Origin of the sequence: Thauera sp. WB-2, assembly GCF_027594845.1 — a bacterium.
In the GTDB taxonomy this organism is placed as follows: domain Bacteria; phylum Pseudomonadota; class Gammaproteobacteria; order Burkholderiales; family Rhodocyclaceae; genus Thauera; species Thauera mechernichensis.
The window spans coordinates 459,121-512,896 of record NZ_CP088935.1 but is presented as its reverse complement, the minus strand read 5'-3'; the positions used below and the strand labels follow the sequence as shown (position 1 = coordinate 512,896).

Sequence of the window (53,776 nt, the reverse complement as noted above, 5' to 3'; positions counted from 1 at the left end):
TCACGCGACAGCTTGAACTTCGGATAGTTGAGCACACGCAACAGCTCGCCGACCGTATCGCGACTCGCCAGCGGAACACAGCGCCCACCCTGCCAGGCCTCGCGCAGCCAGGCGAAGCAGCCGCGGGAAAAGATCAATGCCGACACCAGGCAGTTCGTGTCGAGCACGACGCGCGGCCGCGTCATGCGCGTTTTCTCGCCCAGGCAATCGCATCCTCGACATCATCCTGCGTGATGCCGAGCGCCTCGAGCTTCGCCCGCACGGCATCGGCCTGCTGCAGCCGGACCGGCGTCAGCACGATCTTTCCATCCTGGACCGTGACGTCGTAGTAGTCGGCTTCGCCCACGCGCTGGACGATGGCCTTGGGCAAGGTGACCTGGTTCTTGCTCGTACGCTTGGCCAACATGACTGCCCCCGAAAAGTAATGAAGTAAGGAACTTGATATTAGCCTCTTCGCGACGGAAGAGCACTGATGCACGACCCTGATCCCTCGCGCAGATGCGGCGCGGGGATGAGCAAATGAAAGACCCCAGTCCCCTATGAAGCCAACCAGTTCTCCACCACCAACCCCGGAACACGACCGAACTCCCTCACGTTGTCGGTCACCAACATGGCACCCAATGCAAGCGCCTGCGCGGCAATCCAGAGATCGTTGCCGCCTATCGGCGTGCCCTGGCGCTCGAGCGCGGCGCGAATGCATGCGTAGTGCCCACTCACCGTCGCATCGAGCGGTGGCACCGCAAGACCCGCCACGACCTCATGCAACCGCGCGCGGTTGCGCTCGACCTGCGCGCTCTTCTCCACGCCGGTTTCGAGTTCGCCGAGCACGATGGGCGAGACCACGATCGAAGAAGCCGGCACGGACTCGAGCCGCGTTCGCACCGCCGGGTGCGCCTTCAGCGCGGCGATGAAGATATTGGTATCGAGAAGATAGTGCATGTCCGATCATTCCCAGCCCGCAACCGACTCTGGCGGCGCATCGGCCGGCTCTGCCAGATCCAGCCCGCCCTCCCGCCAGCAGAGTCGGAAGACGTCTGCCGCCGAGCGCGCCGCATCGGGCACCAATCGAGCCACCACCCGCCCTCGCCGAGTGATAGCCACTTCCTCACCACTCTCGACCGCTGCCAGCAGCGCTGAAAACTGACTCTTGGCTTCGACTACCGCTACAGTACGCATGGCGACTCTCCAGATGACCACATGGACAGATCATAGCAGTGCGTCCGCTTTCTCGGGGGTGGGCAAATGAAAGACCTGACCCCAAGCCTTGACCCCCAAGCCTTGACCCAAGCCCGGACCTTGGATGCTATATTCAACACCTGATTAAGCATCTTTTTGAGGCGCACCATGCAAACGATCATGGCCGACCTGACGGTCAGCGTCACCGAGCTCAAGCGCAACTTCGCCAGCATCCTCGCCCAGGCCGACGATCAGCCCGTGGCCGTACTCAATCACAACCGGCCCGAGGCCTATCTGCTCTCGGCCGCGCACTACCAACGCCTGCTCACCCACCTCGAAGACCTCGAAGACGCCGCCCGTGTGCGCGAGCGCAGCGAAGGCCCGTTCGTCGAGGTGAGCCTTGACGACCTGTAAGCTGCGCTTCCACACCCTGGCCCTCGCCGAATGGCAGAAGCTCGATGGCAGCGTGCGCACGCAGTTCAAGAAGAAACTGGAGGAGCGCCTGATCACGCCCAGGGTACCCGCCGCTGCGCTGTCGGGCATGGCGGACTGCTACAAGATCAAGCTCCGCGCTGCAGGGTATCGATTGGTTTACCGGGTCGATGACGGTGAGGTCTGGGTGACGGTCATCTCGATCGGCCTGCGGGAAAGGCTCCAAGCCTACACCCGGGCGCAGGCCCGCCTGGACGACCCGCCTCGGGACTGACCGCCGGCTGGAAAAGCCCGTGGGCAAATGAGAGATCTGACCCCGGGTTCCCTTAGCAGTGCGTCCGCTTTCTCGGGGGTGGGCAAATGAAAGACCTGACCCCAAGCCTGCATGACCCCAAGCCTGCAACAAGCCCCTGACCCCAAGCCCCCCGCACTTTCTCGGGGGTGGGCAAATGAAAGACCTGACCCCAAGCCCGCAAGCCCGAGCCCGCAAGCCCTTCACGTGTCACATGTTGACAGCCCGCCTCGGGGTGTTTGTCACATTCCGACCTGTATTCGTGTCACATCGGCGGCAATGCGTCACGAAAACCGGGTTTTTCGGGGCTGGCACGGAGGTTGCCTAAGAGTAGGCAAGCGGACTTCCCGTGGTTTCCCTCTCAAGGAGAACTGAAATGAAAAAGGCACAACAAGGCTTCACGCTGATCGAACTGATGATCGTGGTGGCGATTATTGGCATTTTGGCGGCCGTGGCGCTGCCGCAATATCAGAACTATACGATCCGCTCCGCTAATAACTCATGCTTGTCCGAAGTGAAGTCGTATGCAAACGCTGTCATGGTGGCACTCCACAGCGCCGAAGCACCGCCCGCGCCAACCAATGGCGCATGCACTGCCACGACGAGCGCCGTGACTTGGACGCTTGCGACAGCCGCAGATATCACCGCAACTCCACGCGCGCCCGGGAGCGGGACAGTGACTTGCGTAGCCAACACAGCTAACTGCTCACACGCTCCCGCTCCCTAACGGAAACGTAAGGAAATAGGGAACAGACCCCAATTTCCCCCCTGACCTAGCCTCACCCCAAAGCCCGCCGCGCTCACGCCCGGTGGGCTCATTCTAGAAGGGATAGGGGTCAAGAAGGGATAGGGGTCAAGGGATAGGGTCAAGGGATAGGGGTCAGGTCTTTCATTTACTCACCTAACCCATCCCCACCGGAAGTAGGAGTGGGAATAGGCGACAGACCCCAATTTCCCACCTGACCTAGCCTCACCAAAAGCCCGCCGCGCTCACGCCCGGCGGGCTTTTTCGTGCTTGACCGACCGGGCTGGTTTCGCCCGCTCACTCCACTTGCAAGCGTGTCGCCATCCGCTGCAACGCCGCGTGCAGCCGCGGCAATTCCTGATCCGCGACCAGCCAGACCGCATCGACGTCGATCGCCAGCTAGTCATGCACCAGGATGTTCCTGAAGCCGGCTATCGCACGCCAAGGCACGTCTGACTCGCTCGCCTTGATCGCATCGGTCAAACGCTGACTCGACTCCGCCAGTGTTTGCAGATTGCGAACGACCGCACCCTGAATCAGCCGTGAGCCGCGAAAACGCGCCTCATCACCACCGACGTACTCGTCGATGCGGCCCGCGCACTCCAGCATATGGGCAAGCTAGACCTTGTCGGCCTCGAGACTCGGCTTCATGCGGCAAGGATCACAATGGCTGCGCTTCGTTGAGGATTCGATCGCGCATCAGCGGGTGAAGTGATTTCTCGGTCACCACGTCCACGCGGCGCCCGAGCAGATCCTGCGCGTCCATCAACAATGCCCCGAGCACGAAGCCCGAGGTGTCGGGAGCGGTTTCGACCAGCAGATCGACATCGCTGGATGCGTCGGCGTCGTCACGCGCCATCGAGCCGAACACCTTGATCGAGCGCACGCCATGGCGTCGCGCCAGCGCACGCAGCGCCTCGCGGTGGGATTCGATCATCGGGTGCATGTTCGCTACCTCATGAAAAACGACGCATCAAGTCTAGCAAACGAGAAAGGGACAAGCCCGGCCGAACTGCCGACTTCCTGCGCAGGCGGCAGCAAGTTCGCGCAGCGTTTGATCACAGGTGGCGAGGCGCGTCCATCCGCTCATGCAGGACACGAACTACGGCGATGCCGTAGTCGGTCGCTCGAAAGTAGATCATGTGTCGCTCAACGCTCCATCGCCGATAGCCTGACCGGATGTGGTCACAGGCTGGAGCCGTCCTCGGCGAGGCAGCCAACCTGGCGAACGCCATCGTAAGCAAGTCGATGTAGCGCACGGCCTGCTCAACGCCCCATTCCCGAACCGTGTGGACCCAGATTGCCTCGAGGTCGCGCTCAGCCGCCGGGGTCAGGCGATATTCAGCCATGCTCGGCAAGCATCCTTTGCTTGAAGGCCGCAGCATCGAAGCGTCTCGGCTCGCCGCTGGCTTCCCCCTCGATAAGCGCGGCGCGGATCGCCTCGATCTCGGCGCTGCGCTCCTGCTCGCGGCGGATCAAATCGCGGATGCACTCGCTGTCGTTGGTGTAGTGACCTGCGTTGATCTGTGCCTTGACCCAGTTGTCCTGCTGGTCGGTCAAGGTAATCGTCTTGCGCACGGTGCCCATGACGTGGCCTCCTGGAGTTACACCAAAAGTATGATTAGTTCGTACGAATGGTGCACTATAGAGCACTTAGGGGACAGGAAATAGGGGGACAGACCCCAACTTCCCATCAAGCGGACAGGCCCAAGACTGAGTGCGGACAACCCGCCGGTCAGCCCACCGGCGCGTACAGCGGGTAAAGAACCTCCTCCTCGCGCTTGATGCGGTCGGCCAGCACTTTGCCGACGACGTCGAACTCGGCCACGAAGGCTTCGGCGAGCGCCGGGCTGCTGGCGATCTGCGCGTATCGCGCAAGGAATGCGACCACGTTTCGGCCGATCTCATCCATGTCGTGACGGAACTCGCGAATCAGGGCATGGCTGACCGGGTCATTGGCGAGCGCATGTTCGAGATAGACGTAGAGCCGGACGTTCTCCACCAGCAGGTGATCGTGCAGATCGGCCCGGAACCGGTCCAGCAAGGCCTCCGCCTCTTTCAACCGCCCTTCGCGGGCGGCGCTGCGGATCGCGCCAAAGCGATCAAACAGGCTGCGGTGGTCGCGTACGAGGCGGTCGATCAACTCCGGGCTGTAGCGGATCGACGTCCCTGGCGCGCACCCTCCGGCCTGTGCCGCCGCCGACAGATCCTCACGCCCTGCCGGCGCGGCCGCTGCCGACCGCGCCTGACGCTTGCCAAACAGCCAATCGAGAAAAAACATGAGCATCTCCGCAACAAGCATCCGATTCCGATCGCCCTGAGGCGGACGCAACGTAATACAAATGCATGACCAGCGTCTTTGCTGAAGATCAAGTATCGAGGGGCACTTTCGCCCCCTTGCCATGGTCCATCGAGCGTTGCCACTCCCCAGCGCTCACCCGCACTCACCCGTCTACGCTGACCACCCATGAGACCACTCCTGCTGATCCTGGCGCTGTTCGCCCCTCTGCTGCCGACGACGGCTCATGCCGATGCCGCCACGGACGAAGCCACACTGTGGGCAGCGCTGCGTACGGGCGGGCACGTCGCGCTGATGCGCCATGCGCTGGCCCCCGGCACTGGCGACCCGGTGGGCTTCCGTGTGAATGACTGCAGCACGCAGCGCAACCTGTCGGCGGCGGGCCACACCCAGGCGCGGGCGATCGGCGAGCGCTTCCGCGCCAACGGCATCGCAGCGGCGGCCGTGTTCTCGAGCCAATGGTGCAGGGCCCTGGATACGGCGCGTGGGCTGGCGCTGGGCGAGGTCACGGCAGACGCCGCGCTCAACTCCTTCTTTACCGACCGCGGCGAGGAGGCTGCGCACACCCGTGCCGCCCGCGCGCTCATCGCCGCACAGGCGAGCGCAGACAAGCCGCTGGTGCTGGTGACGCATCAGGTGAACATCACCGCGCTGTCGGGCGTGTTCCCGGCCTCGGGCGAAATCATCGTGATGCGGGTGGAAGGGGATGCGCTGAGCCTGGCCGGGCGAATCCGGACAGCGCCTTGAGACAAGGCGATTGCAACCCGCCTGCTCGCCCTCAAAAGCTCGCGGCTGGCGCCGCTCATACGGCGTGAACAGGCGCGGCGCGCCCTCTGGGAACGCAACGCCCGGGCGCAATCCTCGGCGTATTGGGAAGGATCCGGGCGATTCGCCCCGCAGGCTTGATCCTGCGCAGGTCGCCCGCGCACATTTTCTGGAACAATGCCGGCGTTCTCCTCGCTGACCAACGTCGATGACTGCAAGCCCACCCCTGCCGCCGGGTGACGATGCGCGCGTGCTGCTCGTCCTCACCAACCTGCCCGACCATGGCGCGGCAGCCGCGCTGGCTGCGGAACTGGTCGAAGCCCGCCTGGCCGCGTGCGCGAACATTCTCGCGCCCTGCACCTCGGTGTATCGCTGGCAGGGCGCACTCGAGACCGCGAACGAGGTGCCGGTACTGCTCAAGACCACAGCCGCACGCTACGCAGCGCTGGAGGCAGCCATCCGCGCCCGTCACCCCTACGAACTTCCCGAGATCGTGGCGGTCCCTGTGGAGCAAGGCCTGGACGCCTACCTCGGCTGGGTCGCCACCGAAACCGCCCTTCCGGATACGTGACGGGCGCATCGTGGTGAATCGTGTCCCGGACCCGAGCTCAAGCGCCACCGTCGGGCGCTGCTGCCCACCGCCTGCCTCGAGCACGAACTCGACCACAGCCTGCCCCGAGATTATTCCCTGACGCCCCACTCATGCCTTCCACCACACGCTCATCGCTCAGCCTGCGCCGCCTGCTCTGGCTCCTGACTCTGGTCGCGAGCCTGTTCGCGCTCGCCCCCGCCGCCCAGGCCAACCCGATCGCTCCCGAGAAGGCCTTTGTGCCGCGGGCACAGGCGCTCGACGGACAAACGGTGGAAGTGGTGTTCACCATCGCCAAGGACTACTACCTCTACGGCGACAAGTTCCGCTTCGAGGCCGAGCCCGAAGGCATCAGCTTCGGCCCGGTGGACAAGCCTGCAGGCAAGTGGAAAAAGGACGACTTCTTCGGCAACGTCGAGACCCATCGCGGCGAGCTCCGCCTGCTGTTGCCGGTGCAGGTGCCGGAGGGCGTACGCCGCTTCGAGCTCTTCGCCACCAGCCAGGGCTGCTGGGATGGCGGCATCTGCTACCCGCCGACCACGCAGCAGGTGTCGATCGACCTCGATGCGCCCCCGATCCAGCCCAGCGGCGGTTTCCTGGACAAGCTGCGCAGCGGCGGCTTCGGCAACCAGGCCGCACCGCCGGGAGCCGAAGCCGCAGCCAGCGGTGCCGTCTCCAGCGACGAGACCGGCGACATCGCGCGCATGCTTTCAGGGGCCAGCGTGCCGCTGATCCTGCTCAGCTTCTTCGGCTTCGGCCTGCTGCTCGCCTTCACCCCGTGCACCTTTCCGATGATCCCCATCCTGTCGGGCATCATCGTCGGCCAGGGCCACAAGGTGTCGCACATGCGCGCCTTCGTGCTGTCGCTGGCCTACGTGCTGGGCATGGCGGTCACCTATGCGCTGGCGGGCGTCGCCGCGGGCCTGTCGGGCACCATGCTGAGCGCCGCGCTGCAGAACGTGTGGGTGCTGTCGGTGTTCGCGCTCGTCTTCGTGCTGCTGTCGCTGTCGATGTTCGGCTTCTATGAGCTGCAGCTGCCCTCGGCGCTGCAGAGCAAGCTCGCCGACACCGCCAGCCACAACAAGGGCGGCAGCCTGGGCGGGGTGACGGTGATGGGCGTGCTGTCGGCGCTCATCGTCGGCCCGTGCGTGGCCGCGCCGCTGGCCGGCGCCCTGCTCTACATCGCGCAAACTGGCGACGCCGTGCTGGGCGGCTGGGCACTGTTCGTGATGGCACTCGGCATGGGCGCGCCGCTGCTGGCGGTGGGGGTGGCCTCGCGCAGCCTGCTGCCCAAGGTCGGACCGTGGATGGAAGGCGTCAAGAAGGCTTTCGGCGTGATGCTGCTGGCAGTGGCGCTGTGGATGATCACGCCGGTGATCCCCGCGCTGGCGATGATGCTGGGCTGGGCGGCGCTGCTGCTGTTCTCAGGCATCTTCCTGCACGCCATCGACCCGCTGCCGCACAACGCAAAGGGCTGGCAGCGCTTCTGGAAGGGCGTGGGCGTGGTGCTGCTGCTGTCCGGCGCGGCGATCCTGGTGGGGGCACTCGCCGGCTCGCGCGACCCGCTGCAGCCGCTGTCGGTGCTGCGCGCGCAGGCTGCGGCACCGGTCAATGTGCCGCAGTTCGAGAAGGTGGACTCCATCGCCGAGCTCGACGCACGGCTGGCCGCCGCCGACCGCCCGGTGATGCTCGACTTCTATGCCGACTGGTGCGTGTCGTGCAAGGAGATGGAGCGCTTCACCTTCAGCGACGCGCGCGTGGCCGAACGCATGGGCCGCATGCTGCTGCTCAAGGCCGACGTCACCGCCAATACCGACGAACACAAGGCGCTGCTCAAGCGCTTCGGCCTCTTCGGCCCGCCGGGGATCATCTTCTTCGACGCCGGGGGCCAGGAGCGCGCGGGCATGCGGGTCGTCGGCTTCATGAAGGCGGAGCCGTTCGCGACGGTGCTGGATCGGGCGCTGTGATCTAAACTTGCACGACCGAACACGCAAACTTGCAACACCATGAACACGCTGACCCATGAACTTGCAGCCAAAGCCCGCCAGCTGAGACCTGAAGAGCGCTTCGCACTTGTCGAAGAGATCCTGCACAGCCTTGACCGCCCGGACCCTGCGATTGATCGCCTGTGGCAGGAAGAAGCTGCTCGTCGCCTCGCAGCCTACCGCGCGGGCCGGGTCGAAGGCATCCCCGCCGAAGACATCCTCGGGCCGCTTTGATGCGTGTTCTGTTCTCGCCGGAAGCACGGCTGGAGTACGAGGACGCATACGCCTACTACGAAGCCCAGCAACAAGGGCTTGGACAGCGCCTGAAGCAGGACACGCGGCAAGCGCTGTTGCGCATCCGGCAGTGGCCGCTGTCCTGCGCGGTCGAGAAAGAAGGCATCCGCCGCCTGTTGCTGACGCGCTTTCCCTACAAGCTGCTTTATTCGGTCGAGGCGGATCACCTCTATGTGATCGCCTTTGCGCACCAGCATCGCGCGCCCGAGTACTGGATCGACCGGGTCGAGTAAGCGGCGTCCGGAACCAAGCCCCACGTTTTCCCCTACAATCCCGCCTTTCCCCTTTCGGTTCAAACCCTTCATGTTCTCCGGCATCGTCGCGGCCGTCGGCCGCATCGAACACATCGAGCCACTCGCGGACGGCATTCGCCTCAGCGTCGACACCAACGGCCTGGACCTGGCTGACGTCATCGTCGGCGACAGCATCGCTCACAGCGGGGTGTGCCTGACCGTGGTCGAGATGAACGGCGCCCTGTGCAAATACGACGTCTCGCGCGAGACGCTGAACTGCACGGTGGGCCTGGACGCCGTCGGCAACGAGGTCAATCTGGAAAAGGCGCTGCGCCTGGCCGACCGCCTCGGCGGCCACCTGGTCACCGGCCATGTGGACGGCGTGGGCGAGGTGGTGAAGTTCGCCCCCATCGGCGAGAGCCACGAACTGGTGATCCGCGCCCCGGCGGCGATCGCCGGCTACATCGCCAAGAAGGGCTCGATCACGGTCAATGGCGTCAGCCTCACCGTCAATCGTGTCGAAGGCCGCGACTTCTGGATCAACCTGATCCCGCACACGGTGGCGATGACCAACCTCAAGCACCTCGCGCCGGGCAGCCGCGTGAACCTCGAGATCGACCTCATCGCCCGCTACGTCGAGCGCATGCTCGAGTGGAAGCGGGAAGAAGCGGCGCAGGGCTGAAAGCCCTCCCGCCCCGCCCCATGCCACACGGCAAGGCCCGCAAGAACGCACACAAAGGACACAGCATGAGCGCACTCGCGCCGATTACCGAGATCATCGCCGACATCAAGGCCGGCAAGATGGTCATCCTGGTGGACGAAGAAGACCGCGAGAACGAGGGCGACCTCGTGATGGCGGCCGAGTTCGTCACCCCCGAGGCGATCAACTTCATGGCCAAGTTCGGCCGTGGCCTGATCTGCCTGACGCTCACCGACGAGCGCTGCCGCCAGCTCGGCCTGCAGCAGATGGTGCGCGACAACCGCACCCCGCACGGCACTGCGTTTACCGTGTCGATCGAGGCCGCCACCGGCGTCACCACCGGCATCTCGGCCCACGACCGTGCCCGCACCGTGCAGGTGGCGGTGGGCCGCCATGCCAGGCCGGAAGACATCGTCACCCCCGGCCACATCTTCCCGCTCACCGCGCAGAAGGGCGGCGTGCTGATCCGCGCCGGCCACACCGAGGCCGGCTGCGACCTCGCCCAGCTCGCCGGCCTGGAGCCCGCCTCGGTGATCTGCGAGATCCTCAAGGACGACGGCACCATGGCGCGCCTGCCCGACCTCATCGAGTTCGGCAAGGCGCACGGGCTCAAGATCGGCGCCATCCGCGACCTCATCGAGTACCGCGCCGCCACCGAGCACCTGGTGGAAAAGGTGATCGACAAGGAGGTGGACACGCCGCACGGCCGCTTCCGCCTGTCCGCCTTCGAGGACAAGACCTCGGGCGACGTGCACTTCGCGCTGTCGCGCGGCGACATCACGCCCGAACGCGAGACCCTGGTGCGGGTGCACGAGCCGATCTCGGTGGTCGATTTTCTCGACCCCGCAAGCGGCCGCCACAGCTTCCCGGTCAATGACGCGCTCGCAAGCCTGGCGGCAGCCGAGGCCGGCGTCATCGTCATGCTCTACCGCCCGCAGTCGGGCCGCGAGCTGCTCGCCAGCCTGGACAACGCCCAGGACCGCGCGCCGGTGAAGTGGGACGCACGCCTGTTCGGCGTCGGCGCCCAGATCCTGCGCGCACTCAACGTCGGCAAGATGCGCCTGCTCGCCAGCCCGCGCAAGATCCCCAGCATGACCGGCTTCGGACTGGAGATCACCGGCTTCGTCGACAAGAACTGATCGAATTACAGGGAACAGCATGCAACGCAACCAACCCGAAAACGCCCGCCAGGGCACCCGCTACGACGGCATCGACGAGATCGACCCCAATTTCGACGGCACGGGCGTGCGCGTCGGCATCGTCATGGCACGCTTCAACCTCGACATCTGCGAGGGCCTGCTGTCGGCGTGCACCGACGAGCTGCTGCGCCTCGGCGTCGCCAAGGGCGACGTCCGCATCGTCACCGTGCCCGGCGCACTCGAGATCCCGCTGGTGCTGCAGACCATGGCCAGGAGTGGCAAATACGACGCCCTGGTGGCGCTCGGCGCGGTGATCCGCGGCGAGACCTACCACTTCGAGCTGGTGTCGAACGAAATGGGCGCGGGCGTGACCCGCGTCGGCCTGGACACCGGCCTGCCGATCGCCAATGGCGTGCTGACGACCGAAGACGACGACCAGGCCATCGCGCGCATGCGCGAGAAGGGTGCGGACTGCGCCCGCGCGGCGGTCGAAATGGCCAATCTGCTGAAGGTGGTGCGATGAGCGAGATCGACAACGGCGGCCCCGCCGCAGAGGGTACGGGCGCAGGCGCAGGCAACCCGACGAGCAAGATGGCGCGCCGCCGCGCGCGCGAGATGGCCCTGCAGGGCGTTTACCAGTGGCTGCTGTCGGGCAACTCCAGCGCCACCGTGCAGCGCCACCTCGAATCCGAGAGCGAAAGCCTGGACCGCACCGATCGCGAGCTCTTCGTCACGCTGTTGCGCGGCGCAATCGGTGACGCCGATGAGCTGCGCGGCTGCTTCGAGCCGTTGCTGTCGCGCCCGCTCGCCGAACTGTCGCCGATCGAGCACGCCATCCTGCTGCTCGGCACCTACGAGTTGCGCCACAACATCGACACCCCTTACCGGGTGGCGATCAACGAATCGATCGAGCTCGCCAAGGGCTACGGCGGCACGGACGGCCACAAGTTCGTCAACGGCGTGATGGACAAGCTCGCCGCGCGTCTGCGCCCGGAAGAGGTCGAGGCCGCACGCGCCGCCAAGCGCTGAGACAAGGCCGGGACGCCGCATCCACGCGGATGCGTACAAGATCGAGGCGCCGCCCTGGCAACAGGTGCGGCGCTTTTTTTGCACGGGCGCGTTGCGCTCGCCTATTGGCTGGTGCGCAAGGTGCCGCGTACCAGGCGGGCGTGGGTATAGTCGGTGTGCGTACCCACGCCAGTCGCGCCGCTGCCGAAGGCCACGCCCCAGGACGCGTAGCCATAGCGCTCGTGCGGCGTCGATGTCCAGAAGTTGCCCGCGGGCGTGTCTGGGAAGGCTGCGGTGAGCAAGGTGGGCTTGCTGTAGTCGCCCGCACAGCTGCCGCCATAGCCTTCGGCGTTCACCGCGTTGCGCCTGCCGGTGCTGCAATACACCAAGGTGAGCAGCTCGGGCTGGGTCGGCAGCCGCCAGTCGGCGTGGCCTGCAAACTCGAAGCCCTCGGCCGCACGCAGCGCATGCGTCCAGCTGAAGAGCTTTGCCTCGCCCAGGCAGCGCCCCTCGCTCCAGCTCTGGCCCAGGCTGCACTGCATCCAGGTAAGGCCCGTTTCGGTATCGGTCACGGTGCCATCGCCGGCGATCTGATAGCGTGCCAGCAAGGCCTGCTCGCGCACCTGCTGCGCCTCCAGCGCCGCCTGGCGCGCGGCCTCCTGCTCGGGGCTCAGCACCGCGGCAGGCGGCGCCTCGCTTGCGGGCGGCTTGAATTCGCAGCCGCCGAGCATGCCAGCAGCAAGCACGCACAAGGCAAGGCGGGACAGCGGAAAGGGGTGCGGCACGGTGTTGCGCAAGGGCATCGTTGCTCCAGCTCGGGTTCTCGGGTCAAGGCGCGCCAACTTGGCTGACGCGCACTGCAGGCAGTCAATCGCGCGTTGCGCGCATCACGACGTCGTCACCGGCATACAGCAGCAGCCCGCCCTGCTCATCCACACCGAAACGGGTGACGCGTCCGATCGCTGCATGGAAGCGCATCTCCTCGTCCATGACAGCAGGCGGGCAGGCCATCCTGGTGCCGGCAAACGGCCCCAGGCGCAGGCCCTCGCCCGACAGCACGTAGGCGCCAGTGTAACGGTTGCAGGCCGCCAGCCCGGCAACGCGGCCATCCTCGGCAAAGTCCAGGGTGACACGCTGCGGGTCGCCGGTGCTGCGGCCGTCGATATCGAGCACACGCCAGGTGCCACCCACCAGCAGGCTTGCCGGCTCGCCACCGCAGCCGCGCAGCACACGGTCCTGCCAGCGCACCTCGACGGTGTTGGGGTGCGGCATCGCACTCATGCTGTCGACGCAGACGCGGTCGAACACCAGCACCCCCAGTTCGCCGCCCGCCGACATCGCCTGGTAGCTGCGCGCACCGGCGGCATCGATGACCAGCGGGCCGGGAGCGAACACGTGGGTCGCACCATGATCCATGCGCAGGTCAAGGCCTGCCTCGATCACATCCAGCCGCCAGCCCGGTTCATTGCCGACAGCACGGAACAAGGGCTTGTCGGCAATGAGCCGGCATTCGGGCTGAGCCACGCCCGCGAGTTCGAGCATCGCCGCATCGCCCTTGCTCCAGAAGCTGGTGGTTTCGTCATCGACCGCGACCAGCTTGGCGCCCGAAGCGGTACGCACCGGACGCAGGGTGAAGTTGCGCTCACCGGTACTGAGCGTGCTCAGTTCGCCGAAACTGCGCACGCTCACCGCCAGCTCGCCGCAGCGGTAGTGCAGGGGCGGCTGGGGGTCGAGTTCGAGGACGGCCGCGGTGCTGCCACTGCGCTCACCACCCAGAGGCAGCGCGCTGCTCAGGCTGCAGCCGGCAAGGAGCGCGGACGCAGCAAGTACGAAGGTATGGGTCAGGAGGGCACGCATGGCACATTTACCTGTCGGGGAACCAGCGACATTCTAGCGGCTACCGCCCATCGGCACCCGCCCGATTCATCCTTCGAGGTCGGCAGCCCACTTTCCACTTCGGTCTCGAGAGTGCTCATCCCTTGACCGTCCGCCCACCCGCGGAGCGCTACGCCCCCCTGCAGACTCGCCTTGCGCAGCGCGCAGATGCCCTGGCACGGTTCTTGACTCACCCTCACTGATCGCGGCCATAACCGCATCGCGAAAACGAGGGGAGACACATGCTTTCAGCACATGCAGCACAGGCCGGCACGCACCGCCCGATCGAATCCCGCCTGGAGATGAGCCGGCGCAGCTTCCTGCAATTCTGCGCGACCCTGGCCACCACCCTCGGCCTGCCAAAGGGGGCAGAGGCCGCAATGGCGCAGGCGATGGAGTCCGCCCAGCGCCCTTCGGTGATCTGGCTCCATTTCCAGGAGTGCACCGGCTGCACCGAATCGATGCTACGCGCCGAGCACCCCACGCTCGAGAAGCTCATCCTCGACGTGATCTCACTCGACTACCACGAGACGCTGTTCGCTGCCGCCGGCCATCAGGTCGAAGCCGCACGCAAGGCAGCCATGGAGAAGCACAAGGGCAAGTACCTGTTGGTGGTCGAGGGCGCCATCCCCACTCGCGACGGCGGCGTGTACTGCAAGGTCGGGAACCAGACCGCGATCGAGATGACGCGCGAGTGTGCCAAGGACGCCGCCGCCGTGATCGCGATCGGCTCCTGTGCGGCCTGGGGCGGCATGCCGGCGACCGACCCAAACCCCACGGGCGCGGTCGGGGTGAACAAGATCATCGACACCCCGGTGGTGACCATCCCCGGCTGTCCGCCCAACCCCTACAACTTCCTCGCCACCGTGGTGCATTTCCTCACCTTCGGCAACCTGCCGCCGGTGGACGCACAGGGACGGCCGCTGTTCGCCTACTCGCGCCTGGTGCACGAGAACTGCGAGCGCCGCGCGCACTACGATGCCGGCCGCTTCGCGCTGGAGTTCGGCGACGAAGGCCACCGCAAGGGCTATTGCCTGTACAAGCTCGGCTGCAAAGGCCCGGAAACCTACGCCAACTGTCCGACCGTGCTGTTCGGCGATGCAGGCGCGGGCACCTGGCCGGTGGGTTGCGGCCACCCCTGCATCGGCTGTACCGAGGAGGGAGTGGGCTTCACCAAGCCCATCCACATGCTGTCGAAGGTGAAGAACGTCGAGCCGCCCGCGCTCTACCCCGCGATCGGGGCGCCACAAGGCCAGGGCGCGACGCTGGGCGCGGCAGCGGTGCTGACCGCCGTGGCCGGTGCGGCAGCGGGAGCCGGCGCGGTGCTCGCCCGCAACCTCGGCAGGCAACACGCCGAGACCACGGCCAAGCAGCCCGAACGCGAGGACGCCTGACATGAACGCCCGGCGCGATTTCTTCCGCCGCGCGCTGGCAGGCGGCGCGGCAGCGGCAGGGGCTGCCGCGGGCACGCCCGCGCTTGCCCGCGGCAATGCCGAACGCTCGCCCGACGCGGTGGGGCTGCTGTTCGATGCCACGCTGTGCGTGGGCTGCAAGGCCTGTGTGGCGGCCTGCAAGGAGGCCAACGACCTTCCCCTCGACTACAACACCCCCGCCCACCCACTGTGGGACATGCCGCTCGACACCACCGCGCGCACCTACAACGTGATCAAGGCCTGGCGCGAGGGCAGCGGCACCAACAAGGACCAGGTGGTCGACGGCTACGCCTTCGTCAAGTCTTCCTGCCTGCACTGCATCGACCCAAGCTGCGTCTCCGCCTGTCCAGTGTCGGCAATGACCAAGGACCCGGTCACCGGGATCGTGAAGTACGACGCCAACGCCTGCATCGGCTGCCGCTACTGTGTCGCCGCCTGCCCCTTCGGCATCCCCAAGTACGACTACGACTCGCCGACCGGCGTGATCGCGAAGTGCGAGCTGTGCCGCCACCGCATGCCCGAGGGCAAGTACGCCGCCTGTGCCGAGGTGTGCCCGACCGGCGCCACGCTGTACGGCAAGGTCAGCTCGCTCAAGGCCGAGGCCGACCGCCGCCTCGCGCTTCAGGCCGGCGAGGCGACGGTCTGGCCACGCGGCAACCTCGACACCGCCGACCAGCCGTCGTGGGAAGGTCCGGCGCCGCAGTACATCCGGCACATCTATGGCGAAAAGGAAGTCGGCGGCACCCAGATGCTCAAGCTGTCCGCCGTGCCCTTCGACAAGCTGGGCCTGCGGCCGCTGCCCGAGCGCTCGTTCTCATCGCAGTCCGAGACCCTGCAGCACACGCTGTACGGCGGGCTGGTGCTGCCGCTGACCGTGCTCGGCGCGATGACCTGGATCGCCCGCCGCAACGTGAAGCACGACGACACCGACGACCATAGCGGGCCCGGCACGCACGCGCCCCAGCAAGAGGAGGGGAGCCGTCATGACTGATCACGCCCACGCCGCCCCGGCACCGGTCGGTGGCCGCCTGCTGTCTCCGGTGACCTTCACCTGCGCCGTGCTTATCCTGGCCGCGCTCGTCATCCTCGCGGTGCGCTTCATCTACGGCCTCGGTGCGGTGACCAACCTCAACGACGGCTACCCATGGGGCATCTGGGTGGTGGCCGACGTGGTGATCGGCTCGGCCTTCGCTTGCGGCGGCTTCTCGATCGCGATGCTGGTGTACATCTTCAACAAGGGCGAATACCACCCGCTGGTACGCCCGGCCCTGCTCGCCAGCCTGTTCGGCTACACCCTGGCCGGCGTCGGCGTGATCTTCGACCTCGGCCGCTGGTGGAACTTCTGGCACATCCTCAGCCCGGCCTACGCCTCGCCCAACTCGGTGATGTTCGAGGTGGCGCTGTGCATCTCGCTCTACATCATCGTGATGTGGATCGAGTTCTCGCCCGCCTTCCTCGAGAAGTGGGGCATGAAGGACGCGCGCCGCAAGCTCAACAAGGCGATGTTCTTCTTCATCGCCCTCGGCACGGTGCTGCCGATGATGCACCAGAGCTCGCTCGGCTCGCTGCTGATCGTTTTCGGCACCCAGATCCACCCGCTGTGGCAGACCATGCTGCTGCCGCTGATCTTCCTGCTGTCAGCGATCACGATCGGCTACGCGGTGGTGCTGTTCGAGTCCTGCCTGGCGGCGGCCGGCTACCGGCGCTCGATCGAGATGCACCTGCTGACGCCGCTGGCGAAGATCATGCTGGGCGTGCTGGCGGTGTTCATGATCGTGCGCTTCGGCGACCTGATCTGGCGCGGTGCGCTCGGCCACGCCTTCACCCCGAGCCTGCAGGCATTCATGTTCTGGCTCGAGACAGCCTGCTTCCTGTCACCCTTCGTGCTGCTGCGCAGCGAGCTCCAGCGCCGAAACCCGGCGAGGCTGTTCGTCGGCGGCGCGCTGCTCATGCTCGGTGGCGTGCTGCTGCGCATCAACGCCTTCCTGATCGGCTACGACACCGGCGCCGGCTGGTCCTACTTCCCGTCGGTACCCGAAATGCTGGTCACCTTCGGCATGTTCGCCATCGAGGTGCTCGGCTACATCGTCATCACCCGCCGCTTCCCGGTGCTGCCGCGCGAGGACGCGCCCCACCCCCCCGCCGCCGCAGCCCTGCGCGCCGCCACCCGCTAAGGAGACCCAGCACATGAGCCAACGTATCGTCATCGACCCCGTCACCCGCATCGAAGGCCACCTGCGGGTGGACGTGGAAGTCGCCGACGGCCGCGTCGCCAAGGCCTGGGCCTCGGGCCAGATGTGGCGCGGCGTCGAGAACATCCTGGTCGGCCGCGACCCGCGCGACGCCTGGGCGATCACTCAGCGCATCTGCGGCGTGTGCACCACCGTGCATGCGATCTGCTCGGTGCGCGCGGTGGAGAACGCGCTGAAGCTGGAGATCCCGCTCAACGCCAACTACATCCGCAACCTGATCATCCTCGCCCACGCCATCCACGACCACATCGTGCACTTCTACCACCTGTCCGCGCTCGACTGGGTGGACGTGACCAGCGCGCTGAAGGCCGACCCCGCCAAGGCGGCGGCGCTGGCCGAGAGCCTGTCGACCTGGTCGGGCAACTCCAGGCACGAGTTCGCCAAGGTCAAGGAGCGCCTGTCGGGCTTCGTCGGCACCGGCCAGCTCGGCATTTTCACCAACGGCTACTGGGGCCACCCGGCGATGAAGCTGCCGCCCGAGGTGAACCTGATCGCCGTATCGCACTACCTGCAGGCGCTGGAGGTGCAGCGCTACGCCAACAAGATCGTCTCCATCCTCGGCTCCAAGACACCGCACATCCAGAACGTCGCGGTGGGCGGCGTCGCCAACCCACTCGCGGTCGATGCGCAGTCGGTGCTCACGGTCGAGCGCCTGATGGCGGTCAAGGGCTGGATCGACAAGCTCGAGGACTTCGTCAAGAACGTCTACCTGGTCGACGTCGCCGTGATCGGCGCCTTCTACCCGGAATGGACGCAGATCGGCCGCGGCATCGTCGACTACATCGCCGCCCCCGACATCCCGCTCGACGGCAAAGGCGAAACCTTCGCGCTGCCCGGAGGCCACATCGCCAACGGCGACCTCGGCCAGTTCACCGAGATCCGCAGCTTCGCCGACCAGTACCTGCTCAAGGGCGTCAGCGAGGCGGTCAAGCACTCCTGGTACGAATACAAGGCCGGCGACGACGCCAGCCTGCACCCCTACGAGGGCGAGACCACGCCGAAGTACACCGACTTCCAGGACGAGGGCAAGTACTCCTGGCTGAAGTCGCCGACCTTCTACGGCAAACCAATGCAGGTTGGGCCGCTCGCGCGCGTGCTGGCCATGCTCGCCGCCGGCCACGCGCCCACGACCCAGTACGCCACCGCCACCCTGGAGCGCGTGTCCTCGATCGCCGGCATCAAGGTCGGCCTCGACGCGATGCACTCCACCATCGGCCGCCATGCCGCACGCGCTGTCGCCTGTGCGGTGCAGGTGGACGAGCTCGCCCGCCAGTGGGACCTGCTGCTCGCCAACATGGCCAAGGGCGACCTCGACACCTTCAACGCCCCGAGCTTCCCGCGTGGCGAGCAGCGCGGCATGGGTTTCCACGAGGCACCGCGCGGCATGCTCTCGCACTGGGTGGTGATCGAGAACGGCAGGATCCGCAACTACCAGTGCGTGGTGCCGACCACCTGGAATGCCGCGCCGCGCAACGAAAAGGACGTCCCGGGCGCCTACGAGGCCTGCCTGGTAGACACCCCGGTGGCGGTGCCGGACGAACCGCTCGAGGTACTGCGCACGGTACATTCCTTCGACCCCTGCCTGGCCTGCGCGGTGCATGTGCTCGATACCGAGCAGACCGAGCAGACCGAGGTCGTGCGTGTCAACGCTGCCTGAGGAGAACGACATGAAAGGCGAAACCGGCACAGCCCAGCCCGCCTGCAGCGCGAGCACGACAAGCCGCACGGCACGGCGCGGCGTGCTGCTCGGGGTCGGCAACATCCTGCTCTCGGACGAGGGCGTGGGCGTGCGCCTTGTCGAGCGCCTGCTCGCCGGCTACCGCCTGCCCGCAGGCCTTCAGGTGCTCGATGGCGGCACCTGCGCGATGGAGATGCTGGAGGACCTGGAGTACCTCGACCTGCTGGTGATCGCCGACTGCGTGCGCAGCGGCCGCAACCCGGGCAGCGTGGTGGTACTGCGCGACGGCGAGGTGCCGGCCTTCTTCCGCACCAAGCTCTCGCCCCATCAGGTCGGCTTGGCTGACGTACTCGCCACCCTGCAGTTCATCGGCCGCGCTCCGCGCCAGACCGTGGTGGTCGGCGTCGAGCCGCAGTCGCTCGCCACCGGCATGACCCTGTCCCCACCCGTGCGCGCGGCACTGACCGAGGCGCAGGACGCCCTGATCGACGCACTGGCCAAGGGCGGCTACGGCCTGGAAGCGCAGCGGGAGGCCGCCTGATGTGCCTGTCGGTGCCGATGCAGGTTCTCGCCCTGGAGGCCGGCGGCGACATCGCCCTGGTGGGGCGCGGTGAGCGGCGCGAGCGGGTGAACATGATGCTGCTCGGCCCGCAACCGGTCGGCACCTGGGTGCTGGTGTCGCTCGGCTTCGCCAAGGAGGCGGTCGCAGAGGGCGAACTGGCCCTCATCGAGGAGGCCCTGGCCGCACTGGCGGCCTCGCTTGACGGCGACTACCGCGCACAGGACTACTTCAGCGACCTCGCGCCCCCGGCTGCGGGCGAGGCGGCTTGATGCAGGCCATTCGCCGCCCCGCCCGCACCCTGCCGCCGGTACGCATCGCAACGCCCTGGGACGCGTCACCCGAGCGTGTCGTGCAGGCCTGGTTCGAGCGCGTACTCGCCGAGCGCATGCAGGGCCTGCCCTTCCTCAACCCGGCGCTGTCCGTCCTCGCCTTCGACTTCAGGCGGGAGGACGGCGACTGGCTCGGCGGGCTCGTCACGCCCTGGAGCGTGCAGCTCATGCTGCTGCCGGGCGGCGGGCGCCTGTGGTGCGACACCCCTGCCGGCGAGCGCAGCGGTGTGGCGCTGCCGGTCGGCACCCTGCCCTTCATCGCCGACGAGGGCGACACCCGGCTTCCCGCCTTCCAGTATTTCCCGCTGCTCAACACCGTGACCGCCCTGGCCGACGACGAGGCGGCACGGGAACTGGTGCGCGATGCCCTGCGCACCGCCTGCCTGCCGCCACCCGGCGCGGAGCCCATGCCGGCGGAAGCGCCCACCGCGCAGCCGACGGTCGATCCGGGCCGGCGCCGCTTCCTGGGTTTCGGCGGTGGTACCCGCCCACGCGTCGCGGGTGGCGACCGATGACTGCTGCATCCATGGTCGACGCCGGCACGCTGCACATGCGCGTGCGCCTCGGCCCGCAAGGGCTGGAGGCGCTGGATGTGCGCAACGAGCGCCCGGCCGCGATGGGCGCGCTCGAAGGCAGGACGGCCGCCGAGGTGCTCGCCCGCGTCCCTCGCCTGTTCTCGCTGTGCGGCGTGGCCCAGGCCGCCGCCGCACGCGCTGCGCTGGAGGCGGCGACCGTCGGCGCCGGGGCGGCAAGGGCCGGCGACGAGATCGGCGTGGTCGCCGAGACGGCACAGGAGCACCTGTGGCGGCTGATGCTCGACTGGCCCGCGCTGCTCGCCCTGCCTGAGGCGTTGCGCAGCCACTGGCGCGCCCGCTTCATCACCCTCCACCGCCAGCTGGCCACGTTGCATGAGGACGCATGCGGCGAGGTCAGCGCCATGCTGTCGGCCGCAGTGGATGACGTCGCAACACCACTGCTCGACGCAATCGGCGACAACACCGATCCACCCCTGCCGGGCTTCCAGCCCGTGCCGCTGTTGCCTGCGCTCGATGCGCATGCCTGTAGCCAGCGCCTTGCGCTGGGGCCGGGGTTCGAACGCCAGCCGGCGCTGGACGGCCAGCCGCATGAGACCGGCGCGCTCGCACGCCATGCGGATGATGACGCAGTGCAGGCGCACCTGCAGCGCGGCGAGCGTATCCGAGCGCGGGTCGCGGCGCGCCTGGCCGACCTGGCCGAATGCGCACAGGCCCTGGCCGCGCCACCACCAACCCAGAGGCGGCGCATCGACGCCTGCTCACCCGGCGCCGGGGTCGGCCTTGCCAGCGTTGCCAGCGCGCGCGGCCTGCTGATCCATCGTGTGCAGTTCGGCGATGGCGACCGGTACGCGACGCCGCACGTGGCTCGCTACTGCATCGTCGCCCCCACCGAGTGGAACTTCCATCCCGACGGCGCCTTCATGCGCGAGGCCCGTGCCGCAGCGCACTGCGGCACTGCCAGTCTCCGACACCGGCTACGCGCGCTGGCGCTCGCCCTCGACCCATGCGTCGCGGTAAGGTGGACCATTGAGGAGACGCAGCATGCATGAGATGTCGCTGGCCGAGGGCGTGCGCACGATCGTCGAGGAGTCGGCGGCGACGAACGGCTTTGCGCGCGTGCGCACAATCGTGCTGGAGCTCGGTGAGCTGGCGGCAGTGGAGCTCGACGCCCTGCGCTTCTGCCTCGATGTGGTGCTGCAGGACAGCGTGGCCGAGGGCGCGAACATCGAGGTCGAGGCGGTCGCCGGCGCCGGCTGGTGCCTGGCCTGCGCCAAGACCGTGCCCATGCACGAGATCTACGATGCCTGCCCCGTCTGCGGCGGCTACCAGGTGCAGCTCACGGCGGGAAAAGAGATGCGCGTCAAGGCGCTGGACGTGGGGTGACGCTAGCCTGCGCGTCATGACTGGAAGTCATCGCAGGCGAGACGCGCCTGTTTGTCGATGGACACTGGAGTACCTGAAGATGTGCACGGTTTGTGGATGTGGCAGCGGCGAAACCCGCATCGGCGCGTTGGGTGGCGGCAGGCGCGCCGGACATGACCGGCCCGCGCAGGGGCCAACGCGCACCTGGCGCGCGCTCGACACGGCAGCGACAGTCGATGCAAAGCACGCCGACAGACAGCACACCCTCTCCATACAGGCCGAATCGGCTGTCACGGACGGCACACACATCCACCACGGCCATCACCACCTGCACTTCGGCACGGGGCCGGCGCATGCACACGCGCCGGGCCTGAGCCAGGCACAGATGGTGAAGATCGAGCGCGACATCCTCGGCAAGAACGACGCCCGCGCCGACCAGAACCGCGCCTGGCTGCGCGCGCACGGCATCTTCGCGCTGAACCTGGTGTCCAGTCCGGGCTCGGGCAAGACCTCGCTGCTGGTGAGCACGCTCGAGGCGCTGGCCGGACGGATTCCGTCCGCGGTGATCGAAGGCGACCAGCAGACCGAATTCGATGCCGAACGCATCCGCGCCACCGGCGTGCCCGCGCTGCAGATCAACACCGGCAAGGGCTGTCATCTCGACGCCGACATGGTCGCCCGCGCGCTGCCGCGCATGAGGCTCGCCGACGGCAGCCTGCTGCTGATCGAGAACGTCGGCAACCTGGTCTGCCCGGCCGCCTTCGATCTCGGCGAAGCGCACAAGGTCGCGATCCTGTCGGTGACCGAGGGCGAGGACAAACCGATGAAGTACCCCGACATGTTCGCCGCCGCGAGCGTGATGCTGCTCAACAAGGTCGACCTGCTGCCCTATCTGCGCTTCGACGCGCAGCGTGCGATCGACTACGCGCTGCGGGTGAACCCGGCCCTGCGCGTGATCCGCACCTCAGCCACCACCGGCGAAGGCCTGGACGAATGGCTGGCATGGATCGAGGCCGGCATCGCCGACGCACGCGCCACCGCCGCACAGGCATGAAGCTCGCGCTCAACGAGCAGGCGCAGCAGCTGCCCATCCTTGCGCTGGGGGCGTGGTTCAAGCACGCCTCCTGCCTGCTCGGCACGGAAGGCGTGGCCTTCGGCCCCAACCTCGGCGACCTCGACAACGCCGACGCCTGTCGCCGCGTCGCCCCTGCGGCCGAAGCGCTGATCGCGCAAGCGGGCGAGCCGCTGCGCGCCATCGCCCACGATCTGCACCCTGACTTCCACTCCACCCGCGTCGCCGCCGAACTCGCCACCCGGCTCGGCGTGCCGGCGATCGGCGTCCAGCATCACCATGCCCACGTCGCCGCGGTGCTCGCCGAGCATGGCCGCTTCGACGCCCAGCCGGTGCTCGGCCTCGCCCTCGACGGCGTCGGCCTGGGCACCGACGGCGAGGCCTGGGGCGGCGAACTGCTGTGGGTCGCGGGTGGCGCGTTCGTGCGCCTCGGCCACCTGCGTCCGCTGCGTCTGCCAGGCGGCGACCGCGCCGCGCGCGAACCCTGGCGCATGGCGGCGGCGGTGCTTCACGCCTGCGGGCGTGGCGACGAAGTCCCGCGCCGCTTCGCCCACCAGCCCGCGGCGGCCATGCTGGGCCATGTGCTGGCACGCCCCGCGCTGTCCCCGGCGACCTCCAGCCTGGGCCGCCACTTCGACGCCGCGGCGGGCCTGCTCGGCATTTGCGAGGTCATGCAAATGGAGGCCGAGGCCGCCATCGCCCTGGAACAGCTCGCCACCCGCGCAAGCACGCCAACAGTGGCGCGCGCCGACTGGCAGCTCAACACCCGCAGCGCTGCAGACGGTGACGCCACGCAGGGCGTACAGCCCGAAACGCCTCCCAAGGGCATCACCCTCGAACTCGACCTCCACCCCCTGCTGCTGCGTCTCGCCGACGAACACGATGCGATGCGCGGCGCTGCCCGCTTCCAGGCCACGCTGGCCGCCGCGCTGGCTGACTGGGTTGCCGCCGCACAATCGCTGACCGGCTGCGATAGCGTGGTGCTGTCGGGCGGATGCCTGCATAACCGCCTGCTCGCGAACGCGCTGCACGCCAGCCTGCCGGCGAACGGCCTGCAGGTGCTCGGCGCCCGCCGGCTATCGCCTGGCGATGCCGGGCTCGCGCTCGGCCAGGCCTGGGTCGCCATGCATCAACTCGCCGCAAAGGAAACCTGAGCATGTGTCTCGCCATCCCCGCCCGCATCGTCGAACTGCTGCCCGACGACCAGTGCCGCGTCGAACTCGGTGGCGTGCGCAAGGACATCTCGCTCGCGCTCGTCGATGGCGCGGCCGTCGGCGACTACGTGATCGTGCATGTCGGCTACGCCCTGACCCGACTCGATCCCGAAGAGGCCGCACAAACGCTGGCGCTGTTCGCCGAGGCGGGGATCGACCCCGAGGCCGCGTTCGCGGACGACGCCACAGCGGCGGCAGCCGCGCAATGAGTACGCAGGACAAGGCCATGAAGCACGGGGCGAAGCAATGAAGTACGTGGACGAATTCCGCGACGGTACACTCGCCGCCGGGCTGGCGCGGGCAATCGCACGCGAGGCCGACAGCGGCCGCGACTACGCCTTCATGGAGTTCTGTGGCGGCCACACCCACGCCATCTCGCGCTACGGCGTCACCGACCTGCTGCCGGCCAACGTGCGCATGATCCACGGCCCCGGCTGCCCGGTGTGCGTGCTGCCGATCGGCCGCGTGGACATGGCGATCCGGCTCGCGCTCGCCCGCCCCGAGGTGATCCTGTGCACCTACGGCGACTGCCTGCGCGTACCCGCCTCCGACGGGCTGTCGCTGTTGAAGGCCAAGGCGCGCGGCGCCGACGTGCGCATGGTGTATTCCGCCGCCGACGCGCTCACGCTCGCGGCGCGCGAACCAGCACGCGAGGTGGTGTTCTTCGCCATCGGCTTCGAGACCACCACGCCACCCACCGCGCTCGTGCTGCGCCAGGCCGCGGCGCAGGGCCTCGCCAACTTCAGCGTGATCTGCAACCACGTACTCACGCCGTCGGCGATCTCCACCATCCTCGAGTCGCCCGAGGTGCGCCGGCTCGGCACCGTGCCGCTGGACGGCTTCATCGGCCCTGCCCACGTGTCCACCATCATCGGCAGCCAGCCCTACGAATTCTTCGCCGAGGAGTATCGCAAGCCGGTGGTGATCGCCGGCTTCGAGCCGCTCGACGTGATGCAGGCGATCCGCATGCTGGTGCGCCAGGTCAACGAGGGCCGCGCCGAGGTGGAGAACGAGTTCGCGCGCGCGGTGGTGCCGGACGGTAACCTCAAGGCCAAGACTCTGGTCGCCGAGACCTTCGAGTTGCGGCGCAGCTTCGAATGGCGCGGCCTCGGCCTGGTGCCCTACTCGGCGCTGCGCATTCGCGCCGCCCTCGCGCCCTGGGACGCGGAAGCCAAATTCGGCCTCGGCTACCGCCCGGTTCCCGACAACCGCGCCTGCGAATGCGGCGCCATCCTGCGCGGAGTGAAGAAGCCGACCGACTGCAAGCTCTTCGGCACCGTGTGCACCCCGGAGACGCCGATGGGCTCATGCATGGTCTCCTCCGAGGGCGCCTGCGCCGCACACTATAACTACGGGCGCTTCCGCGACGTGCCGGTGCGCGTCGTGGCCAGTTCCGCGCCCCCTGACCAGGAAACCGCATGAACACCGTCAAACCCGGCTACGTCCGCCCGCTGGACCTGCGCAACGGCCGCGTCGACCTCGGCTTCGGCGCCGGCGGGCGGGCGATGGCGCAGCTGATCTCCGAACTGTTCGCACGCGCCTTCGCCAACGACTACCTCGCCCGCAGCGACGACGGCGCAGTGCTGCCCGCACTCGGGCAGGGCGAGCGCCTGGTGATGGCGACCGACGCCCATGTCGTGAGCCCGCTGTTCTTTCCCGGCGGCGACATCGGCAGCCTGTCGGTGCACGGTACGGTGAACGACCTCGCGGTGATGGGCGCGCGCCCGCTCTACCTGGCCGCCAGCTTCATCCTCGAGGAAGGCTACCCGCTCGCCGATCTCGCCCGCATCGTCGACTCGATGGCCACCGCCGCACGCGCGGCCGGGGTCATGGTGGTGACCGGCGACACCAAGGTAGTCGAGCAGGGCAAGGGCGACGGCGTCTTCATCACTACCACCGGGGTGGGCGCGCTGCCGGCCGGGCGCGATCCGGGCGGCGCACGCGCGCGGCCCGGCGACGTGGTGCTGCTGTCCGGGCGCATCGGCGACCACGGCATGGCGATCATGGCGCAGCGCGAATCGCTCGCCTTCGACTCCGAGATCGTCTCCGACAGTGCGGCACTCAACGGCCTCGTCGAGGCACTCTATGCCGCAGTGCCGGCCGAGGCGGTGCGCGTGCTGCGCGACCCCACCCGCGGCGGCCTGGCGACCACGCTCAACGAGATCGCCACGCAGTCGGGCGTGGGCATGGAGCTCGACGAGGCGGCGATCCCGATATCTTCTCAGGTGCACGCGGCCTGCGAACTGCTCGGTCTGGACCCGCTCTACGTCGCCAACGAGGGCAAGCTGGTCGTGCTGTGCGCGCCGGAGCACGCCGAGGCCGCGCTCGCCGCGCTGCGCGCCCACCCGCTCGGCGCCGAGGCGGCACGCATCGGCGCCGCCACCGCCGACCCGCAGCACTTCGTGCAGATCCGCACTGGCTTCGGTGGGCGGCGCATGGTGGACTGGCTGGCCGGCGAACAGCTGCCGAGGATCTGCTGATGGCCGCGGCGCTGCGCATCCTGCTCCTCACCCACAGCTTCAACGGCCTGGCCCAGCGCCTGTTCACCGAGCTCGGCGCCGACGGTCACGAGGTCTCGGTAGAGTTCGACATCGCCGACAGCGTGACCGAGGAGGCGGTGGCGCTGTTCGCGCCCGACGTGATCGTCGCGCCCTTTCTCAAGCGCGCGGTGCCGGAATCGGTCTGGCGCCGCCACCTCACCCTGATCGTGCATCCGGGCATCGTCGGCGACCGCGGGCCCTCCGCACTCGACTGGGCGATCCAGGAAGCCGAGCCGGCCTGGGGCGTCACCGTGCTGCAGGCCGAGGCCGAGATGGACGCCGGCCCGGTGTGGGCGAGCCACGCGTTCCCGCTGCGCGCCGCAAGCAAGGCCGACACCTATCGCAACGAGACCACCGCAGGCGCGCTGGCTGCGGTGCGCGAGGCGCTCGCCCGCGTGCCCGACTGGCGCGCGGGACGCTGGCAGCCACGCCCGCTAGCGGAAATCAGCGATGCGCGCGGCCGCTTGCGCGCGCTGATGCGCCAAGCCGAGCGCGCGCTCGACTGGGCGCACATGGGCAGCGCCGAGATTCTCGCCCGCATCCGCGCCGCCGACGGCTTCCCCGGCGTGGCTGACGCGCTCTTCGACCAAGCCTGTCATCTCTTCGACGCCCACCCTGGGCGCCGCCCGGCCGGCCGCGAGCATGCCGCGCCCGGCACGCTGCTCGCCCGCCGCGACGGCGCGCTGCTGCGCGCCACGGCCGACGGCGCGGTGTGGATCGGCCACGTGCGCCGCGCCGACAGCCCGCACCCGTTCAAGCTCCCGGCCACGCTCGCCTTCGCCGCAGAGACCTCGGCGCTGCCGGAGTTGCCCGCCACGCTGATGGCGCCAGCGGGCGCAGACCCGGCTGAACTCGGCTACCGCGAGCTCGCCTACCGCGAGACGGACGACGGCACGCTCGGCGTGCTGTCCTTCGAGTTCTACAACGGTGCAATGTCCACCGCGCAGTGCCGCCGCCTGCTCGCGGCGATCGCATTTGCCCGCGGCCGCCCCACGCGCGTACTGGTGCTCGACGGCGGCGCCGGCTTCTGGTCCAACGGCATCCACCTCAACACCATCGAGGCCGCACCCTCGCCAGCCGACGAATCGTGGGCCAACATCGAGGCCATCGACGACGTCTGCCTCGCCCTGCTCGGCCTCACCGACCGCCTCACCGTCGCCGCGCTGCGCGGCAACGCCGGCGCAGGCGGCTGCTTCCTCGCGCTCGCCTGCGACCGCGTATGGGCACGTGAGGGCGTGGTGATGAACCCGCATTACAAGAACATGGGTAACCTGTTCGGCTCCGAGTACTGGACCTACCTGCTGCCGCGCCGGGTGGGCGAGGAGGCCGCACACGCGATCATGAGCAATCGCCTGCCGCTGCTCGCCCGCCAGGCAGCGGCGCAAGGTCTGATCGACGACTGCTTCGGCAGCGGCCGCACCAACTTCACAGCCGAGGTGGAGGCACGTGCACGCGTGCTCGCCACCGACCCGGCGCTTGCCGCACACATCGCCGACAAGGCCTGTCGCCGCGCCGCCGACGAGGTCGAGAAACCGCTCGCCGCCTATCGCGCCGCCGAGCTGGACATGATGCGGCGCAATTTCTACGGCTTCGACCCAAGCTACCATGTGGCGCGTTTTCACTTCGTGCTCAAGAGCGCGCAGTCGTGGACGCCCCGCCACCTCGCCCGCCACCGCGACCTGGGCTGGCAGACTCCGCGGCCCTGCGAAGCCGTCCCCGCCCCCTGAAGGAAGCCGCGCCCCGCCATGCCCACACCGACCCTGCCCACCGTTCTCGTCGTCGATGATGAGCCGCGCTCGCAGGAGGCCCTGCGCCGCACGCTGGACGAGGAGTTCGAGGTGTTCACCGCCTCTTCGGCCGCCGAGGCGCTGAAGATCATGGCACGGGAGTGGATCCAGATCGTGCTCAGCGACCAGCGCATGCCCGGCACCTCGGGCGTGGCGCTGCTACGCGAGGTACGCGAGCGCTGGCCGGACGCGGTGCGCATCATCATTTCCGGCTACACCGACTCCGAGGACATCATCGCCGGCATCAACGAGGCCGGCATCTTCCAGTACCTGCTCAAGCCCTGGCAGCCGGAACAGCTGCTGCTGACCCTGCGCAACGCCGCACAGATACAGCGCCTGCAGGCCGAGAACGAGCGCCTGGGCCTGGACCTCAAGGTGGCGGCGCCGGTACTGCGCCAGCGCGTCGCCGGCAAGCGCGAGGCCGTTCGCGACCGCCAGCGCGGCGGCGCCCTGCTGCGCGCGCCCGACTCGCCGATGAACGCCATCTGCGCCCTTGTGGACAAGGTCGCCGGCTACGACATTCCGGTGCTGCTGACCGGCGAGTCCGGCACCGGCAAGGAGTTGCTCGCTCGCGCGCTGCACTACGGCAGCCCGCGCGAGAACAACGCCTTCGTTGTCGAGAACTGCGGCGCGCTCCCCGACACCCTGCTCGAATCCGAGCTCTTCGGCGCCCGCCGCGGCGCCTACACCGGCGCCACCGAGGACCGCGAGGGCCTGTTCCGCCAGGCCAGCGGCGGCTCCATCCTGCTCGACGAGATCGGCGAGACTTCGGCGGCCTTTCAGGTCAAGCTGCTGCGCGTGCTGCAGGAAGGCGAGGTGCGGCCAGTGGGTGCGCCGCGGCCGGTGCCGGTGGACGTGCGCGTGATCGCCGCTACCAACCGCGACCTCGAGGAGGAGGTGCGCGCCGGGCGCTTCCGCGAGGACCTCTACTACCGCCTCGCCGCGATCACCGTGCGCGTGCCGCCGCTGCGCGAACGGCCGATGGACATCCCGCTCATCGCCCAGCACTACCTGCAGGACAGCTCCGCCGCGCTCGGGCTCGCGCTGGCACCGCTGGATGAGGAAACCCTCGCCCTGCTGCGCGCCTATCGCTGGCCCGGCAACGTCCGCGAGCTGCGCAACGAGGTGCTGCGCATGATCGCGCTGGCCGAAGGCCCGCAGCTTTGTGCTGCGCACCTGTCGCCACGCGTGCTTCATGCCGGCACGGCCGAGGACGCCGCCACCCTGTCCTGGCTGGGCGGCATGGAAGGCGACCTGCGCGACCGGCTGGAGGCGCTGGAGACGAAGATCGTCCATGCCTGCCTGGTCCGCCACCGCTGGAACAAGACGCGCGCCGCCGCCGAGCTCGGGCTGTCGCGGGTGGGTCTGCGCAGCAAACTCGCACGCTGGGGCCTTGACCGAAGCGAAAACGGCGACGCGGAGGACGCCGCCGCGGCAGAGCCGGTAATGAGAGGTGCGACATGAACGTGCTCTGGCTCCAGTCCGGCGGCTGCGGCGGGTGCACGATGTCGCTGCTCTGCCACGATGCCGGCGATGTCACCGGCACCCTGCAGGCGGGCGGCATCGAGCTGCTCTGGCACCCTTCCCTGTCCGAACAGACGGCCGGTGAGGCGCTCGACATCCTCGACGCCTGCGCCGACGGGCGTCAGGCGCTGGACATCCTTTGCATCGAGGGCGCGCTGCTGCGCGGACCGGAGGGCAGCGGCCGCTTCCACCTGCTCGCCGGCACCGGCCGGCCGATGATCGACTGGGTGCGCCGGCTCGCGGCGCGCGCGCAGCACGTGGTCGCAGTGGGCAGCTGCGCCGCCTTTGGCGGGATGACGAGCTCCGGGTGCAACCCGACCGACGCCTGCGGGCTGCAGTACGACGGCGATCAGCCCGGCGGGCTGCTGGGGACCGCATGGCGCTCGCCCGCAGGCCTACCGGTGATCAATGTCGCTGGCTGTCCGACCCACCCTGGCTGGGTCGTCGAGACACTGCTCGGGCTGGCGGCCAAGGCCTTCTCGGCCGCCGACTTCGACGCCCTCGGACGCCCCCGCTTCTACGCCGACAAGCTCGTTCACCACGGCTGCAGCCGCAATGAATACTATGAATTCAAGGCCAGCGCAGCCGAGCTCTCGCAGCTAGGCTGCCTGATGGAGAACCTCGGCTGTAAGGGCACCCAGGCCCACGCCGACTGCAACACCCGGCTGTGGAACGGCGCCGGCTCCTGCCCGGAGGGCGGCTTCGCCTGCATCAGCTGCACCGAGCCGGGCTTCGAGGAGCCTGGCCACCCCTTCCACCAGACGCCGAAGCTCGCCGGCATCCCCATCGGACTGCCCTCGGACATGCCAAAGGCGTGGTTCGTCGCCCTCGCGGCGCTGTCGAAGTCGGCCACCCCGAGCCGGGTGCGCGAGAACGCACATGCCGACCATACGGTGGTGCCGCCCGCCATCCGGCGCAGCGGGCTGAAGTACTGAGTGACCATGAGCCGCCTGGTGCTTGGCCCCTTCAACCGCGTCGAGGGCGATCTCGAGGTCACCCTCGAGATCGACGCCGGCCGCGTGCGCACCGCACAGGTGACCGCGCCGCTCTATCGCGGCTTCGAGAACGTGCTGATCGGCAAGACACCGCTCGACGCGCTGGTCTTCGTGCCGCGCATCTGCGGCATCTGCTCGGTGTCGCAGTCGGCCGCAGCGGCAGCGGCACTGCGGGCGGCAATGGGGCTGACGCCCGCCGCCAACGGTGAGCGCGTGTCCGCGCTGGTGCTGGCGGCGGAGAACCTCGCCGACCACCTTACCCACTTCTACCTGTTCTTCATGCCCGACTTCGCCCGCGACGCCTATACCGGGCGCGCGTGGCACGCTTGGGCGCACGCGCGCTTCGCAGCCGTGCAGGGCAGCGCGACCGCCGACGTCCTGCCGGCGCGAGCAGCCTTTCTCGAGCTGACCGGGACGCTGGCGGGCAAGTGGCCGCACACGCTCGCGATCCAGCCCGGCGGCAGCACACGGGCGGTGGCGGTGAACGACCGCATCCGCCTCGCAGCCCTGCTGCGCCGCTTCCGCCAGTTCCTCGAACGCACGCTGTTCGCCGACAGCCTGGAGAACGTCGCCGCGCTGGACTCCGAGGCCGCACTGTGGCGCTGGTGCGACGCCCGCGCACCGCACGAGGGCGACTTCCGGCACTTCCTCGTCATCGCGCGCGACCTCGGCCTGGCCACGCTCGGCCGCGCCACCGACCGATTCCTGTCCTATGGCGGATATGCGATCGAGGGCGCGCCCCTGTTCGCGGCGGGCACATGGCAACCTGGCCTGGCGCATGCCGCCGCGCTCGACGCCGCGGCCATCACCGAGGACGGAAGCCACGCCTGGTTGCAGGACCCGGCTGCCCGACACCCCTTCGGCGGACGCACCCTGCCCGCCGCCGACAAGGCCGATGCCTATTCCTGGTGCAAGGCACCGCGCCTGGACGGTGGCGTCCTCGAGTGCGGCGCGCTCGCGCGCCAGGTGGTCGATGGGCATCCCCTGCTGCGCGAGCTGGTGGCGCGCGATGGCGGCAACGTCCTTAGTCGGGTGGTTGCACGGGTGATGGAGTTCGCCCTCGTCCTGCCGGCGATGGAGTCCTGGGTGCAGGCGCTCGTGCCCGGCGCGCCCTTCTGCAGACAGGGCGCGGTGCCCGAGGAGGCGAACGCCAGTGGCCTGGTCGAGGCGGCACGCGGCGCGCTGGGCCACTGGCTGGTGATCCGCAAGGGCGTGATCGCCAACTACCAGATCATCGCCCCGACCACCTGGAACTTCTCCCCGCGCGATGCCGGCGGCCAGCCCGGCGCGCTCGAGCAGGCCCTGGTGGGTGCACCCGCCGGCGAGGGCGAACGCGTGCCACTGGCCGTGCAGCACATCGTGCGCTCCTTCGACCCATGCATGGCTTGCACTGTCCATTGAGGGCAAGGCCATGTCTCCCGCAAACTTGAGCGGAGCCGAGCACATGAAAGAGGACGGCCCTGTGCGGCACACCGCCCACCCGGGCGAGTTAATCGGCGTAAGCGAGGATGTCTGGCTGGAGGTCATCGACAAGATGGACGAGGTGTACTCCGACCTGCTGCAGTATGAGGTCGCGCTCGAACAGAAGAACGCGAAGCTCGAGGAATCCCAGCATTTCATCCTGTCGGTGCTCACCTCGATGTCGGACATCATGCTGGTATGTGACCGCCACGGTCTGATCCAGGACGCCAACCGCTCGCTGGAGGACTTCTGCGGACGCAGCATCGACGCCTTGCGCGGCACACCGCTCACCGAGCTTCTCGCCGACCCGGCGACCGCCGAGGAGGCCCGTAGTCGCCTGCTCGAACAGGGCGAGCGTGAGGTGCACGATTGCGAGCTCGCGCTGCGGGCGCGCGACGGCAGCGCTGTCCCGGTCTCGCTCAACTGCACGCCGCGCTTCAGCGCCGTCGGCAAGTCGCTCGGCATGGTCATCACCGGACGTCCGGTGGGCGAGCTGCGGCGTGCCTACCAAGCTCTGCACCAGGCCCACGAGGACCTCAAGCGCACCCAGCAACAGCTGCTCCATGCCGAGAAGATGGCCTCGCTCGGCCGTCTGGTGGCGGGCGTGGCGCACGAGCTCAACAACCCGATCAGCTTCGTGCTCGGCAACGTGCACGCCCTGCGCCGCTATGCCGAGCGTCTCGGCAGCTACGTCCAGTCCATCCATGATGGTGCGCCCACCGCGCAGCTTGCCGACACACGCCGAACACTGCGCATCGACCGCATCCTCGCCGACCTGCCTTCGCTGATCGAGGGCACGATCGAAGGCGCCGAGCGCACCCGTGCGATCGTGGACGGACTGAAGCGCTTCTCGGTGATGGATCGGGACGAGGTCGAGGATTTCGATCTCGTCGAGGTCATCGAGCGTGCCGTGCGCTGGGTAGGGAAGGCGGCGAACGGAGGCCTGCGGGTGGAGCTCGCGCTGCCGGGCCGGATCCCGGTGCGCGGCTCGCCGGGACGCATGCAGCAGGTCGTTACCAACCTCATCGAGAACGCCTGGGATGCCGCCAGCCAGGGCGAGCCTCCTCCCCGGCTGCGCATCGAAGCACAGTTCGGGGAGAACAATGTCCTGGTCCGCTTCACGGACAACGGCCCGGGCATCCCGGAAACGCTCATCGGCCGCATTTTCGACCCCTTTTTCACCACCAAGCCGGTGGGCAAGGGCACCGGCCTGGGGCTTTCGATCAGCTACGGCATCGTCGAGCGCCACGGCGGTCGGCTGAGCGCCGCGAACGCCGCAACCGGCGGCGCGGTGCTCAGCCTGTCGCTCCCCCTCGCATCCAGCACAGGGGCGGCGAGCGCCCGGAGCATGAACCCGGACTGATCACGTGCTTTCCACCGTGGAAGCATGAATGATTGGGGCGCGACCAGGCTGGCCTGCAGCAACACCTCACGAACAGGGGCTTAGGGGCAGGTAGCGATGCTGGCACGCAACTTGTTAGGAGGATGCGTCACCTTTCCGCATAGCCGCTGAAGCCCCCCCGCTGAAGCCCCCGACTGCAACTCCGCCCCACGCTGCCGAGGAAGACCCCCATGCCCGCACTGCCCGCCTCCATCGCTCGCCCGCTCGCCGCCTTCGCAATGGCCTCGACCACCTTGCCGGCGCTTGCCCACCCCGGCCATGAGGTGGCCAGCCTCGCCAGCGGCTTGGCCCACCCCCTCGGCGGGCTCGACCACCTGCTCGCCATGGTGGCGGTGGGGCTCTTTGCCGCCCGCCAGCAAGCGTCAGCACGCTGGACGCTGCCCGCCACCTTCGTGCTGGCGATGCTCGCCGGCGCGGCGCTGTCCGCGGCTGGCATTGCGCTGCCCGCCGTGGAGACTGGCATCGCCGCATCCGTGCTGGTCCTGGGCCTGCTCGTCGCCTGCTTGGTGCGCCTGCCACTTGGTGCGGCACTGCCACTGGTCGCCAGCCTCGCGCTCTTTCACGGGCATGCACACCACGCAGAAATGGGGGACGGATCGGTCTTCGCATACAGCCTCGGCTTTGCGCTTGCGACCACCGCACTGCACGTCGCCGGATTCTTCCTGGCACGCAGCCTGCCCGACACCCGCCGCGGACGCCTGGCGATGCGCCTCGGCGGAGGTGGCATCGCAGGCGTCGGCCTGGCGCTGCTCGGGGGGTAAGGCCCCGGGGGTGCCAGGCCTGATCCTGATCAAGCGCCAACAGCCCATCGCGGCTCAACGCAGCCGCTGGAGCCGCCCTCCCAGACCATCCGCATCGGCGGCGAAGCGCTCCACCAGCCAGTCGGCCATCACGGCGACACGCGCCAGCGGACGCGCATCGGGATGAATCAGCATCCACAGTTCCCGGCTCAGGATCGGCGCCGAACCGGACAGGCGCACCAGGCCGGGGTGGCGGTCGGCCACAAAGCACGGCAGCAGACCATGGCCGATACCGTCAGCGACGGCCTGCAGCAAGGCGCGCACGTCATTGGTACGCAGCCGGATGCGCCCGCTGCCGAGCATGGCCTGCAGGCGCCGCATCTCAGGCGTGTGATCGAGATCCTCGCCGTAGGCCACCCAATCGCCGGCACTGACTGCCAGATCGCCGCGCGCTGCGCCGTAGAGCGCGAAGCCCATGTCCGCCAGCTTGCGCATGAGAAAGTCGCCGCTCGCCGGACGAGCCAGGCGGATGGCAATGTCGGCCTCGCGCCGCGCAACGTTGAGGTTGTCGTTGCTGGCCACCAGATCGACCCGGACCTCGCCGTGGCGGGCATAGAAATCCGCCAGCCGCGGCACCAGCCAGTCGGCGATCAGCGCACTCACTGCGGTGACGCGAAGCACGCCGCCGACCTTGCCCGCACCGGCCTCGGCCAGGCGGCCGATTCCCGCCACATCCTCCTCGATCCGGCCCGCTCTCTCGAGCACCCGGTTACCGACTGCGGTAGGCCGCCACAGGCCTTCGTCACGCTCGAACAGCGGCGTCCCCAGGCTCTGCTCGAGCGCGCGCAGGCGGCGGGCAACGGTGGTCTGATCCACGCCGAGCTGGCGCGCCGTGGCGGCCAGCGTACCCTCCCTGCCGAGGGTGACGAGAATGCGCAGATCGTCCCAGTTCATGCCCGACAGCCCCTGCAAAAATGCCGCAGTGTAAGGCAGGAATGTACATTTACGCAGACGTCAAGCCGCGGGTAGCCTGATTGGATTGTTCCTCGACCACACAAGGAGACTGTCGATGAGTATCGCTTCCACCACCCTGCGCGCGCTTTCGGGGCTGCCGGCAACACCGGCCCGTCTGTCGGAGTCGGCACTGGTCATCGTCGATGCCCAGAACACGTACCGCAACGGCGTGATGCAACTCCAGGGGGTAGAGCCGGCGCTGGACGAGTGCGCGCGGCTGCTGGCGCGTGCGCGTGCGCTGAAGATCCCGGTCGTGCACATCCAGCACGACGCCGGTCCGGGCTCGCCCTACGACCCGAGCGCCGAGTGCGGCGCAATCGCCGATAAGGTCGCGCCGGCTGCCGGCGAGGCGGTGGTGGTCAAGAACTACCCGAACGCCTTCGTCGGCACCGACCTCGATGCGCACCTGAAAGCCGCTGGCGTCAACAACCTGGTGATCACCGGCTTCATGACGCACATGTGCATCAACTCAACCGCGCGCGGTGCCTTCAACCTCGGCTATGCAGTGACCGTACCCGCCGCAGCCACTGCAACCCGGGCGCTACCCGCAGCCGACGGCAGCGTGGTCGAGGCGGCAAGCCTGCAGTCTGCTGCGCTCGCCGCGCTCGCCGACCTGTTCGCCGTTGTGGTGGCGGACAGTTCGGCGATTCCCGACTGAGCGTCCTTACGCTCAGCCGCGCGAGCGGCGGTCGCCGTGGCTGCGCTCGCTGCGCGAGGGGTGGCCGTCGCGGCTAAAGCCGCCGCCGCTGCGGCGTGCGTCACCACCCGGACGGCCGAAGCCACCGCCGCTGCCGAAGCGGCGACCACCGTTGCCAGCCGGACGCGGGCCGGCAGGCTTGCGCGGCGACGGCTCCATGCCGGGAATGGTGTGCACCGCAAGGCGATCGCCCGTGAAGCGCTCGATGGCACGGATGAGGCCGGTTTCGCGCGGCCCGGAGAGCGTGATCGCCACGCCATCGCGCCCCGCACGGCCGGTGCGGCCGATGCGGTGCACGTAGTCTTCAGCCTGGCGCGGCGGGTCGAAGTTGATGACGTGGCTGATGCCGGCAACGTCGATGCCGCGCGCGGCGACGTCGGTCGCCACCAGCACGCCGATGCGGCCCTGGCGCAGGCGGTCGAGGGTGCGGTTGCGCTGGGTCTGGTGCATGTCGCCATGCAACGCAGCAGCGGCAATGCCTTTTTCCTGCAACGACAGCGACAGCTCGTCGGCGCTCCTCTTGGTCGCGGTGAAGACCACGGCCTGGTTGAGGCCCTCTGCACCGAGCAGCGCCTCGAGCAGGCGGTTCTTGTGACCAAGGTCATCGGCGAACATCAGGCGCTGCTCGATCTGACCACGGTCCTGCTGTGCGACCTCGATCTCGATGCGCTGCGGATTGCGCGTCATGCGTTCGGCCATGCTGCCGACCACGCCGTCGAGCGTAGCCGAGAACAGCAGGGTCTGGCGCTTGGAAGACGTCGCGGCGACGATGGCGTCGATGTCCTCGGCGAAGCCCATGTCCAGCATGCGGTCGGCCTCATCGAGAATCAGCACCTCGACGTCCGACAGCTTGACCTTGCGCCGGTTGAGGTGGTCGAGCAGACGGCCGGGGGTGGCGACGACCACGTCGCACTGACGCTGCAGTTGCTTGAGCTGGGCGAACATCGGCGCGCCGCCGACCAGGCAGGCGGTGTTGAGCCAGCGCAGCGCCTTGCCGTAGGTCTGCACGGCCTTCTCCACCTGCAGCGCAAGCTCGCGGGTGGGGGTGAGCACGAGCACGCGCGGACCGCTGCCCGGAGCCGGGCGGCGATCGATGATCTTGTGCAGCGCGGGCAACGTGAAGGCCGCGGTCTTGCCGCTACCGGTGTGGCTGGACACCAACAGATCGTGGCCGGCGATGGCTGCGGGAATGGCCTGCATCTGCACCGGCGTAGGGGTGGTGTAGCCGGTCTGCTCGACGGCCTTGAGGAGTTCTGCGGCAAGGCCGAGGGTCTGGAACGTCATCTGATACTTCCTGTTCATTGCGTGCCGGCCTCTTGAAGGCAAGAGGAACGGCGGGTCCGGGCCCATTGAGTGGGCCGCGAGGACATCGCGCCACAGCCTGCCGGGCTATGCCGAGGCAGGATGCGGAGTCGCTGGTATGGCGAACGCGATGGGCGTGGCCGGTCAAACCGACAATGTCGGAAAGACCGCGCATCGGCACCAACCGGTTGTCACGAGCCAGACGATCGGAAGAACGAATGAAATCGGCGGGAGGTCGGGGGCGATGGGGCTGTGGTTACAGTCCCTCGGGCCATGGAGTGGAGATTACCTGATCCCCTGTCCGTCGCGGATTGCGCCGGTGGCCCTGCTGCTGCATTGCACAACGACGCGGAGTATAACCGCCAATCGCTCGACTGTCTCTAGAAATCTTTGAAACAAAAGAAAAAGGCTGGGGAGGCACTGTCGCGCCTGCCCAGCCTGCGGGGGCTTGCGCCCCGGAAATACGGCTGCTGCTTACTTGTTGACCGCGGCCTTGAGGGTGGCGCCGGCAGTGAACTTGGGCACGCTCGACGCGGCGATCTCGATGGTGGCGCCGGTCTGCGGGTTGCGGCCGGTACGGGCGGCACGCTCGGAAACCTCGAAGGAACCGAAACCGGTGAAGGCAACCTTCTCGCCCTTGCCCAGCTGCTCGGCGATGATGTCGAGCACGGCGGACAGTGCACGGTCGGCTTGCGCGCGGGAAACATCCAGACGGTCGGCCAGGGCCTCGACGAATTCACCTTTGTTCATGCTTTTCCTCGATTGGTGTGAGTGTGATGTGGGATATCGCGATCTACGCCGCGGATTCTAGCACCGCCGCGGATTCTGGCGCATCCGGAGCGTGCAGGATGGATGCAGGTTCCTGCGGCCTCATCTCCGCGCCTGAGCCGATCACACATGCCGCAGTGCACAATACAGCTGCCGTCCCAGGGCCAGTCGCGCTATGCTTGCAACTGAAGTCACAACAGAAAGACACCAAGCATGGAACAGCAGGACGCTGGCGACAGCGACGTCATCCACATCCGCGCGTCGCGCAATGCGAAGGGGCAGATTACCCGGGTTGCGGTGTCGCTGCCCCCGTGTGCCTGGATGGGGGCCACGGTCCTGGGGCTCACGCCCGAGCACGCCGCACAGCGCCTGCTCGACGAAGCCAGCCACAGCCCCCGAGCCCATGCCTGCGCCCTCAGCATGGCCTGTGCGGCCGCCCAAGGCAGGCCCGAGCCCGACGTGGACAGCCGCCTCGCCATCGAGCGCACGCTGGCCGCGGAGGCGGCCGACGCCCACCTGCGCCGGCTGCTGATCGAATGGCCCCCCTTGCTCGATTTCGAGCCGCGCCACAGCCGCTTCGCGGAGTTCCACCGCCGCCTGACGCTCGACCCGCATACCGACGGCCCGGCAGCGTTCGCGCTGGGCGGCGAACTGCTCGACCTTGTCGCACGCGAAATGCTGGCCGGCTTCTTCAACCAGATCCGCATGCCGCATGGCATCGGCGAATTCCTCGAGCGCCTGCAGGCCGGCGGCAGCCTGGGCGCGGTGCTCAGCGAACTGATTGCCCTCGGCCCATCGGGCGCACCAGTTCCCAAGCCCGTGTCCATGCTGGGTACGCTGAGCGCGGCGGCATGGGTGGGGACGGTCGGCGCGTGGCCCGATGCCAGCTTCGTGCGCCAGCCGGAGTACGCCGGCGAGCCTGCGGAGACCGGCCCGCTCGCGCGCCACGCCGCATCCGCGCTGGTGCGCGTCTTGCTGGAACGCGGCCATCGCGTATCGGCCCGCCTGTTCGCCAAGGCGATCGACGTCGGCGACTGCGCGAGCCGCATGCGCTACCCACTCGATGAAGAGGTCGCACCGCTGGCGGATGCCACTCAGGTCGCCCCGGGTGTCGGCATGGCGCGGGTGGACACCGCACGTGGCGTGCTGCTGTGCTGGGTAAGACTCGAGGAAGATCGGATTGCCGATTGCGCGATCGTTCCTGCCGGCGCGTGGAACTTCCACCCGGATGGCGCATTCTGCCGCGAGGCGACCTGCCCGAGCGCCGGCAACGAGGATCACGACGCAGCCCTGCTGCGCCTGTCCCTGCTCGCGCTGGCCTTCGACCCCTCTCTACCTCACCGCGTCGAACTCGTTGACGAGCGCCGCCCACGCAAGGGCAGTCCGGCGCGCTGAAGCGCGTCCGCGCGCTTCAGTCCGCGAGGCGACGGTAGGCACCGCCGAAGTACACCAGCGGCTTGCGCTCCTCGCGGTCGAAGCTGAGCACCTCGCTGATGAAGACGAGATGGTCACCGCCCTCGTAACGCTGAGTGTTGCGGCATTCGAAGCGCGCGCAGCACCCCTTGAGCAAGGGGACGCCGCCAACGCCGGTCTCGAAGTCGAGGCCGGCGAACTTGTCGTCAAGGCGGCTGGCGAAACGCTGCGAGAGTTCGACCTGGTCCTCGGCAAGAACGTTGATCGCGTAGTATTCGCAAGCCTCGAAAAGCCCACGGCTTGGCAGGTCGTTCGACAGGCTCCACACGATCAGCGGCGGGTCGAGCGACACCGAATTGAAGGAATTGACGGTCAGTCCGATCGGCTCACCCGCCGGGGTACGCGTCGTCACCACGGTAATGCCGGTGGCGAACATGCCGAGCGCGTTGCGGAAGCGGCGCGGGAAGTCGACGCCGGAAAATTGCTGTTGGGTCATGGGAGAAGGTTGGCACGGTCGACCCGCGCTCTGCTGCATTGCGAAAGAAGCGCGGATTATCGCTGCGCCGGCCGACAACGTCGACACCGCAACTGCCCCGATGCGAGAAAAACACACGGAAAAACCGCTACATGAGTGAATTTGCCACCCGCCTCACTGCCTGGCAGCGCGAGCACGGCCGCCATGACCTGCCCTGGCAGGGCGGCACCGCCCCCTACCGGATCTGGTTGTCCGAGATCATGCTGCAACAGACCCAGGTTGAAACGGTGATCCCCTACTACCAGCGCTTCCTGGCCCGCTTCCCCGACGTCACGGCGCTGGCCGCCGCCCCGGTCGAGGACGTGATGACGCTGTGGAGCGGGCTCGGCTACTACGCACGGGCGCGCAACCTGCATCGTGCGGCGCAGCGCATCATGAGCGATCATGGCGGGCGCTTCCCCACCACCGCAGCCGAGATCTCCACCCTGCCCGGTGTCGGCCGCTCCACTGCTGCGGCGATCGCGGCTTTCGCCTTCGGCGAACGCGGTGCGATCCTCGACGGCAACGTCAAGCGCGTGCTGAGCCGCATCTTCGGCGTGGACGGTTTCCCCGGGGAGAAGGCGGTCGAAAACCGGCTGTGGACGCTCGCGGAATCACTGCTTCCCGAGCGCGACATCGGCCGCTACATCCAGGCCCAGATGGACCTGGGCGCGACCCTGTGCACGCGCGCACGACCGGCCTGTGTGGGCTGCCCGTTCCAGGACGACTGCGTCGCCTATCGCGATGGTCGCATCGCCGAACTACCGACCCCACGCCCGCGCAAGACCGTACCACGGCGCAGCGCACGCTACGCGGTCGTGGTGCGCGACGCTTGTGTCCTGCTCGAACGCCGTCCACCGGCGGGGATCTGGGGTGGGTTGCTCGCCTTGCCGGAAATTCCCGAGCACAGCACGGACGTCCTCGCCTGGGCGTACGAGCGCTTTGGCCTGCGCTGCACCCCGGGTGACGGGCTGGCGCCGCTCAGCCACGCCTTCACCCATTTCGTGCTCGAGCTCCAGCCCGTGGTGCTGAACGCCGAGCCCGCAGCGCCCCCCACCATGGCCGGCGAGGCCGGCACGATGAACTGGCAGGCGCTTGGCGAGCTCGATGCTGCGGCATTGCCGACGCCGGTACGGCGCATCCTCGACGCACTGACGGCGCCGGATCTGTTCGCGAACTGATCGCGGCGCCGCATCAGCGGCACCCGCTCCCGCTCAGGCAAGGTTTGGCAGCAATCCGTGCTCACGCAGAAACTGCTGCAGGATTTCCAGGCGACTGAGCGGGTCGTCGAGTTCGAGCAGCTTCTGCTTGGCCAGCAGCGGGATGGGCAGCAACTCGGTGTAGCGCGCGCCCACCCAGCCTGCATCTTCGAAATGGTGAGGCGGCGGCAGGCGCTCGCCCAGTTCGGCGACGACCGTACGCAGCAAGGGCAGCATGTCGGCCTGGGCATCGGGCACCGGCTGCACGGGAGGCTCCTCGAGCCAGCGCACACTGGCCACAAGCAGGCCGTCGCGCTCCACCTCGTGATCCTCGATGCGAAAGCGCGCACCACCGCGCGCAAGCAGGTTGAGCACCCCGGCCTGCGCCATGTCCCACTGCTCGATGCGCGCCTCCGTTCCCACCGGATGCGGCACCGCCGCCTCGCCCACCTCCTCACCGGCTGCGATGAGGCAGACGCCAAAGCTGGTGCTTTCACGCATGCAGCGCGTGACCATGTCCATGTAACGCGGCTCGAACACGCGCAAGGGCAGCACGCCGCCGGGCAAGAGTACGGTCTTGAGCGGGAACAACGGCAGCCGGACGGGCTCGTTCATGTTGCGCCTCCTTACGGGCCGGCCTTGATGGCAACCCGGGTCGTGATTCAGCCCTGGTCAGCCCCGCCATCATGGTGCTGCAGGCGATCCTCTCCCCAGCGCGCCATCAATGCATGCGGCACGCCGAGCTGATCGAGGATGCGCGCAACGACGAAATCAACCAGGTCCTGAACAGTCTGCGGATGATGGTAGAAGCCGGGGTTGGGGGGCAGGATGCAGACGCCGATGCGGGCGAGCTTGAGCATGTTTTCGAGATGAATCGCCGAGTACGGCGTTTCACGCGGCACCAGCACCAGCTTGCGGCCTTCCTTGATGACGACGTCGGCAGCACGCTCGATCAGGTTCTGGCTGAGCCCCCCCGCGACCGCGGCCAGCGTGGCCATCGTGCACGGGCACACGACCATGGCATCGGGCGGATTGGACCCGGACGCTGGCGGCGCGAACCATTCTTCGCGGCCAAACACCCGCAAGGCGCCGGACTCGGCACCAAACCGGGCGCACAACTCGGCCTCGACCTCGGCCGCGCGCGCCGGCAGGCTCCAACCCATCTCCTGGCGGGCGACGATCTGCGCCACCTGCGAATACAGCAACCACACACGGCAGCCGGCCTGCAGCAGGCACTCGACCAGGCGCAGGCCATAGGGCATGCCGGAAGCGCCGGTAAAGGCGACGGTGATCGTGCGGGGCGTATTCATCGATACTGGCGGGAGTGAGCGGACGCCCCCAAGCGTACCCCATTCGCACGTCAGCGTGGCGCGTGCGAACTTCCGTAGGAGCGGCGCAAGCCGCGAGCTTCCTGGATATCGACCAGGCCACGTCACCTTCAACCCCTCGCGGCTGACGCCGCTCCTACCGGGGTAATCGGCCCCGACGGGCTGCCGTAGGAGCGGCGCAAGCCGCGAGCTTCCTGGATATCGACCAGGCCACGTCGCCTTCAACCCCTCGCGGCTAACGCCGCTCCTACCGGGAGAATCGGCCCCGACAGGCTGCCGTAGGAGCGGCGCAAGCCGCGAACTTCCTGGATATCGACCAGGCCACGGCGCCTTCAACCCCTCGCGGCTGACGCCGCTCCTACCGGGGTAATCGGTCCCGACAGGCTGCCGTAGGAGCGGCGAAAGCCGCGAGCTTCCTGGATATCGACCAGGCCACGTCGCCTTCAACCCCTCGCGGCTGACGCCGCTCCTACCGGGATAATCGGCCCCGACAGGCTGCCGTAGGAGCGGCGCAAGCCGCGAGCTTCCTGGATATCGACCAGGCCACGTCACCTTCAACCCCTCGCGGCTGACGCCGCTCCTACCGGGGTAATCGGCCCCGACAGGCTGCCGTAGGAGCGGCGCAAGCCGCGAGCTTCCTGGATATCGACCAGGCCACGTCACCTTCAACCCCTCGCGGCTGACGCCGCTCCTACCGGGATAATCGGCCCCGACAGGCTGCCGTAGGAGCGGCGAAAACCGCGAGCTTCCTGGATATCGACCAGGCCACGTCGCCTTCAACCCTCACCGCGGGCACCACTTACTCCAGGTAATCGCTGATCAGCACCCAGCGCCCGTCGCGGATCTGCGCCAGGCGGCCGTGACGATTGCCGAGATGGTCCTCGGGCGTGAAGCGGTAACTCGGGCTGCCGAAATAGTCGCGGGAAAACTGCATGCGCTCGAGGGTGCGCGCAAAGGCCTCCTGCGTCAGCTCGGGGCCGGTGGCCTCGGCGGTGCGCACGAAGAGGTCGGCCAGGGTGTAGCCCATCACGCTCCAAACATTGGGTTCGGCCTTGAAGCGCGCGCGGTAGCGCTCGACCCAGGCGGCGAGCTGGCTGTTGGCGCCTTCGACATAGGGATGGGGCAGCACCGACACGCCATACAGGCCCTCGACCGCCGCACCGCCCAGTTCGTGAGTCTGCGCCGAGTAGCCCGAGGCCGTCACCAGCATGTCCACCTCCCAACCGATCTTGCGCGCTTCGGCCATTGCCGCCACCGTCTCGCGCACCACGGTGGCGAGAACGACGAGATCACAGCGTGCGGCACGCAAGCGTGCAATCTGGCTCGACAGATCGGTGGCGCCGCGCTTGTAGCTGGTGCGCTCGACCAGTTCGCGGTCGAGCCGGGCGAGCGCGGCCTCGACCCCCTTCATCACTTCCAGGCCGTAGTCGTCGTCCTGATAGAGAAGGCAGGTGCGCGCATAGCCGCGCTGCTCGACCATGTGGCGGGTGGCCGCCTCCATGTAGTCGAAGTAGGGCGCGAAGTTCTGGAACTTGAGCGGGTGCAGCGGCTCGTAGGTGGCGCGGTGGGGCGAGAACGGGAACAGGTGCAGGCGGCCGGCATCGACGATGATCGGCATGGTCGCCATCACTACCGGCGTGCCCATGTTGGCGATGAAGGCAAAGGCCTGGTCGCGCTGCACCAGCTTGCGCGCGGCAAGCACGGCGCGTTTGGGATCGTAGCCCGCATCCTCCACGACCAGGCGGATCCGGCGGCCATGGACGCCACCGCCGGCATTGACCTCGTCGAAGCGCATCAGCATGCCGTCGCGCACGGGCACGCCGAGCATCGCGATCGGACCGGAGAGGTCCGAAACAGTGCCGACGACGATCTCCTTGGCATTCACACCGGGCGCTGCCGATACCGGCGCGCTGAGGGCAAGGCAGGACAGTGCAGCGAGCGCGAAGGAACGCAGGGTCTTCAAGATGCGGGTCTCCGGTGGGTGGCCAGGCCGTGCCGCCACGCCAACACTGCCGGACGGCGAACAAGCCATGTTCGACTGCGCCGATTCTCTGGCGATGCAGAACGGGCGTCAATTGCGGCATCTACTCGAGTTTACGGCCTGGCGCCCGCAATGCCGGACGGACGCAGCAGGACCACGGCCACGATCACCGCCCCGAACAGCACCAGCTCCAGGCCGGCGGCCCGCGCCCAGTCGCCGGGCAGGTGGTCGCGCAGCACGGCGATCAGCTGCGGGATGGCGACGATGACCAAGGCCCCCCAGAGTGCCCCGCCAAGACGGCGGGCGCCGCCGATGAAGGCCAGCATCAGGAGTTCGAAGGAGAACACCAGGCCGAACTGCTCCGGGCTGATGAAACCGATCCAGTGCGCATAGAGGGCGCCCGCCAGGCCCGACAGTGCCCCGCCAACGACGAAGGCCTGCATCTTGGCCGCGGCCGGCGACACGCCGCAGGCTGCAGCGGCCACCTCGTCGTCGCGTACCGCGCGCCAGGCACGGCCATGGCGCGAATCCACCAGGCGCGCGCACAGCAGCAGCGCTGCGGCCAGCGCCCCCAGGCTCACCAGCGCCTGCGCCAGGGTGGCGTCTGCGCGCCAGCCAAACACCGAGAAGCCCGCAACCGCCATGCCGGCCGCACCCTGTGTCACCGAATCCCAGCGCGCCAGCACCTCCTCCACGATGAGGGCGAAGGCCAGCGTGCTCATGCCGAAGTACAGTCCGCCGAGCCGGCGCGCGGGCAAGCTGGCGAGCGCACCACCGAGCGCACCGGCGGCAATGGCAAGAGGCATCGCCAGCAGCGGCGCCAGGCCATGCCCGACCAGCACTGCCTGAACATAGGCGCCAAGCGCAACCAAGGCCGCCTGCCCGAGTGCGATCTGCCCCGCCTGACCAACGACGATGACCACGCCCAGCCCGGCGATCGCATAGGTGATGACGAGGGTCGCCTTGCCCAGGGCGTAGTCCGCCCCCATGGCAGGCACTGCCAGGGCGAGGATCAGCGCCCACGGCCACAGATGGCGCCAGGCCGTGCGCAGGCCGCTCACCGGCCGCCCCCGCGGCGCAGCCCTGCCCCCAGGCCGTTGGGAAACAGCAGCAGCGCGCTCATCAGCAACGCGTAGGGGACAACATCCTTCGCCCCTTCGGGCAGCAGAAGGCCGGCCACGGCCTCGGCGACGCCAAGGAAGATGCCCGCGAGCAAGGCCCCGGGCAGGCTGGTGAGCCCGCCCAGCACCGCCGCGGGGAACGCCTTCAAGGCGATCAGGCCCATGTTGAGGTGGATGAAGGTGACCGGCGCAAGCAGCAGCCCGGCCACCGCTGCCAGCGCGGCACCCAGCGACCACGCCAGCGTGTGCATGCGTGCGACCGGCACCCCCATGAGAGCGGCGACACGCGCATCCTCGGAGCAGGCGCGCAGCGCAAGGCCGGCACGGGTATAGCGGAAGAAGGCCGCGAGCGCCGCCGCAAGCACCACGGTGGCCACCACCACCCACACATGGCTTGCAGCCAGCACCAGGGGGCCGATGGCGTAGGTATCGGCGGCGAAAGGCAGGCGGTGTACCTCCTGCGCCGCCGCCGGCAGCGAGGCCACGCTGCCGCGCATCATCATACCCAGGCCAAAAGTCAGCAGCACCGCCACCAGGTGCGGCTGACCAATCGCACGACGCAACACGGTACGCTCGAGCCCGGCACCGAGCACACCGACGAACGCCACCGCCAGCGCCGCGGCCAGCCACAGCGGCCATCCGGCCCCCAGATGCAGGCCAAGTGCGGCAAAGGCCCCGACCATGAGCAGATCGCCCTGCATGAAGCTCACCGTTTCGGTGGCCTTGTAGATCAGGACGAAGGACAACGCGACCAGGCCGTATACACAGCCGATCGCGATGCCGCTGGTGAGGACCTGGATGAAGGCGAGCATGATGGGGGCGAAGCATAGCCGATCAACGACTCGCGACGCCCCGTCGCACACAAGCACCGCAGGGGCAGGCGGTCGGACCCCGAAAGGCTCGCGGCGGGTGGCTTTGCTGTAGGAGCGGCGCCAGCCGCGAGCTTTTCGGGGCTTGCGACACGCCCCGTCGCCTTCAAACCCTCGCGGCTGGCGCCGCTCCTGCGGGGTGAGCCTAGGGCTCGGCCAGCTGGCTCAGCCCAGGAACTGGTCGTACACACCTTGGCGCCACAGCAAGATGGCGACCGCGATGACCAGCAACAGGAACATCCAGGTTCCCCAGGGGCGCTGTTTCTCGGCGTAGGGGTCGGACAGCGAGCGCGCGGCCCCAGGCGGCAGCGCAGCGACCCCGGTCAGCGCGGCACCGAAGGGGATGTTGATGCGCGCACGCGTGTTGACCGCCCAACCGTTGGCGTCGAGCAGCGGTCCGAGGTTGCGCTGGCGCAGCTTCAGCCAGGCCATCAGCATCGACGGCCCGGAGATCAGCAATACGATGCCGACCACGACCAGAGGCATCTGCCACGCCGGCAGCGACAGAAAGCCCGACACCACGGCGGCCAGCGCGGTCCCCAGCGCACCGAGGGCGAGGCCGATGGCGGCGAAGATACCGGCGAACTTGGCGATGTCGAAGGCCTGGGCCGGTGCAGCCGGAGCGGCCGCTGGCGCCTCGACCTTCGCGCCGGCATCGGCGACGCCGGCTGCAGCGCGCTCCTCGACCGCCTTGTCGCGCGAGGCGGCGAACTTCTGGATCTGTTCGCCGATCATGCGTGCAACACGCTTGTAAGGCGACCAGAAGGCCTGGCGCACGCTGATCGGCGCCTCGACCACCTGGACCACACTGGCGTTCCAGTCGCGCCCCTGGCGGTCGTAGAACACGCCGTTGCGGCCAGGCACCATCATCTCGTCGGCATCGCCGCCGGTCATCGCCGCCACGATGGTCATCGGCGCCTCGCCCTGGCGGGCGCAGTTGCAAAACACCAGGTAGGTGCCCGAAAGCGGCGCCAGCGCACTGTGCCGCCCCATGTCGGCCACGCGCAGGCACAGGTCGCAGCTGCGCTGGTCGAGGTAAAGCGTGCCGGCCTGGAAAATGGCCTTGGCTTGCGCGCCATAGAAGTCGCTGAGGGTGACGAAGTTGCGCAGCAGCGTGACCAGGTCGCGCTGGTAGCGGACAAGGCGCTCGAGCGCATCGACCTGAGCAGCAGCGGTCTCGGCCCTCAGGTCCTGCTCGATCAGGGCGAGCAGATCGGCCTGTACGCTGCCGCCGAGCAGCGCACGCAGTTCGTCAACCGGGATCGCCACCACCGGACTCGCCGGCTGCGCCGCCTGCCAATCGCGCCAGGCCGCGAAGCGGGCGGCGAGGTCCTGCCATTCGGCCTGCGACAGCGCATCGCGATCACCCAGAATCGGCGCGACCACCTGCTCACGCAGCGCCGCGATGCGCGCCTCCCAGGCCGGATTCAAGCCCGCGGCGAGCGGCAGCGCACGTCCAGGCTCGACACGGGCAAGCGGCAGGGCCGCCACACCGTCGCTGCCTGCAGCCAGCACCTGCTCGGCAAGGCCCTGGTATACGCTGTCCGCGGGGTTCAGCGCGTCCGCCGCACGCGCGTCGAAAGCGGCCAGGCGGCAGCGCGTGAAGAAGTCCCCCACCTTGTCGGCGACCGCATCGAACACGGCAGCAGCAGCGGCCGTCCCCGCGCCCAGCGGCAGGATCTGCGCCGGGTCGGCCTCGGCCAGCGCCTGCCAGTCGGACACCGCCTGCGCAGCGGCAAAGAAGGTCTCGACCTTGCCGGCGTCAACGCCAGGGGTGCCGCTGCGGTCATCGATTGCGCCGAAGCAGTCGATGATGTGGCCGATTGCTTTCACGACCCCGGCATCGGTGGTGAGTCCGGCCGGCACCACGCCGTCACCATTGAAATGGTCGGGCGCGAACAGCCGGGTGGTGTCGGCGAGGTCCTCCACCGAGATCGACTCGGCATCGGATTTATCGACATAGGCGAGCACCTTGCGTGCGGTGGCGAGCAGGCGAGCACCCTCGGGGTGCTCGCCATCGATCGCCGCCAGCGGCAGGGCAGCGGGAGCGCGAAAGAGAACCTCGGGTTCCTTGAGCACCGCACATACCCAGCGCACCGCGGCAACGATCTCGGGCGCGCGGATGCGCCCGTCGCCATCGGCATCGAGCAATTGCAGCGTGCGGGTGTCGAACTCCAGCCCTGAGGTCGGGCACGCGAGCACCGACCACAGCTTCTGATCGAGCTCGCCGAGGTGGCGCAGGTCGTCCGCGGTCTCGATGCGGACCTGGTCGAAGCCGCCGGACCGGAAGAAACGCCACTGGTAGGGCTTCTTGTTGTCGCCTTGAGTGCTCATCGAATGCTCCCTGAAATGTTCTTGTTTCCAGCCCTCGCGCAGGACTGGACTTCACGCGGGATATTGCGCCGGAATGCAGGCGAGAACAATCGCGCGCGGGAGCGATCCGCAACGCCGGCGGCATCAGCCCGCCCGTAGCGGGCAGCCGCTCAGCCGTAGGCGCCGACGAAGGGGTTGCTGTCGCGCTCCTCGCCAAAGGTCGAGGTAGGGCCATGGCCGGGGATGAAGGTGATGTCGTCGCCGAGCGGGAAGAGCTTGTCGCGGATCGAACGGATCAGCGTCTGGTGGTCGCCACGCGGGAAGTCGGTGCGCCCGATCGAGCCCGCGAACAAGACATCGCCGACGATCGCCAGGCGCGCGCCCTCATGCACGAACACGACATGGCCCGGCGTGTGCCCTGGGGCATGGATGACCTTGAAGGACTCCTCGCCGACCGTCACCGTGTCGCCGTCCTCGAGCCAGCGCTCGGGCTCGAAGGTCTCGACATCGGGGAAGCCGAACATCTTGCTCTGCTGCGGCATGCCCTCGATCCAGAAGCGGTCCTCGGCCTGCGGGCCTTCGACCGGCACACCAAGCTTGCGCGCCAGCTGCGCGGTGCCGCCAGCATGGTCGATATGACCATGGGTGATGAGGATCTTCTCGACGCTCACGCCGAGCTTGGCGACAGCCGCCAGGATGCGGTCGATGTCGCCCCCCGGATCAACGACCGCGGCCTTTTTCGTCTTCTCGCACCACAGGATGCTGCAGTTCTGCTGGAAGGGGGTGACGGGGACGATGGTGGCCTGGATCATGGGCGGTGGGCTCCTGTTTGCGTGTTCGTCCGCCAGTTTAGCCGATGAAAGGCTCGCGGCTTGCGCCGCTCCTGCAGCACCGCGCACACGCCTCCCGCCCCCCTGTGTGAGCGGCGCCAGCCGCTAGCCATGCCTGTCATGCCGCGGGGCCCATGGGCCCCGCGGACACGGCAAGGATCAGATCACGCCCTGGGCCAGCATGGCCTCGGCGACCTTGACGAAGCCGGCGACGTTGGCGCCGTCGGCATAGCTCACGGTACCGTCCTCGCGCTTGCCGTACTTCAGGCAGGCGGCGTGGATGCCAAGCATGATCTCCTTCAGGCGGGCGTCGACCTCTTCACGGGTCCACGACATGCGCATCGCGTTCTGGCTCATCTCCAGGCCCGAAGTGGCCACGCCGCCGGCGTTGGAGGCCTTGCCCGGCGCGTAGAGCACGCCGTTGTGTTCGAAGATCTTCACCGCCTCGATGGTGCTCGGCATGTTGGCGCCCTCGGCCACGGCGATCACGCCGTTCTTGACCAGGGTGGCGGCGTCGTTGGCATCGAGCTCGTTCTGGGTCGCGCACGGCAGGGCGACATCGACCGGCACATGCCACGGCCGCACACCCGGCTCGAAGCGGGCGCCGACACGCTCGGCGTACTCCGCCACGCGGCCGTAGTAGTGGTTCTTGATCTCCATGAGGAGGGCGAGCTTCTCGGGGGTGAAGCCTTCCTCGTCGATCACCGTGCCGCTGGAGTCGGAGCAGGTGATGGGCTTGGCGCCGAGTTCCATCAGCTTCTCGATGGCGTACTGGGCAACGTTGCCCGAACCCGACACCGACACGCGCATGCCACGGATGTCACGGCCAGCGTGCTCGAGCATGGCGTTGGCGAAATACACCGTGCCGTAGCCGGTCGATTCCGGACGGATCAGCGAGCCGCCAAAGGACAGGCCCTTGCCGGTAAACACGCAGGCGGCGTTGTTCGACAGCTTCTTCATCATGCCGGCCATGAAGCCGACCTCACGGCCGCCCACGCCGATGTCGCCCGCCGGCACATCGGTGTCGGGGCCGACGTGGCGATACAGCTCGCTGATGAAGGCCTGGCAGAAGCGCATCACCTCGCCCGGGCTGCGGCCCTTGGGGTCGAAGTCGGAGCCGCCCTTGCCGCCGCCCATCGGCAGCGTGGTGAGCGCGTTCTTGAAGGTCTGCTCGAAGGCGAGGAACTTCAGGATCGACAGGTTCACCGACGGGTGGAAGCGCAGACCGCCCTTGTAGGGGCCGATGGCCGAGTTGTGCTGGATGCGGTAGCCGCGATTGACCTGCACGTCGCCACGATCATCCACCCACGACACGCGGAACATGATCACGCGCTCGGGTTCGATCAGGCGATCGAGGAGGGAGTGCTCGGCGTAGCGCTTGTTGGCGGAAATGAAGGGCCACAGGCTCTCCATGACCTCGCTGACCGCCTGCAGAAACTCGGGCTGGCCAGGGTTGCGCTGTTCGACGTAAGCCAGGAACTCCTCGAGGGACTGATATTTCATGATCGTGAACCCGTTGTTGATTAAGAAGTGGACACACACGCGCGCAGGCGATGACCTCGGTTTTACCCGAGGACATCGCCTGCAATCCCCATAATTGTGCATGAAGATCCCCAATCGTGTGCATGACATGGGTCAAAAAAACGTCACCCATGCCATTTGCACAAGAATGCACCACAAGAATGCAGACGCTCATCAGCCTGCAGCGGGCGCGTTTGCGCACCTTGCTTGCCCGCATGAGGCCAAGGCCGGTACGCTCGGCCTCCCCTACTGCCCACTTCCAGGCTCATCATGGCCCGTATCCGCATCGAACTGCCCGCACAGTTCTCCTTCGCAACCGAGGTCCCGCTGTTGATCTCGCACATCAACTACGGCAACCACCTCGACAACGCGCAACTGCTCGGCGTGGTATCCGAGGCGCGCGTGCGCTTCCTGAAGTCCATGGGCTATGCAGAGATGGACGTCGAGGGCTGCGGCATCATCGTCGCCGACGCGGCGGTCCAGTACCGCTCCGAAGCCTTCCACGGCGAACTCATGCGCATCGAGCTCGCGGCGACGGACTTCCACACCCACGGTTGCGATCTGGTATGGAAGATGTCCGAGGCGTCCACCGGGCGCGAAGTCGCGCGCGGGAAGACCGGCATCGTTTTCTTCGATTACGAGGCACGCTCCAAGGCCGCCGTGCCGGAAGGCTTCAGGTGCCGCTTCCCGGCGGCCTGAGCCGGCATTGACCGTCATCCTGACCGCAGGCCTCATCATGCCCGATCATTCCGACCCGTCCCGCAGCGCTCCATCGCCTTGCGGCCACCATGTCGCCGTGATCGGCGGCGGCCCGGCAGGCCTGATGGCTGCGGAGACGCTTGCCGGCGCCGGCCTGGCCGTGACCGTGTACGACGCCATGCCTTCGGTCGGGCGCAAGTTCCTGCTCGCGGGGCGCGGCGGCCTCAACCTCACCCATAGCGAGGCCGCCGCGCCGTTCCTGTCGCGTTACGGCACGGCAGGTGCTGCGCTGTCGCCCATGCTGGCGGCCTTCGACGCCCAGGCCTTGCGCGCATGGGCCCACGGCCTGGGCGTGGACACCTTCGTCGGCACCTCAGGACGGGTGTTCCCGACCGAGATGAAAGCCGCCCCGCTACTTCGTGCCTGGCTCGCACGCCTGCGCGCATCCGGCGTGCAGTTTGCGATGCGCCAACGCTGGCTTGGCTGGGCCACGCCCGTCACCGCCGAGAGCGGGGCGCCAAGCGCGCCGCAGTGCGCGCACAGCCTGCGCTTCTCGACGCCGGTGGGCGAGCGCATCATCGCAGCCGATGCCGTGGTGCTCGCCCTTGGCGGCGGCAGCTGGGCGAAGCTGGGCTCAGATGGCGCCTGGGTGCCCCTGCTGCGTGCTGCAGGTGTCGACGTCGCTGCGCTGCGGCCCGCCAATTGCGGCTTCGATGTCACCACGCCCGGCACGCAAGCGAGCGGCGGCTGGAGCCCCCATTTCCTCGACCGCTTCCGCGGCCAGCCACTCAAGTCGGTGGTCGCCCGCTTTACCGACGCCAGCGGCCACGCGCATGAACGCGCCGGCGAATGCCTGGTCTCCGCCACAGGCATCGAAGGCGGGTTGATCTACGCCTTGTCGGCGCCACTGCGCGATACCATCGCCGCGCTCGGCGAAGTCACCGTCGCCCTCGACCTTGCGCCGGGACGCAGTCAGGAGCGCCTCACTGCCGAGCTCGCCCGCCCGCGCGGCAGCCGCTCGCTGGCCAGCCATCTGCAGAGCCAGGCTGGCATCAAGGGCATCAAGGCCAGCCTGCTGCGCGAATGCCTGCCCAAGGCGGTTTTCGACGACCCTGTCCGCCTGGCTGCGGCCATTAAGGCCCTGCCGCTGCGCCTGGTCGCCCCGCGCCCGCTCGACGAGGCCATCAGCAGCGCCGGGGGCGTACGTTTCGAGGCTGTCGACGACAGGTTGATGCTGAAGACGCACCCTGGCGTGTTCGTCGCCGGCGAGATGCTCGACTGGGAGGCGCCCACCGGCGGCTATCTGCTCACCGCCTGCTTCGCCACCGGCGTGGCGGCGGCGCGGGGTGTCGCCCATTGGCTGGAAGCCCGCTCCGCCCACAGCGGACACCCTTCGCGCTAGCATGCGCACTCCTGCGCCGGTGCTGCCCCCGGCATCCGGCGCAGGCTCGCTCCCCCACCCTGGATCACCCGGCCGAGCCATGAACCTGCACCCCTTCCTCATTGCAATCGAAGTCGGCGGCACCATCGCCTTCGCCATGTCCGGCCTCATCGAGGCCACGCGCAAGCGCATGGACATCGTCGGCGTATTTTCGGTCGCCTTCGTCAGTGCCTTTGGCGGCGGTACCGTGCGCGACATCCTGCTCGACCGCCGGCCATTCTTCTGGATCCAGAACCAGGAATACCTCTGGCTGGTACTGGCGATGGTGCTGACCACCCCGCTCTGGCTCAAGACCTTGCGCCACAAGCTCGGCGGTCACGTGATGGAATTTGCCGACGCCTGCGGCC

Annotated in this window: 61 protein-coding genes (2 of these 61 running past the window's edge); 38 read left to right on the top strand and 23 right to left on the bottom strand. The window is 68.3% G+C overall.

The window, feature by feature from the left end; translation table 11 throughout:
- The 4 genes from LQF09_RS02260 to LQF09_RS02245 form a co-directional block, all read right to left on the bottom strand.
- A protein-coding gene (locus LQF09_RS02260; protein WP_270069066.1) for a putative toxin-antitoxin system toxin component, PIN family crosses the window boundary here: on the bottom strand, positions 1-167 show its start. The gene continues 295 nt to the left of window position 1, outside the view; the window shows 167 of its 462 coding nt (coding positions 1-167); it begins with the start codon at positions 165-167; its stop codon lies off the left edge, out of view.
- A 14-nt stretch (positions 168-181) separates the two neighbouring features.
- Positions 182-406 carry an AbrB/MazE/SpoVT family DNA-binding domain-containing protein gene (locus LQF09_RS02255; protein ID WP_270069065.1) on the bottom strand — a complete coding sequence of 75 codons (225 nt, stop codon included), beginning with the start codon at positions 404-406 and terminating at the stop codon, positions 182-184.
- 131 nt (positions 407-537) lie between these two features.
- Complete coding sequence (locus tag LQF09_RS02250) at positions 538-939, bottom strand: PIN domain-containing protein (protein ID WP_270069064.1); 402 nt, start codon at positions 937-939, stop codon at positions 538-540.
- A gap of 6 nt (positions 940-945) precedes the next feature.
- Positions 946-1,176, bottom strand: coding sequence for a type II toxin-antitoxin system Phd/YefM family antitoxin (locus LQF09_RS02245; protein WP_270069063.1), 231 nt, complete (start codon positions 1,174-1,176; stop codon positions 946-948).
- A 168-nt stretch (positions 1,177-1,344) separates the two neighbouring features.
- On the opposite strand from LQF09_RS02245, the gene LQF09_RS02240 reads away from it, so the two are divergent.
- The 3 genes from LQF09_RS02240 (at position 1,345) to LQF09_RS19630 (ending at position 2,627) form a co-directional block, all read left to right on the top strand.
- Positions 1,345-1,590 carry a type II toxin-antitoxin system Phd/YefM family antitoxin gene (locus tag LQF09_RS02240; RefSeq protein WP_270069062.1) on the top strand — a complete coding sequence of 82 codons (246 nt, stop codon included), beginning with the start codon at positions 1,345-1,347 and terminating at the stop codon, positions 1,588-1,590.
- Complete coding sequence (locus tag LQF09_RS02235; protein WP_138861463.1) at positions 1,577-1,882, top strand: type II toxin-antitoxin system RelE family toxin; 306 nt, start codon at positions 1,577-1,579, stop codon at positions 1,880-1,882. The genes LQF09_RS02240 and LQF09_RS02235 overlap by 14 nt, the downstream gene beginning before the upstream one ends.
- 394 nt (positions 1,883-2,276) lie before the next feature.
- Positions 2,277-2,627, top strand: coding sequence for a pilin (locus tag LQF09_RS19630; RefSeq protein ID WP_333482875.1), 351 nt, complete (start codon positions 2,277-2,279; stop codon positions 2,625-2,627).
- Positions 2,628-3,044: 417 nt separating this feature from the next.
- Here LQF09_RS19630 and LQF09_RS02225 read toward each other — a convergent pair whose 3' ends face one another.
- From LQF09_RS02225 to LQF09_RS02205, 5 genes are all read right to left on the bottom strand, one after another.
- On the bottom strand, positions 3,045-3,254 hold the full coding sequence (locus LQF09_RS02225; RefSeq protein ID WP_270069061.1) for a HepT-like ribonuclease domain-containing protein: 210 nt from the start codon (positions 3,252-3,254) through the stop codon (positions 3,045-3,047).
- Between the two features lie 52 nt (positions 3,255-3,306).
- Entirely contained in the window at positions 3,307-3,591 is a 285-nt protein-coding gene (locus LQF09_RS02220; RefSeq protein WP_002940158.1) for a nucleotidyltransferase family protein, read from the bottom strand.
- Positions 3,592-3,703: 112 nt separating this feature from the next.
- Complete coding sequence (locus LQF09_RS02215) at positions 3,704-3,994, bottom strand: type II toxin-antitoxin system RelE/ParE family toxin (RefSeq protein WP_002931847.1); 291 nt, start codon at positions 3,992-3,994, stop codon at positions 3,704-3,706.
- On the bottom strand, positions 3,987-4,232 hold the full coding sequence (locus LQF09_RS02210) for a type II toxin-antitoxin system ParD family antitoxin (RefSeq protein WP_002931846.1): 246 nt from the start codon (positions 4,230-4,232) through the stop codon (positions 3,987-3,989). Before LQF09_RS02210 ends, LQF09_RS02215 begins: the two co-directional genes overlap by 8 nt.
- Positions 4,233-4,380: 148 nt before the next feature.
- Positions 4,381-4,926 carry a hemerythrin domain-containing protein gene (locus LQF09_RS02205; protein ID WP_232431615.1) on the bottom strand — a complete coding sequence of 182 codons (546 nt, stop codon included), beginning with the start codon at positions 4,924-4,926 and terminating at the stop codon, positions 4,381-4,383.
- Positions 4,927-5,112: 186 nt separating this feature from the next.
- Here LQF09_RS02205 and LQF09_RS02200 point away from each other — a divergent pair, with 186 nt between their 5' ends.
- The 9 genes from LQF09_RS02200 to nusB all read left to right on the top strand — a co-directional run bounded on the left by LQF09_RS02200 (position 5,113) and on the right by nusB (position 11,678).
- Positions 5,113-5,691, top strand: coding sequence for a histidine phosphatase family protein (locus LQF09_RS02200; RefSeq protein WP_002940167.1), 579 nt, complete (start codon positions 5,113-5,115; stop codon positions 5,689-5,691).
- Between the two features lie 226 nt (positions 5,692-5,917).
- Complete coding sequence (gene cutA / locus LQF09_RS02195; protein ID WP_002931843.1) at positions 5,918-6,280, top strand: divalent-cation tolerance protein CutA; 363 nt, start codon at positions 5,918-5,920, stop codon at positions 6,278-6,280.
- Between the two features lie 131 nt (positions 6,281-6,411).
- The gene (gene dsbD, locus LQF09_RS02190) at positions 6,412-8,265 is read left to right on the top strand and encodes a protein-disulfide reductase DsbD (protein ID WP_270069060.1); all 1,854 of its coding nucleotides are present in this window, start codon (positions 6,412-6,414) and stop codon (positions 8,263-8,265) included.
- Positions 8,266-8,304: 39 nt separating this feature from the next.
- Entirely contained in the window at positions 8,305-8,517 is a 213-nt protein-coding gene (locus LQF09_RS02185) for an addiction module protein (RefSeq protein ID WP_002931840.1), read from the top strand.
- Positions 8,517-8,810: a type II toxin-antitoxin system RelE/ParE family toxin gene (locus LQF09_RS02180; RefSeq protein ID WP_002931839.1), complete on the top strand. Its 294-nt coding sequence runs from the start codon at positions 8,517-8,519 to the stop codon at positions 8,808-8,810. The genes LQF09_RS02185 and LQF09_RS02180 overlap by 1 nt, the downstream gene beginning before the upstream one ends.
- Positions 8,811-8,880: 70 nt before the next feature.
- Positions 8,881-9,492: a riboflavin synthase gene (locus tag LQF09_RS02175; RefSeq protein ID WP_002931837.1), complete on the top strand. Its 612-nt coding sequence runs from the start codon at positions 8,881-8,883 to the stop codon at positions 9,490-9,492.
- Between the two features lie 65 nt (positions 9,493-9,557).
- On the top strand, positions 9,558-10,649 hold the full coding sequence (ribBA, locus tag LQF09_RS02170; protein ID WP_002931830.1) for a bifunctional 3,4-dihydroxy-2-butanone-4-phosphate synthase/GTP cyclohydrolase II: 1,092 nt from the start codon (positions 9,558-9,560) through the stop codon (positions 10,647-10,649).
- Between the two features lie 19 nt (positions 10,650-10,668).
- Positions 10,669-11,172, top strand: a complete 504-nt coding sequence (ribH, locus tag LQF09_RS02165; protein WP_002931827.1) for a 6,7-dimethyl-8-ribityllumazine synthase — start codon at positions 10,669-10,671, stop codon at positions 11,170-11,172.
- Complete coding sequence (gene nusB, locus LQF09_RS02160; protein ID WP_002931826.1) at positions 11,169-11,678, top strand: transcription antitermination factor NusB; 510 nt, start codon at positions 11,169-11,171, stop codon at positions 11,676-11,678. The genes ribH and nusB overlap by 4 nt, the downstream gene beginning before the upstream one ends.
- 101 nt (positions 11,679-11,779) lie before the next feature.
- Here the strand turns inward: nusB and LQF09_RS02155 are convergent, their stop codons facing one another.
- Positions 11,780-12,460 carry an Lcl C-terminal domain-containing protein gene (locus tag LQF09_RS02155; RefSeq protein ID WP_002940180.1) on the bottom strand — a complete coding sequence of 227 codons (681 nt, stop codon included), beginning with the start codon at positions 12,458-12,460 and terminating at the stop codon, positions 11,780-11,782.
- A 64-nt stretch (positions 12,461-12,524) separates the two neighbouring features.
- Positions 12,525-13,514: an META domain-containing protein gene (locus LQF09_RS02150; protein WP_270069059.1), complete on the bottom strand. Its 990-nt coding sequence runs from the start codon at positions 13,512-13,514 to the stop codon at positions 12,525-12,527.
- A gap of 260 nt (positions 13,515-13,774) precedes the next feature.
- On the opposite strand from LQF09_RS02150, the gene LQF09_RS02145 reads away from it, so the two are divergent.
- The 20 genes from LQF09_RS02145 (at position 13,775) to LQF09_RS02050 (ending at position 34,440) form a co-directional block, all read left to right on the top strand.
- Complete coding sequence (locus LQF09_RS02145) at positions 13,775-14,926, top strand: hydrogenase small subunit (RefSeq protein WP_270069058.1); 1,152 nt, start codon at positions 13,775-13,777, stop codon at positions 14,924-14,926.
- 1 nt (position 14,927) lies between these two features.
- Entirely contained in the window at positions 14,928-15,956 is a 1,029-nt protein-coding gene (gene hybA, locus LQF09_RS02140) for a hydrogenase 2 operon protein HybA (RefSeq protein WP_270069057.1), read from the top strand.
- The gene (hybB, locus tag LQF09_RS02135; RefSeq protein ID WP_270069056.1) at positions 15,949-17,139 is read left to right on the top strand and encodes a Ni/Fe-hydrogenase cytochrome b subunit; all 1,191 of its coding nucleotides are present in this window, start codon (positions 15,949-15,951) and stop codon (positions 17,137-17,139) included. The genes hybA and hybB overlap by 8 nt, the downstream gene beginning before the upstream one ends.
- Positions 17,140-17,152: 13 nt before the next feature.
- Complete coding sequence (locus tag LQF09_RS02130) at positions 17,153-18,874, top strand: nickel-dependent hydrogenase large subunit (RefSeq protein ID WP_270069055.1); 1,722 nt, start codon at positions 17,153-17,155, stop codon at positions 18,872-18,874.
- 10 nt (positions 18,875-18,884) lie between these two features.
- Positions 18,885-19,436 (top strand): HyaD/HybD family hydrogenase maturation endopeptidase, encoded by a 552-nt coding sequence (locus tag LQF09_RS02125; protein ID WP_270069054.1) that lies wholly within the window; start codon positions 18,885-18,887, stop codon positions 19,434-19,436.
- A complete protein-coding gene (locus LQF09_RS02120; RefSeq protein ID WP_270069053.1) occupies positions 19,436-19,726 on the top strand; it encodes a HypC/HybG/HupF family hydrogenase formation chaperone in 291 nt (96 codons plus the stop codon). The genes LQF09_RS02125 and LQF09_RS02120 overlap by 1 nt, the downstream gene beginning before the upstream one ends.
- Positions 19,726-20,301, top strand: coding sequence for a [NiFe]-hydrogenase assembly chaperone HybE (gene hybE / locus LQF09_RS02115; protein WP_270069052.1), 576 nt, complete (start codon positions 19,726-19,728; stop codon positions 20,299-20,301). Before LQF09_RS02120 ends, hybE begins: the two co-directional genes overlap by 1 nt.
- Positions 20,298-21,371: a hypothetical protein gene (locus tag LQF09_RS02110; protein WP_270069051.1), complete on the top strand. Its 1,074-nt coding sequence runs from the start codon at positions 20,298-20,300 to the stop codon at positions 21,369-21,371. The genes hybE and LQF09_RS02110 overlap by 4 nt, the downstream gene beginning before the upstream one ends.
- On the top strand, positions 21,364-21,705 hold the full coding sequence (gene hypA, locus LQF09_RS02105) for a hydrogenase maturation nickel metallochaperone HypA (protein ID WP_270069050.1): 342 nt from the start codon (positions 21,364-21,366) through the stop codon (positions 21,703-21,705). The genes LQF09_RS02110 and hypA overlap by 8 nt, the downstream gene beginning before the upstream one ends.
- 79 nt (positions 21,706-21,784) lie before the next feature.
- On the top strand, positions 21,785-22,738 hold the full coding sequence (gene hypB, locus LQF09_RS02100; protein ID WP_270069049.1) for a hydrogenase nickel incorporation protein HypB: 954 nt from the start codon (positions 21,785-21,787) through the stop codon (positions 22,736-22,738).
- The gene (locus tag LQF09_RS02095; RefSeq protein ID WP_270069048.1) at positions 22,735-23,910 is read left to right on the top strand and encodes a Kae1-like domain-containing protein; all 1,176 of its coding nucleotides are present in this window, start codon (positions 22,735-22,737) and stop codon (positions 23,908-23,910) included. Before hypB ends, LQF09_RS02095 begins: the two co-directional genes overlap by 4 nt.
- 2 nt (positions 23,911-23,912) lie before the next feature.
- Positions 23,913-24,179 (top strand): HypC/HybG/HupF family hydrogenase formation chaperone, encoded by a 267-nt coding sequence (locus LQF09_RS02090; protein ID WP_270069047.1) that lies wholly within the window; start codon positions 23,913-23,915, stop codon positions 24,177-24,179.
- Between the two features lie 37 nt (positions 24,180-24,216).
- The gene (hypD, locus tag LQF09_RS02085; RefSeq protein WP_270069046.1) at positions 24,217-25,392 is read left to right on the top strand and encodes a hydrogenase formation protein HypD; all 1,176 of its coding nucleotides are present in this window, start codon (positions 24,217-24,219) and stop codon (positions 25,390-25,392) included.
- Positions 25,389-26,450, top strand: coding sequence for a hydrogenase expression/formation protein HypE (hypE, locus tag LQF09_RS02080; protein WP_270069045.1), 1,062 nt, complete (start codon positions 25,389-25,391; stop codon positions 26,448-26,450). The genes hypD and hypE overlap by 4 nt, the downstream gene beginning before the upstream one ends.
- On the top strand, positions 26,450-28,237 hold the full coding sequence (locus LQF09_RS02075; protein ID WP_270069044.1) for a hydrogenase maturation protein: 1,788 nt from the start codon (positions 26,450-26,452) through the stop codon (positions 28,235-28,237). Before hypE ends, LQF09_RS02075 begins: the two co-directional genes overlap by 1 nt.
- An 18-nt stretch (positions 28,238-28,255) precedes the next feature.
- Positions 28,256-29,761, top strand: a complete 1,506-nt coding sequence (locus LQF09_RS02070; protein ID WP_270069043.1) for a sigma-54-dependent transcriptional regulator — start codon at positions 28,256-28,258, stop codon at positions 29,759-29,761.
- On the top strand, positions 29,758-30,756 hold the full coding sequence (locus LQF09_RS02065) for a HupU protein (protein ID WP_270069042.1): 999 nt from the start codon (positions 29,758-29,760) through the stop codon (positions 30,754-30,756). Before LQF09_RS02070 ends, LQF09_RS02065 begins: the two co-directional genes overlap by 4 nt.
- A 6-nt stretch (positions 30,757-30,762) precedes the next feature.
- Positions 30,763-32,217, top strand: a complete 1,455-nt coding sequence (locus LQF09_RS02060; protein ID WP_270069041.1) for a nickel-dependent hydrogenase large subunit — start codon at positions 30,763-30,765, stop codon at positions 32,215-32,217.
- Between the two features lie 43 nt (positions 32,218-32,260).
- Positions 32,261-33,640, top strand: a complete 1,380-nt coding sequence (locus tag LQF09_RS02055) for a sensor histidine kinase (protein ID WP_270069040.1) — start codon at positions 32,261-32,263, stop codon at positions 33,638-33,640.
- 209 nt (positions 33,641-33,849) lie between these two features.
- Positions 33,850-34,440, top strand: a complete 591-nt coding sequence (locus tag LQF09_RS02050; RefSeq protein ID WP_270069039.1) for a HupE/UreJ family protein — start codon at positions 33,850-33,852, stop codon at positions 34,438-34,440.
- 54 nt (positions 34,441-34,494) lie between these two features.
- On the opposite strand, the gene LQF09_RS02045 is transcribed toward LQF09_RS02050, so the two are convergent.
- Positions 34,495-35,373: a LysR family transcriptional regulator gene (locus LQF09_RS02045; RefSeq protein WP_270069038.1), complete on the bottom strand. Its 879-nt coding sequence runs from the start codon at positions 35,371-35,373 to the stop codon at positions 34,495-34,497.
- A 115-nt stretch (positions 35,374-35,488) separates the two neighbouring features.
- Between LQF09_RS02045 and LQF09_RS02040 the strand changes: the two genes are divergently transcribed.
- Positions 35,489-36,091: a cysteine hydrolase family protein gene (locus LQF09_RS02040; RefSeq protein ID WP_002931808.1), complete on the top strand. Its 603-nt coding sequence runs from the start codon at positions 35,489-35,491 to the stop codon at positions 36,089-36,091.
- 12 nt (positions 36,092-36,103) lie between these two features.
- Here LQF09_RS02040 and LQF09_RS02035 read toward each other — a convergent pair whose 3' ends face one another.
- Both LQF09_RS02035 and LQF09_RS02030 read right to left on the bottom strand, forming a co-directional pair.
- On the bottom strand, positions 36,104-37,414 hold the full coding sequence (locus LQF09_RS02035) for a DEAD/DEAH box helicase (RefSeq protein WP_002931806.1): 1,311 nt from the start codon (positions 37,412-37,414) through the stop codon (positions 36,104-36,106).
- A gap of 492 nt (positions 37,415-37,906) precedes the next feature.
- On the bottom strand, positions 37,907-38,182 hold the full coding sequence (locus tag LQF09_RS02030) for an HU family DNA-binding protein (RefSeq protein WP_002931801.1): 276 nt from the start codon (positions 38,180-38,182) through the stop codon (positions 37,907-37,909).
- 231 nt (positions 38,183-38,413) lie between these two features.
- Between LQF09_RS02030 and LQF09_RS02025 the strand changes: the two genes are divergently transcribed.
- Positions 38,414-39,595, top strand: coding sequence for a hypothetical protein (locus LQF09_RS02025; RefSeq protein WP_270069037.1), 1,182 nt, complete (start codon positions 38,414-38,416; stop codon positions 39,593-39,595).
- Between the two features lie 16 nt (positions 39,596-39,611).
- Here LQF09_RS02025 and LQF09_RS02020 read toward each other — a convergent pair whose 3' ends face one another.
- Positions 39,612-40,109, bottom strand: a complete 498-nt coding sequence (locus tag LQF09_RS02020; protein ID WP_002931796.1) for a flavin reductase family protein — start codon at positions 40,107-40,109, stop codon at positions 39,612-39,614.
- 131 nt (positions 40,110-40,240) lie between these two features.
- Between LQF09_RS02020 and mutY the strand changes: the two genes are divergently transcribed.
- Complete coding sequence (gene mutY, locus LQF09_RS02015; RefSeq protein WP_270069036.1) at positions 40,241-41,308, top strand: A/G-specific adenine glycosylase; 1,068 nt, start codon at positions 40,241-40,243, stop codon at positions 41,306-41,308.
- 33 nt (positions 41,309-41,341) lie between these two features.
- Here the strand turns inward: mutY and LQF09_RS02010 are convergent, their stop codons facing one another.
- From LQF09_RS02010 to gdhA, 8 genes are all read right to left on the bottom strand, one after another.
- A complete protein-coding gene (locus LQF09_RS02010) occupies positions 41,342-41,941 on the bottom strand; it encodes an LON peptidase substrate-binding domain-containing protein (protein WP_270069035.1) in 600 nt (199 codons plus the stop codon).
- Between the two features lie 47 nt (positions 41,942-41,988).
- Complete coding sequence (locus LQF09_RS02005; protein ID WP_002931792.1) at positions 41,989-42,636, bottom strand: flavin prenyltransferase UbiX; 648 nt, start codon at positions 42,634-42,636, stop codon at positions 41,989-41,991.
- Positions 42,637-43,453: 817 nt separating this feature from the next.
- Positions 43,454-44,617 carry an ABC transporter substrate-binding protein gene (locus LQF09_RS02000; RefSeq protein WP_002931790.1) on the bottom strand — a complete coding sequence of 388 codons (1,164 nt, stop codon included), beginning with the start codon at positions 44,615-44,617 and terminating at the stop codon, positions 43,454-43,456.
- A gap of 131 nt (positions 44,618-44,748) precedes the next feature.
- Positions 44,749-45,696 carry a branched-chain amino acid ABC transporter permease gene (locus tag LQF09_RS01995; RefSeq protein ID WP_002931785.1) on the bottom strand — a complete coding sequence of 316 codons (948 nt, stop codon included), beginning with the start codon at positions 45,694-45,696 and terminating at the stop codon, positions 44,749-44,751.
- Positions 45,693-46,568, bottom strand: a complete 876-nt coding sequence (locus LQF09_RS01990; RefSeq protein ID WP_002931783.1) for a branched-chain amino acid ABC transporter permease — start codon at positions 46,566-46,568, stop codon at positions 45,693-45,695. The genes LQF09_RS01995 and LQF09_RS01990 overlap by 4 nt, the downstream gene beginning before the upstream one ends.
- Positions 46,569-46,790: 222 nt before the next feature.
- Positions 46,791-48,959, bottom strand: a complete 2,169-nt coding sequence (locus tag LQF09_RS01985) for a hypothetical protein (RefSeq protein ID WP_270069034.1) — start codon at positions 48,957-48,959, stop codon at positions 46,791-46,793.
- 149 nt (positions 48,960-49,108) lie between these two features.
- A complete protein-coding gene (locus LQF09_RS01980) occupies positions 49,109-49,750 on the bottom strand; it encodes an MBL fold metallo-hydrolase (RefSeq protein WP_002931778.1) in 642 nt (213 codons plus the stop codon).
- 177 nt (positions 49,751-49,927) lie between these two features.
- Complete coding sequence (gene gdhA / locus LQF09_RS01975) at positions 49,928-51,271, bottom strand: NADP-specific glutamate dehydrogenase (protein WP_002924997.1); 1,344 nt, start codon at positions 51,269-51,271, stop codon at positions 49,928-49,930.
- Between the two features lie 288 nt (positions 51,272-51,559).
- On the opposite strand from gdhA, the gene LQF09_RS01970 reads away from it, so the two are divergent.
- The 3 genes from LQF09_RS01970 to LQF09_RS01960 form a co-directional block, all read left to right on the top strand.
- A complete protein-coding gene (locus LQF09_RS01970; protein WP_270069033.1) occupies positions 51,560-51,988 on the top strand; it encodes an acyl-CoA thioesterase in 429 nt (142 codons plus the stop codon).
- A gap of 7 nt (positions 51,989-51,995) precedes the next feature.
- Complete coding sequence (locus tag LQF09_RS01965; protein WP_270069032.1) at positions 51,996-53,390, top strand: TIGR03862 family flavoprotein; 1,395 nt, start codon at positions 51,996-51,998, stop codon at positions 53,388-53,390.
- Between the two features lie 79 nt (positions 53,391-53,469).
- Positions 53,470-53,776, top strand: the beginning of a protein-coding gene (locus LQF09_RS01960) for a trimeric intracellular cation channel family protein (protein WP_002925001.1). It continues 326 nt past the right edge of the window; the window shows 307 of its 633 coding nt (coding positions 1-307); the start codon lies at positions 53,470-53,472; its stop codon lies off the right edge, out of view.

Coding starts and splice junctions, on each gene's coding strand:
- LQF09_RS01985 (WP_270069034.1), bottom strand. CDS start 48,959: ATGAGCACTCAAGGCGACAACAAGAAGCCCTACCAGTGGCGTTTCTTC.
- LQF09_RS02155 (WP_002940180.1), bottom strand. CDS start 12,460: ATGCCCTTGCGCAACACCGTGCCGCACCCCTTTCCGCTGTCCCGCCTT.
- LQF09_RS02030 (WP_002931801.1), bottom strand. CDS start 38,182: ATGAACAAAGGTGAATTCGTCGAGGCCCTGGCCGACCGTCTGGATGTT.
- LQF09_RS02075 (WP_270069044.1), top strand. CDS start 26,450: ATGGCCGCGGCGCTGCGCATCCTGCTCCTCACCCACAGCTTCAACGGC.
- LQF09_RS02185 (WP_002931840.1), top strand. CDS start 8,305: ATGAACACGCTGACCCATGAACTTGCAGCCAAAGCCCGCCAGCTGAGA.
- LQF09_RS02035 (WP_002931806.1), bottom strand. CDS start 37,414: ATGACGTTCCAGACCCTCGGCCTTGCCGCAGAACTCCTCAAGGCCGTC.
- LQF09_RS02045 (WP_270069038.1), bottom strand. CDS start 35,373: ATGAACTGGGACGATCTGCGCATTCTCGTCACCCTCGGCAGGGAGGGT.
- LQF09_RS02225 (WP_270069061.1), bottom strand. CDS start 3,254: ATGCTGGAGTGCGCGGGCCGCATCGACGAGTACGTCGGTGGTGATGAG.
- mutY (WP_270069036.1), top strand. CDS start 40,241: ATGAGTGAATTTGCCACCCGCCTCACTGCCTGGCAGCGCGAGCACGGC.
- LQF09_RS02210 (WP_002931846.1), bottom strand. CDS start 4,232: ATGGGCACCGTGCGCAAGACGATTACCTTGACCGACCAGCAGGACAAC.
- nusB (WP_002931826.1), top strand. CDS start 11,169: ATGAGCGAGATCGACAACGGCGGCCCCGCCGCAGAGGGTACGGGCGCA.
- LQF09_RS02090 (WP_270069047.1), top strand. CDS start 23,913: ATGTGTCTCGCCATCCCCGCCCGCATCGTCGAACTGCTGCCCGACGAC.
- dsbD (WP_270069060.1), top strand. CDS start 6,412: ATGCCTTCCACCACACGCTCATCGCTCAGCCTGCGCCGCCTGCTCTGG.
- gdhA (WP_002924997.1), bottom strand. CDS start 51,271: ATGAAATATCAGTCCCTCGAGGAGTTCCTGGCTTACGTCGAACAGCGC.
- LQF09_RS02120 (WP_270069053.1), top strand. CDS start 19,436: ATGTGCCTGTCGGTGCCGATGCAGGTTCTCGCCCTGGAGGCCGGCGGC.
- LQF09_RS02250 (WP_270069064.1), bottom strand. CDS start 939: ATGCACTATCTTCTCGATACCAATATCTTCATCGCCGCGCTGAAGGCG.
- hypA (WP_270069050.1), top strand. CDS start 21,364: ATGCATGAGATGTCGCTGGCCGAGGGCGTGCGCACGATCGTCGAGGAG.
- LQF09_RS02010 (WP_270069035.1), bottom strand. CDS start 41,941: ATGAACGAGCCCGTCCGGCTGCCGTTGTTCCCGCTCAAGACCGTACTC.
- hybE (WP_270069052.1), top strand. CDS start 19,726: ATGCAGGCCATTCGCCGCCCCGCCCGCACCCTGCCGCCGGTACGCATC.
- LQF09_RS02070 (WP_270069043.1), top strand. CDS start 28,256: ATGCCCACACCGACCCTGCCCACCGTTCTCGTCGTCGATGATGAGCCG.
- LQF09_RS01990 (WP_002931783.1), bottom strand. CDS start 46,568: ATGCTCGCCTTCATCCAGGTCCTCACCAGCGGCATCGCGATCGGCTGT.
- LQF09_RS02220 (WP_002940158.1), bottom strand. CDS start 3,591: ATGCACCCGATGATCGAATCCCACCGCGAGGCGCTGCGTGCGCTGGCG.
- ribBA (WP_002931830.1), top strand. CDS start 9,558: ATGAGCGCACTCGCGCCGATTACCGAGATCATCGCCGACATCAAGGCC.
- LQF09_RS02065 (WP_270069042.1), top strand. CDS start 29,758: ATGAACGTGCTCTGGCTCCAGTCCGGCGGCTGCGGCGGGTGCACGATG.
- LQF09_RS02255 (WP_270069065.1), bottom strand. CDS start 406: ATGTTGGCCAAGCGTACGAGCAAGAACCAGGTCACCTTGCCCAAGGCC.
- LQF09_RS02125 (WP_270069054.1), top strand. CDS start 18,885: ATGAAAGGCGAAACCGGCACAGCCCAGCCCGCCTGCAGCGCGAGCACG.
- LQF09_RS02060 (WP_270069041.1), top strand. CDS start 30,763: ATGAGCCGCCTGGTGCTTGGCCCCTTCAACCGCGTCGAGGGCGATCTC.
- cutA (WP_002931843.1), top strand. CDS start 5,918: ATGACTGCAAGCCCACCCCTGCCGCCGGGTGACGATGCGCGCGTGCTG.
- LQF09_RS02150 (WP_270069059.1), bottom strand. CDS start 13,514: ATGCGTGCCCTCCTGACCCATACCTTCGTACTTGCTGCGTCCGCGCTC.
- LQF09_RS02005 (WP_002931792.1), bottom strand. CDS start 42,636: ATGAATACGCCCCGCACGATCACCGTCGCCTTTACCGGCGCTTCCGGC.
- LQF09_RS02175 (WP_002931837.1), top strand. CDS start 8,881: ATGTTCTCCGGCATCGTCGCGGCCGTCGGCCGCATCGAACACATCGAG.
- hypE (WP_270069045.1), top strand. CDS start 25,389: ATGAACACCGTCAAACCCGGCTACGTCCGCCCGCTGGACCTGCGCAAC.
- LQF09_RS01970 (WP_270069033.1), top strand. CDS start 51,560: ATGGCCCGTATCCGCATCGAACTGCCCGCACAGTTCTCCTTCGCAACC.
- LQF09_RS02205 (WP_232431615.1), bottom strand. CDS start 4,926: ATGTTTTTTCTCGATTGGCTGTTTGGCAAGCGTCAGGCGCGGTCGGCA.
- LQF09_RS02110 (WP_270069051.1), top strand. CDS start 20,298: ATGACTGCTGCATCCATGGTCGACGCCGGCACGCTGCACATGCGCGTG.
- LQF09_RS02040 (WP_002931808.1), top strand. CDS start 35,489: ATGAGTATCGCTTCCACCACCCTGCGCGCGCTTTCGGGGCTGCCGGCA.
- LQF09_RS19630 (WP_333482875.1), top strand. CDS start 2,277: ATGAAAAAGGCACAACAAGGCTTCACGCTGATCGAACTGATGATCGTG.
- ribH (WP_002931827.1), top strand. CDS start 10,669: ATGCAACGCAACCAACCCGAAAACGCCCGCCAGGGCACCCGCTACGAC.
- LQF09_RS02145 (WP_270069058.1), top strand. CDS start 13,775: ATGCTTTCAGCACATGCAGCACAGGCCGGCACGCACCGCCCGATCGAA.
- LQF09_RS02215 (WP_002931847.1), bottom strand. CDS start 3,994: ATGGCTGAATATCGCCTGACCCCGGCGGCTGAGCGCGACCTCGAGGCA.
- hypD (WP_270069046.1), top strand. CDS start 24,217: ATGAAGTACGTGGACGAATTCCGCGACGGTACACTCGCCGCCGGGCTG.
- LQF09_RS02245 (WP_270069063.1), bottom strand. CDS start 1,176: ATGCGTACTGTAGCGGTAGTCGAAGCCAAGAGTCAGTTTTCAGCGCTG.
- LQF09_RS02050 (WP_270069039.1), top strand. CDS start 33,850: ATGCCCGCACTGCCCGCCTCCATCGCTCGCCCGCTCGCCGCCTTCGCA.
- LQF09_RS02130 (WP_270069055.1), top strand. CDS start 17,153: ATGAGCCAACGTATCGTCATCGACCCCGTCACCCGCATCGAAGGCCAC.
- hybB (WP_270069056.1), top strand. CDS start 15,949: ATGACTGATCACGCCCACGCCGCCCCGGCACCGGTCGGTGGCCGCCTG.
- LQF09_RS02055 (WP_270069040.1), top strand. CDS start 32,261: ATGAAAGAGGACGGCCCTGTGCGGCACACCGCCCACCCGGGCGAGTTA.
- LQF09_RS02020 (WP_002931796.1), bottom strand. CDS start 40,109: ATGACCCAACAGCAATTTTCCGGCGTCGACTTCCCGCGCCGCTTCCGC.
- hybA (WP_270069057.1), top strand. CDS start 14,928: ATGAACGCCCGGCGCGATTTCTTCCGCCGCGCGCTGGCAGGCGGCGCG.
- LQF09_RS02180 (WP_002931839.1), top strand. CDS start 8,517: ATGCGTGTTCTGTTCTCGCCGGAAGCACGGCTGGAGTACGAGGACGCA.
- LQF09_RS02095 (WP_270069048.1), top strand. CDS start 22,735: ATGAAGCTCGCGCTCAACGAGCAGGCGCAGCAGCTGCCCATCCTTGCG.
- LQF09_RS02200 (WP_002940167.1), top strand. CDS start 5,113: ATGAGACCACTCCTGCTGATCCTGGCGCTGTTCGCCCCTCTGCTGCCG.
- hypB (WP_270069049.1), top strand. CDS start 21,785: ATGTGCACGGTTTGTGGATGTGGCAGCGGCGAAACCCGCATCGGCGCG.
- LQF09_RS02240 (WP_270069062.1), top strand. CDS start 1,345: ATGCAAACGATCATGGCCGACCTGACGGTCAGCGTCACCGAGCTCAAG.
- LQF09_RS02025 (WP_270069037.1), top strand. CDS start 38,414: ATGGAACAGCAGGACGCTGGCGACAGCGACGTCATCCACATCCGCGCG.
- LQF09_RS01980 (WP_002931778.1), bottom strand. CDS start 49,750: ATGATCCAGGCCACCATCGTCCCCGTCACCCCCTTCCAGCAGAACTGC.